We start from the raw sequence: 57,671 nt of genomic DNA, 5'->3' as shown, positions 1-57,671 counted from the left end.
CAATTATTAATGATGACGGAACTGCCATTGCAGCATCAGGCAGCGATGATGCAGCATCGTCTGCATTCATAACAGGTAATGGAATTAAACTGTCGCCTAACCCTGCAATCAACTCAACAAATATTTCACTCAACGGGTATACTGGTAATGTTACAATACTCGTGAGCGATATGAAAGGCAAAGTATTGCAGCAAAAGAAGGTACAATTGCAATCGGCAAAATCCGGGCTGCAGTCTTTTGATGTTTCTGCCTATGCTGCCGGCACCTATCTGGTAACGGTTATTGATGAAAAAGGCAATAAGCACACGCAAAAGTTAATTATAGCCAGGTAATAAATTCATAAAATATTTTTTAAAAGAGGTTGCTGTAAAAGGCAACCTCTTTTATTTTTACAGCAATATCATAAGCATGAGAACCATTTACCCGTTTTTTTTAGCATTCTTATTGTCAGCTTGTAATTCAGCAGGCACAAACACAAGCCGGGAAGATTCAGTTGCATTTACTTCTGATAATATTCCTTTGGAAAGAAACAATATAAACCCGCAGCCTGTAAAAATGTATGCAGAAACCATAAGAAGTTTTGAAACAACAGATGAATTTAAAGTCGGGTTATATGAAACCCAACAAACCTTCAGGTATCTTATAAAAATCTCTTACAAGCAAATGGAAGTGGAAGACACATTGCGTGTGCCCAATTTCGGTATTCTGCCTGCCGTTGATATTGTGAAAGGCGATTCCATCCATCCTTCATGCATTGTTGGTTTTTTGGATAAGGAAAAGAAGTTCAGGGAATCGAAGCTGATTGCATTTGCCAACAATAAACTAAAGGTGAAAGTATTAAAGCATTATGCAGTTTACCAAAGCGAATAAATTCAGAAAGAGCTGCCAATACAATATGCATCCCACCTGGTAATATCATTGCTTTCTTTTGATGTAATGCGATACGCATCAACAGTATTTATGCGGGTGTTATACACCATAAAAGAACTATCAATATCTTTTAACTGCATGGCATTAAAGCCCATTACTGCGCCGGGGTTCAATAATAAGGTTTTGCCTTCGTGCCGGGCAAAAATGGAATGATCGTGGCCGTAACAAACCACATCATAAGCCTGTAACTGCAGCAATTTTTGCGCTTTTTCAGGATAATGGTTTACGGCAATGGTTTTATTATCCAGTTCATCGCGGTAATATTCGCCATGAATTTTGATATTTTGATATTTAGGAAGTTTGCCAGTCATGGCAGCCACATCGCAATCATTATTGCCTAAAACTATGTGAACCGGCTTTTTGAAAGCCGATAAAAGATCAATAATAAATGGCGAGCATAAATCGCCGCAGCAAATTAAAACATCTGCTTCTGTGGCGTGGCCGGATTGCAAAATGGTTTGCAGTGCCCAAACGTTATCGTGAATATCGGAAAGGAATAATATTTTCATTTGTTGTGTTTTTAGCAAGGTTCTCAAAGATAAATACGATGAATTTGCCCCGGATGAATTAAAGAAACCTAAAATTCTTATGTGGCTGGTAATTATGCTGCAACTTTGAAATGGAAACCGGAGCTGGTTAATTTGCTGTGGTTGCAGTGTGCGACGCAACGAAGTCGAATATGGTTCCGCAGTTGGTAACCAAAAAACTATCAAAAAAAACGCAGTTTTTGCAAAAACTTTGATAATGATGGCGTTTTATTGATTGCAGTTTATTACCTTTGCCGTCCCAAAAAAATTATTTATGGCAAGAGTTTGCGAAGTAACCGGTAAAAAGCCAATGGGCGGCCATTATGTTTCTCACTCAAACATAAAAACAAAGCGCCGTTTTTTACCTAATCTTCAAACAAAGCGTTTTTATTTTGCTGAAGAAGACAGGTGGGTGACCTTAAAAGTGTCAACAGACGCTATTCGTACAATTAACAAAAAAGGATTGGCTGCGGTTATTAAAGAATTGAGGGCCAACGGTAATCATATTTAAAGCTTTTACAAATGGCAAAGAAAGGAAACAGGGTTCAGGTAATTTTGGAATGCACAGAGCATAAAAACAGCGGTTTGCCGGGTACAAGCCGTTATATTTCCACTAAAAACAAAAAGAATACACCTGAGCGTTTGGAATTGAAAAAATATAATCCAATCCTGAAAAAAGTTACTGTTCATAAAGAAATTAAATAGTTTGTTGACCATGGAAAAAGGTTTGACTTGTATAACCTTAATTTATTAGCCTAATCAACAATTCAACTTATCAACTTGTATAAACATGGCAAAAGCAGCAAAAACGGCGATTAAAACAAAAGACCAGAAAGCCGCAGCAGAAGCTAAAAACTGGAGTAAAGTAATCCGCACTGTGCGCAGCCCTAAAACAGGTGCTTATACTTTTAAGGAAGCGATTGTGCACAAAGACAAGATCAAGGATTTCCTCGCCGGCAAATAATTTTTGCATTTAAAATATTAAGAAGCTGTTCTGTTTAAAACGGGATGGCTTTTTTTGTTGCCAGAATTTTCACACTACTTATGAGCGCTTTAATTTTGCATTTCCTATAAAACATTTGCGTGACGGAGAAAAAAACAAGAAATCTTAAACTTTGGCTTAAGCGCGTTGGCTGGGCGGGCTTTTTATTTTTCCTGATCAAAGGTTTAATATGGCTGGCAGTGTTTTGGTTTGCCGGCAGCAAAATTTTTGATTAAGTAAGCCACTCTGCAGATCTTATAGACTCTATTTTATACTCCGGCCTTTTGCAAGGTAATTTTTCCCGTATTTAAGTTTAATGTTATCGATGGCCTTGTAAAGATTTGATTTGCGGGAAACATCATCAAATAAATTTCCCTGCATAGTAATATTGGCAAAATCGCTAAGGCGTACGCCGAGCAGCCGCACAGGCGTTCCTTTTTTGTATAATTGGTGAAATAAATCTTTTGCTACGGGAATAAATTCATCATCCCGAAAAGTGTAATCGATCGTGGTTTGTTTGGAAGTGGTTTCAAAATTGGGATACCGTATTTTAACCGCAATGCAACCGGCAAGCTTCTCATCCTGCCTCAGCTCAAAAGCCACCCTTTCGGTCATGCGGATAAGTTCGCTTAAAAGAAATTCAACATCATTTGTATTGGTTTCAAAAGTGTTTTCAGTAGAAATAGATTTCGCTTCCCGCCATTCTGAAACAGTGCTGTGATGCAGGCCCTGCGCTTTATCCCAAAGTTCCAGCCCCCATTTACCAAGCCGGTTTTCCAGTTCGTTTTTTGGAAGCCTGAGAATATCGCCGATCAGTTCAATACCCATTTCGTTTAAAACTGATAAAGTATGTGTGCCTACGCCGGGAATTTTTTTAACCGGCAGCGGCGCCAAAAAATCCTTTTCTTTTCCATGCTGAATAAAGAGATAGCCATTAGGCTTGGCTTCATCGGTGGCAATTTTAGCAACAAGTTTATTGCTGGCAAGGCCGAAGGAAATGGGCAGCCTGGTCTCATCCATTATTAGTTGGCGCAACTCGATTGTCCATTGAAAAGGGTTGAAGAATTTATCCATGCCGGTAAGATCGAGGTAAAACTCATCAATACTTGCTTTTTGAAATTTGGGCGCTTTGGAAGCAATAATATCTGTAACCCATTTTGAAAATTTACCATACTGGCCATGAGAGCCGCGAACCAAAATTGCATGCGGGCAAAGCTCAACCGCTTTTTTCATGGGCATGGCAGAATGTACGCCGAATTTCCGGGCTTCATAACTGCAGGTAGTAACTACACCACGTTCGCGGCTGCCGCCAACAATTACAGCTTTACCTGCTAATTCAGGGTTATTCAAAACCTCTACACTGTAAAAAAATGAATCGAGATCAAAATGCGCTATGTAGGTTATTGGCTGCACCACAGTAAAGATAATTATTGAAGCGGTGCAAAGTTTTTCAATTAAAAGCTAAATGTCTTGCGCAGTAATTTGCTGGTTAATTTGGCTTTTTGTTTTTTGGGTTCAGCATATTTTCCATCTTTCAAATAATAGCTTAAAACAGATTTGTCAGCAGGCTCAACAATAAAATATTCCTGCACGCCAAACTGTTCATAAATGGCTTTCTTTTTTATAAGGTCAGTATTCTTGTTGGATGGGGAAAGTATTTCGACAATAATATCTGGCGCACCATAAACACCATCGTTTTCAATAAAATGCTTGTTGGCATTGCTTATAAAGAAAACATCCGGCTGAACCGCATTTTTGTCACCAAGATAAACATCAACCGGAGCATAAATTGCTTCACCTAAATTGTTAGCGGTAACAACTTCATTCAATTGCAAAAAGATAGTTTTTGCAATTGAGAAATGTGCAAATGCGGGTGAAGGGCTCATATAGAATTGATTATTGATAACCTGTATAGGCGTACCTTCTGGCAGCAGCCGGTACACATCTACAAGTGTTTCAGGTTTCTTCATCAATACTGACATGATTCAAATTTAAACAATTTATGCCTTCTCCAAATTAAACAAACTGTCAACAAATTCATGTTTATCAAACAGCAGCAGGTCGTCCATTTTTTCGCCCACGCCAATATATTTTACCGGGATTTTAAACTGATTGGCAATTGCCAAAACAACGCCACCTTTTGCGGTGCCATCTAATTTGGTAATAGCAAGTGAAGTAACATCGGTGGCTGCGGTAAAATGCTTAGCCTGCTCCAGTGCATTCTGGCCGGTTGAACCATCAAGCACAAGCAATACTTCGTGCGGCGCATCTGGAATAACCTTTTGCGTGACACGTTTGATTTTTGAAAGCTCTTCCATTAAATGCGCTTTATTATGCAGGCGGCCTGCCGTATCAATAATTACAATATCAGACTTCCTCGAAACGGCACTTTGTACGGCATCAAAAGCCACAGAAGCGGGATCACTGCCCATTGCCTGTTTTACTATGGGAACGCCAACCCGTTCACTCCAAATGGTAAGTTGATCAACCGCAGCAGCACGAAAAGTATCGGCTGCACCAAGCAATACACTTTTTCCGGCTTTTTTATAATTATGGGCAAGCTTGCCTATTGTGGTTGTTTTGCCTACGCCATTTACGCCTACAACCAATAATACATAAGGCCTCTTATCTTCAGGTAAATCGAATTCTTTATACGAATCTTCCGGCGTATCGGTGAGTATATTTTCAATTTCGTTTTGCAATAGCTTATTCAATTCACTTGTGCCAACATATTTATCACGGGCAACACGCTCTTCAATCCGTTTAATTATTTCAATCGTGGTATCAATACCAACATCAGCGCTTACCAATGCATCTTCAAGATTATCGAGCACTTCTTCATCTACCGTGCTTTTACCGGCAATGGCCTTGGTTATTTTTTCAAAGAAACCCGACTTGGTCTTTTGCAAACCTTCATCTAAACTTTCCTTTTCTTTTTTACCGAATAATTTGTTGAAGAAACCCATTTGTTATGTGTGATTTATGATTTGATGATGTATGATTCAAAAGATAAAATGCGCTATTTATTTATTTTCTTTAATTGCTCAATATCGTTCTTGTCTTTATATCTCCCTGCGGCTATTACTATCATGGAAAAACAAATGCGGTAACCCAAATAAAAAACAAAAAGGTGTGTAACACCTTTTATTTATGTGATAATATTTTGTGGCCGAGTTTATCACGCTTGGTGAGCAGGTATTTTTCATTGAATTCGTTAGGCTTGATTTCTATCGGCACAATTTCAACAATTTCCAGTCCATACCCGCTTAGCCCTGCCCGCTTTTTTGGGTTATTGCTCATTAAGCGCAGCTTGGTTATACCAAGGTGCCGCAAAATCTGGGCGCCCACGCCATAATCTCGTTCATCCATTCCAAAGCCAAGGTGCAGGTTGGCCTCAACAGTATCCATACCTTGTTCCTGCAATTTATAAGCACGCAACTTATTCAATAAACCAATACCGCGGCCTTCCTGGTTCATATAAAGAATAACACCTCTGCCTTCAGCTTCCACCATTTGCATAGCTTTATGCAGTTGCTCGCCGCAATCGCAACGAAAACTGCCGAGGATATCGCCGGTAAAACAACTTGAATGCACCCGCGTTAAAACAGGCTCATCTTTCTGCCATTCACCTTTTATTAAAGCAAGATGTTCGCCGCCGGTAATTTTTTCTTTGAATGCTACCAGTTTAAACATCCCATATTTTGTTGGCATATCCACCCGCACCACTTCTTCAATGGTAGAGTCTGACTTCAGCCTGTATTCAATCAAATCTTTGATGGAAACTATTTTGAGATCGAACTTATCGGCAATTTTTCTAAGCTCGGGCAAACGCGCCATAGTGCCATCTTCATTCATAATTTCAACCAAAACCCCGGCAGGCTCAAAGCCAGCCAGCCTTGCCAGGTCCACGGTTGCTTCCGTGTGCCCGGTCCTTCTTAAAACACCGCCTTTTTTTGCACGTAATGGAAAGATATGGCCCGGCCTTCCAAGGTCTTCAGGTTTAGTATTGGGGTCGATTAGCGCCTGTATAGTTTTAGCCCGGTCGTGGGCGCTGATGCCGGTGGTGCAGCCATGCCCGATTAAATCAACGCTTACTGTAAACGGCGTTTCGTGCAGCGCCGTGTTTTTGCTTACCATAAGATCGAGCTGCAGTTCGTCGGCGCGTTCTTCGGTCATAGGAACGCAGATAAGGCCGCGGCCTTCCTTGCTCATAAAATTGATGATCTCAGGTGTAACGTTGCGTGCTGCCGTTATAAAATCTCCTTCATTCTCACGGTCTTCATCATCTACCACAATTACCAGCTTGCCTTTTTTTATATCTTCTACCGCACTTTCTATCGTATTCAGCATATATAAAATTTGTGCAAAGGTACAATAGAGTTACAGGATTATATACAGGGGCTTTTGTTAATGGTTTTTGCAAATATTGCAACAAAAAAACCTGCATTGAAAAGGCAGGTTTTTGAATTGTAAGGGATGGGGGCACTATTTTACAGTAAACGTTGCGCCGTCTTTCGACATGCCGGAAACAGATAATTTCACGCCCGTATTTGCAGCGATGATTTTATCAACCACTTCTTTCAGTTTAATATTTTGTGTTACTACAACATTAGCTACATTATCACTGAAATCATCGCTATTAACGTTTGATACACCGGCAATCTTTTCAATGGCAGATGTTACTTTTCCCAATTGGGTATAATCAATATTTTTAAAAGTAAGCGTGTATTGGGAAGCTCCGTCCGGCACATCATTTTCAGGCAGGTCAATTTTATCTTTTTCGCCTGCTATGTATTGCGTGGCTTTAATGATGCAATCTTCCGTTGCATCCTGCACGGCAGGGTTTTGAAAGGCCGTGCTCATAGCATTAATGCTGCCTAACCCATAAGGCATGGTTACTCCCACCTGTACGCCGCCGCCGGTTCTCTTTTCCACATTGAATGATTCTGATGCAATTACTTCCCTTGTTTCGGGATCAACCAGACGGATGATAATGCCTACTTTGGCTTTATAGCTTTTGGTTTTTACAATAGCTGCGCCCACGCCGCCGGCGCTTTGCTCAAACTCCGTTACTTCACCCTGAACAATTACGTTGGCGCCCATCATATTGCCCTTTTGAACTGTGCTTTTCTTACTTACATTTCCTGAATTACCCTGGTAATCCAGTTCAGCCTGAACATCTCCCATATTGGCCAGCCGTTCAAGCACACGGAAACACTGCACTTTCTGCAAAGCATTTGTAAGCATGGTTGCAAGGTTTTCTCCAAATTGATCGCGTGGCGCATTGGGCGCTGTAAGTTTAAAGTTAGCAACGGTTACCCTTGGCTTTTTTTCTTTGGGAAGATCGGTACAGATTGGTTTAATATCTTCAATGGTTACCTTGTCTTTGTTCTTGTCTGTTTTTGGGGACTGTGCGAAACTGCCTGCATTCATACATAGAAATACGGCAGTAAACATTAAAGTGGTTTTGAAGTAATCGTGTTTCATAAAATTGTTTTATTGTTTTCATAGAAGATTATGGTTTCAGGGATAAGAGAAACGGTAAGGGATCAGGCGAAATCATTAAAATCGATACTGTTTTTAAATGTTTTAATTTGTTTGCGCAGTGTTACTTCATAATAAATAAGTACCCCGATAGCGATAGCTAAAATCCAGCCACCCATTATATTCCAGAGGATAATTACTGCAAGCAAACCACCGCCAAATAATAACAAGGGGCTTAACCTGAAAAGCCTGGCTATTGATTTATCATCGTAAAAAGTGCTGTTAGTGGAATAGTTATGCACTATTATGTAAGGCCCTTTTTCCTTTCCTTTTTTAATGCCCCATATCACAGCCAGTTTATTATCCCTTCTGCAGGCTATATTAAAATCCTGCAGTTGAAAAGACATTTCATTTCCATTTGCATCAACCAGGAAGAACTGGTCGTGCACAACGGTGCGGGAACGTATGGTAACGGGCGCTGTGCCGCCTGTGCCCTGATAGCTGTAACCGCCTCCTCCTCCGCCGCTTACAATTGTTTCCATGTTTTTACCGGTTTCGGCAACAATGCCGGTGAAATTGTACAATTGAATTTCTTTTCCTGACGCCTGGTAAGTTTTCATTGTTTCGGTTTTTAAAGTGCAGGTACATTAATAATCTTTCTTTTTTTCAAACATTAATTTGTATTAAGAATATTTATATGAACATTGCTGTTGCGTTCATTAACACCCGCGTTGTTTATATTTGTTTTTTATTATTGCATAAACCTAACCTGCTTATAATCCGGACGCAAGCAGCATTGATTAATTGAAGGATTTGATTTATTTTTTGCAGGCGATTTTTAAAAAACTGTTTATGAAATTTTGATTTTTACAGTTGCATTTTTCATATTAAATATTCTGCCAAATGAGAAAGTTATTAATAGCTGTTTTTCTGCTGATAACTGTAATGGCGCATGCACAGAAAAATGAATTGGACAGCTTATCAAATGCACTAAATAAACACCCGAAGGAAGATACAGTAAGACTAAGGCTGCTAAATGATCTTGCTTTTGCCTTTTCAGATGTTAACCCCGATAAAGGTTTGGAAACGGCAGAGCGGGCTATTGCATTAGCAAAGAAATTAAATGCAATGCAATTGCTGGCTACTGCCTACCTGTGCAAAGGAGAAAATTATATTTCAGCAGGCGATAACAAAACTGCTGTTGCATCTTTTAAGGAAGCATTGGCTATTAGTGAACAACGGAATTTTAATCAAACTTCACTGAACGCTTACCAGCGCCTGGGCGCAGCTTACTTTAATATGTCGGAATATGGTGCTGCCATGAAAATGCAGGAAAAACTTTTAATGCAGGCTAAAAGAATAAATGACAGTGCAGCTATTGCGAAAGCTTTTGTGGGTATGGGTTTGAATTATCAGTTTATGTCAAATTTACCTGAAGCATTAAAGTACCAGCAAATGGCATTGGCCATTTTTACCAAAATAAATAATGCACAAGGCATTTCGGATGTATATACTAATCTGGGTTTGGTTTATTTGAACCTCGAAAATTTTAATAAAGCGCTGGAGTACCACAAAAAATCATTGCAGCTGAATGAGCAAACGGGCAATAAAAAGGCAATGGTAAATACGCTTGGTAATATAGCAACAGCGTATGACAATCTGGAAGATTCTGCAAATGCCATAGCTAATTATACAAAGGCGCTTGAGATAAGCAAACAGATAAACTACGAGTTTGGCATTGCCAGTAATATGGGCAATATTGGCATTTTTCATTACTATCATTCCAATTATAAACTGGCCATGGATATTATTAGAGAATCAGTCCCTATGTATAAGAAACTAAATGATAAATCCAATCTGTCTTTAATGTACAATATTATGGCGGTTTGCATACTTGAGGCGCCTGATAAAGACCTGCTGCATGCAGGAATTAATCCTGGTCATCGTTTTGACAGTGCTATAAAATTTAATGAAACTGCCCTTAATATGGCAAAAAACATCAAAGCACTAAGAAGACAATGGTTTGCACTGGAAACAATGAAAGAAATTTATATAAAACAAAATAATTACAAAAAGGCATTGGATTTTTATGAACAGGCTGTGGTACTGAACGATAGCATATTGAACAATAGTAATACTAAGAAAATAACCCGCCTTGAAATGCAGTATGAATTCAATAAAACACAGGATTCTATAAAAGCTGTTAACGATAAAAAGCAGGCGCTGGCCAAAGCAGAAATTCAGAAACAACATGTAGTGAAAAATGCTATAATGGCGGGTTCTGTTTTTTTAATACTTGCAGGTATCGGCACATTCATTTTTTATAAACACAACCGGGATATAAAAGTTCAAAAGAATGAGGCGGAACTAAAAGCCATGGTTACCGATACTGAGATGAAAGCGCTGCGGGCCCAGATGAACCCGCACTTTATTTTTAATTCACTCAACTCTATTGCTGATTACATTGATAAGAACCAAACACAGGCCGCTTCTGATTTTGCATCGAAATTTGCGCGGCTTATGCGCATGGTTTTGGAAAATTCCGAACAAAAGGAGATTCCTCTGGTTGAAGACCTTAAAGCTCTTGAATTATACATGCAGCTTGAACGTTTCAGGCTTAACAATAAATTCGATTATGAAATTATTGTTGATGATGCGATTGATAAAGAAAACACGCTTATACCGCCGTTAATACTGCAGCCGTTTGTTGAAAACAGTATATGGCATGGCATTGCCCATAAGGAAGGTGAAGGAAAAATACTTGTTCATGTGCAACAGCAAAACAACATGCTTAATTGCATTGTTGAAGATAATGGCATAGGTATGCAACCTGAAGAAAATCCGAAGAAACGAAGGTCTTTAGGCATGCGCATTACCCGTGAACGGATAGGAGTTATTAATAAACAGAAAAACACCAATGCAAGTGTAACCGTAGCAGGTAAAGAAAGCGGGGTTAGGGCTGAGATACAGTTGCCCCTGGAATTAATTTTCTGATTTATTACTCATATTTCATTCTGAGTGCTGATTCTATTGATTAATTGTTACAGGCTGTTTTTGTTTTGGCGTATCATCTACTTCAAAACCCCACTCCGTAAGTTTTTTATAATTAGCCTTGTACATACCCAGCAGCAGGTCGCGGCTGCATTTTAATGTGAGGTTTACAGGCACAAGCAGCATATCCCGTTTACGGTAAAGGTTGTCCAGTTCTTCTTCAGTTTGCCTTATCTGCTGCTGCAGAGCCTGTGCCTGTGCCATGTGCTGGCTGTTATCTTTCCAGTTATAATCATTCAGCAAAATTAATGGCGATTTTTCCGCATCAGCTATATGCTTTGAATACACTGTATTCGCCAATTGAAGAAGATGTTCTGCATTGCGTGGAATTTTAATCCTTACATTATGTTTTGCCATTAATATAAATTATGTTAGTGATTGGTATTTATTAAAAGAATAGAATTATGATCACCGGATCCATTTGCACATCATTAAAAGCAACATAAACAATGTTATTTCGAATACATGCAGCACAAATTCCGAATTAGCATATACAGGCGGGGAAAGTGAGGCAGGCGATGCAGGTAACAGCATTGTTTTCATTTGTTTTAAATGCGGTATAAACCTAAACTGCATAACAGGTCATTTCAAGCTCAATTGATTAAGTGCAAAGCACTATTTATTTTTTGCTGAAAAAAATTAAAAAAACGTGAACTCAGCAGGCCTGGCATTAACGGCAAACATCTTCTTGTGATTAAGTTATAAATTCACACTATGATTAAGGCGATCATTATAGATGATGAACAACATTGCATAAACCGGCTTACGACGCTGCTCTCTAAAAACTGCAGTGATACGGTTGAATTGCTTGCCAGCGTTCAGTCGGTTGAAGAAGGATTAACTGCTGTAAGAACATATAAACCCCAGCTTGTTTTTTTGGATATTGAAATAGGAAATAAAACGGGCTTTGATCTTTTAAAACAATTACCGGAAATAAATTTTGAAGTCATCTTTACCACGGCCTATGATAAATACGCTGTACAGGCTTTTAAGTTCAGTGCACTGGATTATTTGCTTAAGCCCATTGATACGGATGAATTGCAGGCAGCGCTTAAAAAGCTTAATGATAAAGTCTCGCAAAAAGATATAGCCGGTAAATTCGATACACTTTTTCATAATCTTAAAAACATACAAAGCTCTTCCAAAAGAATCTGTGTACCGGTTTTAAGCGGCCTCGTATTTATTCAGACAGATGATATTATCCGCTGCGAAAGCAACATAAACTATACAACTTTATTTTTAAAAGATAAACAGAAGCTTCTCGTGGCAAAAACATTAAAGGAGTTTGAAGAAATGCTTACCGAATATAATTTCTACCGCGTTCATAATTCGCACCTCATTAATCTTGCCTATATAAAAATGTATAATAAAGGAAAAGGCGGAACTGTAACAATGACCGACGGTTCAGAAATTGAAGTTTCAACAAGAAGGAAAGATGATTTCCTGAAGCGGTTAACCGATTTATGATATACCGTTTTTCTGAAAATATTATTAAACGCCATCATCAAAACACAAACTATTATCTTCGCACAAACACATAGATTATGAATCTTCACGAATACCAGGCAAAGGAATTAATAAAAAAATATGGCGTGCCGGTGCAGGAAGGCTATGCAAGCAGCACGGTGCATGAAGCGGAAGAAGCATACCGCAACATTAAAAGCCAGACACAAAATAATTTTGCTGTTGTAAAGGCCCAGATACATGCGGGTGGCCGCGGTAAGGGAAAAATTAAAGGCACTGAACAACGTGGTGTGGCTGTTGGTAAAAGCCTTGAAGAAGTTGCAACTATCGCCGGTAATATATTGGGCGGCACTTTGGTTACTATTCAAACAGGCGAAGCCGGTAAAAAAGTAAATAAAGTTTTAATTGCGCAGGATGTTTATTATCCCGGCCCCAATCCTACAAAGGAATTTTATTTATCCATATTGCTGGATCGTGCAAAAGGCCAGAACGTAATTATGTACAGCACTGAAGGTGGTATGGACATTGAAGAAGTGGCCCATAAAACGCCAGATAAAATTTTCAAGGAATGGGTGCATCCTTCAGGAGGTTTATTACCATTCCAGGCAAGAAAGATTGCATTTAATTTTGGATTGAAGGGAGAAGCTTTTAAGAATTGCGTAAAGTTTGTGACCAACCTATATAATGCTTATGTTGGGCTTGATTGCTCCATGCTTGAAATAAATCCTTTATTTAAAACAAGCGATGATAAAATTATTGCAGTTGATTGTAAAATGAACCTTGATGATAACGCTTTAATGCGCCATCCGGATATTGAAGCACTGCGCGATCTTGCGGAAGAAGACCCAACAGAAGTGGAAGCAGGCAAATACAATCTCAACTTTGTGAAGCTTGATGGTAATGTTGGTTGTATGGTTAACGGCGCTGGTTTGGCAATGGCCACTATGGATATGATCAAACTAAGTGGTGGTAATCCTGCAAACTTTCTTGATGTGGGCGGCACAGCCAATGCACAAACTGTTGAAGCAGGTTTTCGCATTATTATGAAAGACCCGAATGTAAAAGCGATTCTTATCAATATATTCGGTGGCATTGTACGTTGCGACCGTGTGGCAGCAGGTGTAATTGATGCTTATAAAAACCTGGGCAACATTAATATACCGATTATTGTGCGCCTGCAGGGTACTAATGCAGAAGAAGCTAAAAAATTAATTGATGAAAGCGGGCTTAAAGTTCAGTCGGCTATATTGCTGAGCGAAGCTGCGGATCTGGTTAAGAAAGCAGTAGCATAAATAAATCAGTTATAAATTATATAAGCGCTTATACAATTTTGTGTAAGCGCTTTTTATTGCATTATTTTCACTTCATATAAAGGGCTTATTAAATAAACAAGCCCCGTATCTTTTTCCACACAGCGAAATCTTTTGCGCAGTTGCTCGCCTTTTTTAAATATGCGGCCATCATTTGTTGAAAAGAAGGCGCCTTTCGGCAATTCTTCCAGCAACACAATTCCTTTCTTTCGCTCATCATATTTACGTAAAACCCGCATTAACCCTTCTTCAGCACAACTGCTGGCGGCAGGGTTTCTCATAGATTCATTCAATGCAAATTCAATATCAGCAGGAAAGATTTTGTTATTGACAAAATCCCTTAACAGCGTGCTATACAAATATTTCCATTCCCTGCCATGCGCCTGTATGCGGTTGCCATGTATTTCAAACGCAAGCAAATGGGCAAGCTCATGGAGCAGTGTAATTAAAAAAGCATATTTATTAAGGTTGCCATTTACACTTATACGATGATTTTTGCCATTCACTGCATTGCGGTAATCACCTAATACAGATTGCCGCTGCCTTGTTATGGTTAAATGCACTTTATAATGCTGGAGAAAATACGCAACCTGCTCAAAACTGTTATCCGGTAAATATGATGCAAGTGCCTGTAAAGGATGCTCAGTTTTTGACATTTCTTTGCCTGTTAACTTTCATTGCGCCACTAACTTCGAGCACCGTATAAATTATATAAAGCAGCATGCCGCCTGCAACTGCATAAAGGCTCCTGTTTTCGCCTGCGGCAATCAGGTAAACAAAAACGCTTATTGCAATAGCCATCAGTTTTATAAACGATACCATCATAACGCTGCGCACAAATGCATGTGCATTGTCTGCAGCAAGCGATTTTGCATATATATAGCAGGCTGTTAAAGTAATTATAAACAGGATGAAGTTAGCAGCCAGCAATACGGAATGATTAATATTTTTCTCATCAAGCCATGTTGAAAATGACAGGCATAATGCATTAACTATTATAAAGAAAATTATGACAGGCCCGAAGAGCTTGTTTTTAATAAGTTTATTCATCTTTTTTCCTGGTTGAAGTATCTTTTATAACTTTTATAATTGTTCCGATAATAAAAATAAGCGGCATCAGCCAGATAAATATTGGAAAGGAAAATTGCAGCTTACCATCAATCCATTTACCGGTAAACACAAAAATCAGCAGCCCGGCAATTATTTGCGCACCAATACCTGCATATTGCATTAGCAGGTTTTTATTTGAAGTATCTTTCTTTTTGCCAGGCTCATTCATCGGCAACATTTATTTTGGCATTTTCAGCGAAGCCGTATCTCTTAAAACATCATCGGCGCCTAACACCTGTTTTATTCCATTAAGATATACATCTTTATATTTCAGCGCCTGCTCCAGTGAATCTGTGCGCATCTTTAATGTTTGCAGTTCACGGCGGGTATCGGTGTTAGCGGATGCGCCAGGCATATAATACCGTAATGGCGTAAACACGAGCAACGCAACAGCAAGCCCTATCATTAATAAAAATGTTGTGCTTAATGCGATATAAGCGCTCAGGCGGGAAAGGCGGAACTTTATTACTTCTTCAAAAGTATCGTCGTTCATAATTACCATACGGTAATGATTGCGAAGCCGCTTTAATGTTGTATTTGAATTTGCTTCAGGCATAGTACAATGTGCAAAAATAATCACTTGCCGTTGTAAGTTTTCCGAAATAAATATGGAAGAATAAGAATGCCTGCCTGTGTGAGGCTTTGAAATTAGTGAAACTCTAAAAATAAACAGATTCTCCTATCAGTTGGCAAGGCTGTCTATGGATAGTGTTCTGCGCACATGCACCGGTCTTTTATCTTTTGCAAATAAAACGCCCGTTACAATTACGGTATCGCCTGCTGCAACGCCTTTTGTTATTTCAATATTGTTTTGTAAACGCACGCCGGTTGTAACATCTGTAAACTGTGCGTTGCCGTTTTTAACAAGCAAAAGCTGCTTGTTTATATCGCTGGGAATAATGCAATTGGTTGGCACCATTATGCTTTGCTTTGAACCACCCTGTGCAAGATATACTTTTGCAAAAGCGCCGGGGTTTGCTTCTGCTTTATCCTGCAATATGGTCCTTATTTTAAGATTGCGTGTTACCGTATTGGCCTGTGGTTCTATGGCTATGATTGTAGCATTATGTTTTGATGTGTCGTTGGCCGCGTCCAGCGTAACCTGGACAGTGGAGCCTGTGGAAACATATTTACCATATTCTTCAGGCACTGTAAAATCCATCTTCAGGTTATTTACCTGCTGCATGGTGGCAATAACATCTGCATTGCTTATATAAGCGCCAAGGCTTACCTGCCGCAATCCCACCACGCCATCGAAAGGGGCGCGGATAACCGTTTTGTCAATTAATGCCTGTGTATATTGAATATCGGCCTCTGTGCTTATAACGGTATTAACGGCAGCATCATAATCTGCCTGGTTTACGCCCTGCACCGAAAGCAATGGCTTCAGGCGGTCAACATAATCCTGGGCAAGTTTAAGCGCAGCTTTGCTTTTATTGAGATTGGCAACAAGGTCTGCATCGTTAATGCGGGCTATAACAGTTCCCTTGGTAATATATTTTCCTTCGGGGACATTTAAATAAGTAATGCGGCCCGTGGCTTCAGGATGCAGCTCAACAAACTCATTTGCCACAACCGTTCCGTTTGCCTCTATAATATTTGAAACAGCTTTCGGTTCCGCAATAATTACATCTACAACCGGCGGCGGAGATTGCCGTGGCTCTTTACTTTCCTGTTTTGAATGGCAGCTTAATAAACACACTAAACATATCAACGAAAAAGAAAAAAGCTTTTTATGTGTGTGCATGATTTTATTCAATCATTTAAAAATTAAAAATAATGCTCCAAAATAATATTTATCGACAAAGAGTAATGATAAAATGGATGTAATCCAAAAAAATAACGACCAAACAACAATCCCAAATAAAAACGCCAGGCATTACTTACTGCCTGGCGTTTAATTTTTTATAAGAATAATTATTCTGCTTCAGCAACCACTTCTTTCACTTCGGGTATCATGCGTTTCATCATGCCTTCAATGCCGGCTTTTAAAGTTACCATTGACGAAGGGCAGCCGCTGCAGCTTCCCTGCAACATAAGGCTTACCACGCCATCATCATAATTTTTAAACTGAATGGCGCCGCCATCCATTTCCACTGCCGGGCGCACATAATTATCAAGTAATTCCTTAATGCGTTTTACCACATCGGTATCATCGCTTAAAATAATATTGCCTGTATCCTGTTTTACTTTGGCCACTTCATCTTCGTTAATTACCGGGCCGCCGTTTTCGAGATAATCTTTTAAAAATTGTTTTACAGAAGGAATAACATCCTGCCAGTCTTCAGTATCTGCAGTTTTGGTAAGTGTAATAAAATTGCTGGCTATAAAAACCCCTTTTATAAAAGGAAAGCTGAATAATTCTTTTGCCAGCGGGCTTGGGCCGGCCTGGCTTTCATCCTGAAAGTCTATGCTTTTGCCGGGATAGAGCAACTTATTGGCAACAAATTTCATTGTTTCCGGGTTGGGCGTCATTTCAGTATAGATACTTATAATGGGGTTACCTGTTTTTATCATCAGAAAACTTTTAGAAGTGCAAAAATACAAAAGATTATATGAAAGGATTCTTAATAAAGCCTTTATATCCGGTTTTAATTTTCGAAATAAAAAAAATTTTACCATTGTATTTTCGCGCCTAAAATTTTACAATTGGAAGTTGAAAATGCCGGCGCTGCAATTCAGCCAAAAACAATATTTCCTGTTCTTATCGCCATAAGTTTATCGCATTTGCTGAACGATACTGTTCAGTCGCTTATTCCATCTATTTACCCGATAGTAAAAGACTCTTTTCATTTGAGTTTTACGCAAATAGGTTTTATAACTTTAACTTTTCAGCTATCTGCTTCGCTGCTGCAGCCAATAGTTGGTTCTTTTACCGATAAAAAGCCGCAGCCGTTTTCTCTGGCAACCGGCATGGCATTCAGCCTGGTGGGGCTGGTATTGTTATCGAAGGCATCGAGCTATGCCATTATTTTAGTAGCTGTTTCTTTAATAGGTATTGGGTCTTCCGTATTTCATCCCGAAGCATCAAAGCTCGCCTACATGGCTGCCGGTAACCGCCGCGGATTAGCGCAATCTATTTTCCAGGTAGGCGGAAATGCAGGCAGTTCAATCGGGCCTTTGCTGGCTGCTTTGATAATAGAGCCTTATGGTCAGGGAAATATTTTATGGTTTTCACTTCTCGCATTTGCAGCCATCATTATTTTAAGCAAGTTGGGTTTTTGGTACCGAAATCATCTTTCCCTGCGAAAAAAATCAAAAACAATAAGCACCGAAAGCCATATTCATTTATCAAAAGGAAAGATTATCAGCAGCGTGGTTATTTTGCTGGTACTAATCTTTTCAAAGTATTTCTACCTTGCTTCCATGACGAGTTACTATACATTTTACCTTATTCATAAATTCAATGTTTCGGTACAATCATCGCAGGTGTATTTATTTATTTTCCTGGCATCAGTGGCTGCCGGTACCATCCTGGGCGGCCCGCTCGGCGACCGCTTTGGGAGAAAATATGTAATATGGTTTTCCATATTAGGCGCTGCACCATTTACTTTGATTTTGCCGCATGCCAACCTGTTTTTCACCTGTGTGCTCACAGTTTTCATAGGCGTAATTATAGCTTCTGCTTTTTCTGCCATTCTTGTGTATGCGCAGGAATTGCTGCCGGGAAAAATTGGTATGGTTTCAGGGCTGTTTTTCGGGTTTGCTTTTGGCATGGGTGGATTAGGTTCTGCGGTTTTGGGTGCTTTAGCTGATAAAACCAGCATAGAATATGTTTACCAGTTATGCGCTTTTCTGCCGCTTATCGGGCTGCTCACAGCTTTTCTGCCCAATCTTAAACGGAAAACTGCCTGATAATAATAGCCGGCTATTATAAACCTGCTGTAATGCTATCTGCCATTCTTTGTTTGCTGTGATAGATTTTACCGGAATTCAATATTGAATTTTGCAGCTACAGCCTGCAGATCGTTTACAACGCTTTCTACAACGGGGATGCCTTCCTTCATTCTTATTGCTTCCATTTCCCTTTCAGGATCGCCTGGCACCAAAACCTTCCCGTGGCCTTCGGCGGGTTTGGCATTCCTGAAACGGCGCAGCCAGTTATCAATATGCTGCTTGAATTCATCGGCGGTGCGAAAAGCATCAATGCGCATGGCGCCAAAAAAATGGCCAAGCCCTTTGCCGGGCATATTCTCCGGCATGGGTACATACGCAGGGAAAGGCGGCGCCCAGGGCCCATAACTTGCACCGCTTAAAACGGCAGAAAAAATATCAACAATACTTCCCAATGCATAACCCTTATGCGAACCATGTTCCCGGTCGCTGCCAAGCGGCAATAAAGCGCCGCCTGTTTTTAATGCACTCGCATTGGTTGACGGGGCGCCTTCTTTTGTTTGCACCCAGCCTAAAGGCGCTTCCGCATTTTTTCTTTGCAAGATTTCAAGCTTGCCATTGGCGGCTGTTGTTGTGGCCATATCTGCAACAAAAGGCGCTTCATTGCCTGCGGGAATAGCCACTGCAATTGGGTTAGTGCCCAGCATTCTTTCAATACTGAAAGTTGGCGCAACCAATGCACTGGCGTTAGTCATGGCAATGCCTATCATGTCGTATGGCAAAGCCATCATGGCATGATAACCGGCAATGCCAAAATGATTGCTGTTGCAAACACTCACCCAGCCTGTTCCAACATTAGCGGCTTTATCAATCGCAATTTGCATGGCATGCGGCGCCACCACCAAACCCAAACCTGCACCGCCATCAACAACAGCGGTAGAAGGTGTTTCATGTTTTATGTGAATATCAGGATTGCTATTAATCCTGCCGGCTTCCCATAATCGCACATAACCTGAAAGGCGGGCCACACCGTGGCTGTCAATGCCCCGCACATCCGCAGCCAGTAAGGATTTTGTGGCAGTTGTTGCATCGGTATCGCTGCAGCCAATATGTTTAAAAACGGAATAGGTAAAATTGTATAGAGACTGGTAAGAAAATATTGTATCCATGCTGCAAAGTAAAAAAGCATGTTATGAAGGACACGAAATATCTTTCAACAATGTGAATTAGGTTGCATAGCCAGGGCTATTCCTTATATGTATAAAACGAACTTGCCTGTGCTAAACAGGTGATCACAAGATCATTAATGCAAACATGTTTGGGCAAAGCAGCGCAATAAAATATAGTGTCGGCCACATCTTCTGCATGCAATGGTTCATAACCTTCATACACCGCATCTGCTTTTTGCACATCGCCTTTAAAACGCACTATTGAGAATTCCGTATCAACAGCGCCGGGGTTAATACATGTAACTTTTATCCTGTGCGGCAGCAGGTCAATGCGCTGTGCCTGGCTTATGGCATTTACTGCAAACTTGGTGGCGCAATACACATTACCATCTTTATATACTTCCTTCGCGGCCGTTGAGCCAATATTTATAATATGGCCTTTTTTATTTTTCTTCATTAAGGGAATAACAGCTTTCGACATATACAGCAACCCTTTCACGTTCGTATCTATCATGGTTTCCCAATCATCGAGCGAAGCTTCATCAAAAGCATCGCGGCCTGCTGCAAGGCCTGCATTATTTATCAGCACATCAATATTGCGCCATTCTTCACTTAAATTATTGATGGCATTAAAAGTTTCTTCTTTTTTACTTATGTCAAAAGCAAGCGGTAAAACTTTTATATTATTGTTTGATGATAATGTTGCAGCAAGCGCTTCCAGCCGTTGTTTTCTGCGGCCGGTAATGATGCAGTTATAATTAGCATCTGCAAATTTTTCAGCAATGGCTTTGCCAAGACCTGATGTTGCACCTGTAACAAGAATTGTTTTATTCATGCAGCAAAATAAATGATAAAATTTGCGCTGCCACTGCACTGTTTTTACATTATTGCATTAAAGTTTCAGTTTCTAAAAAGCATCGACACTATATTTGTCCGTACGTAACCGATATGAAGAAGATATATATTTTGCTTTTTGTTTTTATTGCTTTCAACGCGGCAAATAGTTTACATGCTCAAAATAAATTTTTGGTAACAGTGGCCGATGCAGGCAATACCAAAGTGCGGGTTGCATGGACTAATCCGTATGGAGATAGCGTGGTGCAATTAAATGTGCAGCGTTCATGGGATAGTGTAAAAAATTATAAAACTATCTTTTCACCTTTGTCGCCCGAGCTTCCGGAGAACGGGTATATTGATGAATCTGCCGGTTACAATGGCATGTATTACCGTGTTTTTTATGTGCTGGCCAATGGTTCTTATTTTTTTACAAAAGCAAAAAAAGTTAAAACAGGTTCTGATTTTACTGATGATATAAGCGAAGAAAATAAGGCCGATAGAAATTTTCTTGTTACCGTGCACGACGATGATACGGTGATTGCCCAATTTAATTATGATCAATACAAACACTTCCGTGACTCGATTGTAAACTATACAAAGGATACCTTGTATTCATTAACTGATGCGGATATATTGATACGTTATTATGCCAACAATATAAACTGGATGCCTTCGCCGCATGTATTTACCAATGCTGATGGCTATGTGCAGATATCACTTGCAGATGCTTTGCAAAAAAATTACAGGCTTCGTTTTTTTGATGAATTTCATAAGCCACTTTTCAGCATTCAGCATGTGGCACAACCGATGTTGCTGCTTGATAAAACAGATTTTATGCGCTCCGGCTGGTTTTATTTTGAACTGTATGAAGACAATAAAGTGAAAGAGCGTAATAAGTTTTATATACCAAAGGATTTTTAAAGTGAGTGGTGAGTTTCGTAACATGATTGCCGGCAATTGATTACAATTCCTTAAAATCTAATTTCCCATTTCGTATTTTGCATTAAAACAGTTGTATGGTACCTGGCTTACGCGATAAATTCAATGCAGCGTTTACGCAAAAAAAATATACAGATTTTTTAGAAGAAATGAATGCGCTGCATCCGGGTGCCATTGAATTCAGGCTTGCAGAAACCCCAGTGTTTGTAGATAAAACTTTTACAAAAAAAATGCTGGATGCCTGCGAGACTATTGTTGATGTAATTGCGCAGCCGGATTTTAAACAGCTCACTACTGATGCGGTACCTCAAGGTTTGAAAGTGCCGAATGAAAATGATCATTCTCATTTTATAGCATTCGATTTTGGCGTTTGTGAAAATGCTGCCGGTGAGCTTGAACCGCAGCTGATAGAAATGCAGGGCTTTCCCACTTTGTTTGCCTACCAGGTTTTTGATGATGATGTTACCCGTAAACATTTTGACATTCCCGATAGTTACAGTTCTTACTTAAACGGTTACACAAAGGATACTTATATACAATTATTGAAAGATATAATTATTGCAGGTTATGATCCTGAAAATGTAATACTGCTTGAAATTTTTCCGCATAAACAAAAAACCAGGATTGATTTTTATTGCACACAGGATTACTTAAATATTCCCGTGGTTTGTTTAACAGAACTTGTAAAAGAAGGTAAAAAATTGTTTTATGTGCAAGACGAAAAAAAGATTGAAGTAAAACGCATTTACAACAGGATTATTTTCGATGAACTTCAGCAGCAATCACCCGAAGTGCAGGAAAAAGGGAAAATATTATTTGAAGATTTGGACGTTGAATGGGCGCCTCATCCTAACTGGTTTTATCGCATCAGCAAATACACGTTACCGTTTATAAAACATAGGTTCGTGCCTGAAACAAAGTTTTTAAGCGATGTGAAGGAATTGCCTTCAGACCTTGAAAATTATGTATTGAAACCTTTATTTTCTTTTGCAGGGCAGGGCGTGGTAATTGATGTAACAAAAGAAGATATTGATGCAGTGAAAGATCCGCATAACTGGATATTGCAGCGCAAAGTGAAATATGCTGATGTTATTAAAACGCCCGATGATAATGCAAAAGTTGAAATAAGAATTTTTTATTTCTGGAAAGATGGCGAAGCAAGGCCTGTGGCTGCACAAAACCTGGCCCGCATAAGTAAAGGCAAAATGATTGGCGTTCGTTATAATAAAGACCGTGAATGGGTAGGCGGCAGTATGGCGTTTTTTGAGAAATATTAAATATTCAATAAGCAATACTCAATAATTATTTTGAAGAGGCTTATAATTGAACGTTGGAGGTTGAGTTTTCTTAAGCCAATGTGGTTGACTTATTGATTAAAAAAATTATGGCTGATTAGCCTTCGCTGATTAAAGATATACAGTTGAAGGGAGTGACACAACCGTGCTTCATCTGTGTTCATTAGCTGGTAACAAAAAATATAACTTCTTACTTTTTGAAATTTATAAAAGAAATATTCGGGCGCATTTGGGCAACATGGGCTTTGGTTCTTTTTGTAAGCACAATTATAATTGCGTATATATTTTATAGTCCCTGTCATTTTTTAAAAGAGCCGCAAAAAGCAAAATGGCACCGGCAGGTATCAAGGGTTTGGATGTTCATTTATCTTACACTCATTGGCTGCCCGCTCAAAGTAAAAGGCGCATCATATTTTAAAGACCTGCCCAACTGTGTTATTGTTTCCAACCACAATAGTTTAATGGATGTGCCGGTGACTACGCCGTTTATGCCACGTGCCAATAAAACTATTGCTAAAAAAAGTTTTTCACCCATACCGGTTTTTGGATGGATATATAGCTTTGGCAGCGTGCTGGTTGACAGGAATGATGACCGCAGCCGCCGCAAAAGTTACGATGACATGAAACGGGTATTAAACAAGGGCCTCGATATGGTAATTTATCCTGAAGGCACACGCAACAGGACAGATAAACCTTTAAAAGAATTTTATGATGGCGCGTTTCGCCTGGCTGTTGATACGCAAAAACCAATTGTGCCAACGCTGGTTTTTAATACAAGAAAAGTTTTGCCTGCGCATAAAACATTTTATTTATTGCCGCATCATTTGGAAATGCATTTTCTGCCGCCCGTTGAAAGCACTAATATTTCTGCCAAAGAATTAAAAGAAAAAGTGTTTAAAGTAATGTGGGATTATTATGAGGCGAACCGGTAATTAACGTTCAGGCTGAACAGGCTGCATCTTAATTATTTTATCAACAACATAGCGGCTAAAACCGCGCCAGGGCAAAGTATGCTTGTATTCTTTATAATGCAGGTCGTAATAATTGCCACTGTTGTTCATTAAATAATTGGCAAGGCTGTCATTGGCAATGGAAAACTCAAATTCGTATGATTGAATACTGCCCGCAGCCTGCGAACGAAAGCCGCTTTGTATCAGCTTGCCTTCATAAGTCTTGAACAGGTTTCCTTTCTTTACCACATAATTTAACTGGCCTGATTTTACACCTTCACCAAACACAAAAAGATAATTCCACCAGAAGATGCCGGCGCCAATTATTACAAGTATTATTATGAATATGGTAAAGAATTTTTTAAGCTTTGACCTGTGTGGTTTTAAAGATATCGTTTCAAAATTTTGAGTTGGCATATTTACACAACATTTAATGAATAATGCAAATAGTGAGTTTATTACTCAATAAAATTACGTTGAAGATATCTTAAAAAGTAATTTTGCTTTGCTTGCCTATTTTTGAAATTCGGTTGATCTTTTCACAAAGAGTTTATTTTTCAACATATAATTTTATTACATGAAATCATTGCTTGGTTTTTTAGCGTGTATATTATTTACAACAGTTTGTTTTTCCCAGGCTGATCTGTCAAAGCCTGCTATCCCCGGCGCTTACAGAACCACCGTTTATATGCCTTTATTAAAAGGAAAACGTGTTGGTGTGTTCGCCAATCAAACATCTATTATTAATCAAACCAATCTTGTTGATACGCTCGTAAAAAGCGGTATTAATGTGGTAAAGATATTTTCGCCCGAACATGGTTTTCGTGGCAATGCCGATGCCGGTGAATATGTAGGCAATTCTGTTGACCCCGAAACACATGTGCCTATTGTTTCTTTGTATGGCGGTAAAAGCAAGCCCGATGCGAATGATCTTAAAGATGTGGATGTACTGGTATTTGATATACAGGATGTGGGCGCAAGATTTTATACTTACATTAATTCCATGCAATATTTTATGGAAGCGGCTGCAGAAAACAATAAACCTTTAATGCTGCTCGACCGCCCCAATCCAAATGGCTTTTATGTTGACGGGCCTGTACTGGATACAAACTTCAGAAGTGGCATAGGCCAGCAACCCATACCCGTTGTGTATGGAATGACGATAGGTGAATATGCCATGATGATTTCCGGTGAAGGCTGGCTGTTTAGCGACAAAGCCAATAAAAAGTTTGCCTGGTATAGAAACCATGCGCAGAACTCAGTAGATACGCCTTTTCATTTCCTTGTAATTAAATGTGAGAATTATAATCATAAAAGCCGTTATCAATTACCCGTAAAACCATCGCCTAATTTACCGGATATGGGCGCCGTTTACTGGTATCCATCCACCTGTTTTTTTGAAGGCACCAATCTTAGCGAGGGCAGGGGAACTGATAAGCCTTTTGAAATTTTTGGCGGCCCGTCTTTACCAAAAAACCTGTATGCTTTTACGCCGGTTTCAAAACCCGGCGCCACCGCGCCAAAACACCTGAACAAAAAATGTTACGGGTGGAATGTGAGCGATAAAAAAGCAGATAACGGAAAAATAGACCTCAGTTATTTATTGGAAGCCTACAAGCTGTTTCCTGATAAAAGCAACTTCTTTCTAAAGCCTAAAACGGGTGATTATTTTTTCAATAAACTCGCCGGGAATAATATTTTAATTCAACAGATAAAAGATGGAAAAACAGAAGCTGAAATCTGCGCAAGCTGGCAGCCCGGCCTTGATCATTTCAAACAAATAAGAAAGAAATATTTGTTGTATGAAGATTTTGAATAAGGGGAGAAGTTGAATAATTGAGAAGTTGAATGGTTGATTGGCGGGAATTGGAATCTTTGAACTTTGAAACATTAAACATCAAACTTTAATTTTTTTTGTTTGCCTGGTCTTCATTTAATCGTCTAAACGAAAAATGAAAAGGCATAATTACCTCTTATTCTTTTTTTTGCTGGCCGGCTCGCAAAACCTCCTGGCTCAAAACATTAACGGCTATAAAGTTTATGTATCCAGGCTATATGCTACCACGCTGTATTTTCACGATGCCTATACAAAATATAATTTTGGTGAAACCACTTGCCCTTACAAGTTTAATTCCCTGCTTGGAGATGAAAAATCAATTGCATTAGAAACGTCAAATAACGTAACAGAGCCTTATACTTTGTATGTAACGGAGGGAGGGCGCAAACATAAATTTACCATTATATATAAAGAGCATCTTGAAGATGCGGAAAGGGATATTTATTTTACTGACCTGGATCTTGTAGCGCAGTTAAGCAAAGCACCCGTGAACGAGCCGGTTGCTGCATCATTTAATGCTGAAGCACCAAAAAATGAAACACCTGCCGCAGTGCAGGCAACTGCTGAAACAACAGAGAATAATGAAGCGAAATATACAGATTTGGTGAGAAGGGCCAACAATGCTTTTACTTCCAGCCGGTATGAAGATGCGCTTAAATTTTACACGGCGGCGCTGGCATTAAAACCAGATGATATATACCTGAATACCCAGGTGCAGGTGATTCAAAAAAATATAGCAACAGCAAAGATTGAAGAAGAAAACCGCCGTAAAGACAGTTCGTTTCAAAGCTATATTAATGCCGGTGATAAAACATTAAATGATAAGCAATACAATGCGGCAAAAATAGCTTACGGTGAAGCCCTGAAGATTAAACCTAATGATGCAACTGCCTTAGGGCGGTTAAAAAAGCTTGATGAAAATATTGCCATTGACAGCCTTAAAACAGTTCAGCAAGAGAAGGAAGCATTGTATGCAAACTATGTAATGCTTGGAGATACGGCGATAAGCAAAGGGTCGTATGACGCAGCTAAAGCCGCTTACAACCAGGCTTTGCTGGTTAAACCCGGCGATGCAGTTATTGCATCAAGATTAAAAAATCTTAACCAACAGGTTATTACAGATAGTATAAATGAAGTGAACAGGAAAAATGCAGATTTATATGCTGCATATATTAATTCGGCGGGAAAGGCTTTTGCTGAAAAAATTTATGGTGTTGCTAAGTCGGGTTACGATAGCGCTTTACTGCTAAAGCCGGGTGATGAATATGCCAATGCGCAAATAAAAAAGATAGATGATATTTTAGCTGAACAGCAACGCCAGGCCCGGATAGCAATTGAACAGCAGAAGAATGAAGCCCTTCAAAAACAGTATAATGATTTAATTAGTAAAGCAGACGGGGCATATAGTACAGCTATGTATAATGATGCGCTTGATGGTTATACCAAAGCATTAACCATTAATAGAAATGATCAGTATTCAAAAACCAAAATAGCCCAGGCGAAGAAAGCGCTTGAGAAAAAACAACTAAAACTGAAACTGGATTCTCTTAATAATATAAAATACACGGCAGCATTAAAAAAAGCCGATGATGCTTTTGATACAAAGGATTTTACAAATGCAAGATCATTATACAATTCGGCATTGGCATATAAACCCAATGATGACTATATCAATAACAGGATAGCAGAAATAGAACGCACATTAACGGAAGAAGCTATAAAAAAGCAGGCGGCAAAGGACAGTCTTAATAAAATAAACGAGATCAGTAAAAAATATACAGCGCTTATTGCTGATGCACAGAAAGCATACAATGAAAAAGATTATACAACGGCACGTGTAATGTTTTCTGAAGCAGCAGGTTTAAAACCTGGTGAAACGGAAGCCAGGAATAAGATAGTAATAATAGATTCCGAGCTGGCTGAAATAGCGCAAAAACAAATTATTCAAAATAAGGCTGATTCATTAATTGCAAACGGGGAAATTGCAATGGCAACGCAATTATATCCTTTAGCTCTTGATAATTTTAAAGCGGCGATGGCGCTTAACTTACCGGAACAACAATATTATCTTCAAAGGCAGGTTAGTTATACACAAGACCAGTTAAACATTTTGGAAAAACAAAGGCAAAATGAAGAACTAAAACAGCATTTTGATTCTGCAATGAGTGCTTATGAAAAAGGTAAAGCGGCTTTAAGATATAAAGACAATTATGATCAGGTTTTGTATTACTATAGAAAGTATCTCGATATTGTTGGCAATATGGACAGCGCTACTTTGGAACAAAGCCAATATAACCTGGTAAACATCACTAAGTACGTAAGAACTGCCATAACAAATATTAATGATGAACTGGAAAGAAAAAGTGTTGCCGGTGCAAACAAAGATACAGTGCATGTAAAAGCGCCTGTGGCTTATGCCTATTATGCTCCGGCAATTTATTATCCAAACCCGAAAGACCCTGCGTTAGGTTATGTTTACAGGAAATATCCTGATATTAATTTTTTCAGTTCGCCAACGGATCAAAAATTTGATAGCCTGTTAAACTTTAATGTTCAAAGCAACCTCATCGGCAGGGAAATAATGTCGTTAAAGCCTGAGCTGGAATTAGCGGATAGTTCCAATAACGTTAAGCTTATTTGCCAGAACATAAACTTTAAACATAACAATGTTTATTTTAAATTTCTTGTTCAGAATTACGACTCCACAGAATTTCTTACCGGCAGAATGTTGCTGAGTTATAAGCCAAACGGCAGCAAAGATTCTGTTAAGCTCTATCCAAACTATGTTGCCAGTTATCCAATAATTTTAGGAGGCAGGCAAAAGGTACTGGTATATGTGGCCAGGCCTGCAGTAATTGCTGATGAAGAAAACCTGCATTTCGAAATGGTTGACAGGCTTGATAAATTAAAACTTGATGTAACAATACCAGGTTCTGCTTACAATAAAAGCCAGGGAAATTAAAGAGTATCCTGATTGCAATAACTCGTATAAATTTAATATACAAAATTGCGTGCTCTATTGCCAGCTACTATGAAACGCCTAAGTAAAATATTTTCGAACAGTAAAATGTAAAGGCGTTCCATCCGGCAAAAAAATAATATATACATGGATGAAATTTATTGTTATAACATATCTTATTTTTTGCGCAAGCTTATATCCTTCATCAAAAATATCCGCACAGCATACTATTATTTTTTGCGGCGAAACAGTGCCGGCCAATAATGCTATTGTTTCGGGAAAACTCATGGATGTAATACGGAAGCAGGTTAAGAATATCAATATGCCTGCATTGCGCAAACGCGCCAATACTTACTTTCCATGGATAGAAGATTATTTAAAAAAGAATAACCTGCCTGCTGACCTGAAATACATACCCATTATAGAAAGCGGGTTTCAAAACCTTACCTCAAGCGCAGGCGCAGGCGGATTTTGGCAGCTTATGCCGGCCACAGCCCGCGGTATTGGCCTGAATGTTTCAGAAAGCGGCGATGACCGTGAGAATTTTTATAAGTCAACGTATGCGGCCTGCCGCACCTTAACGGATTACTATCGCATGATAAGAAACAAATACAATATATCATCGTGGGTATTAACTGCAGCTGCTTACAATTTTGGTATTGGCAACATTTTTAATGCAGTAAAAAAGCAAGGCAATAATGATTATTTTTCCATGAACCTTAACGCAGAAACAGCATCGTATGTTTATAAGATTATTGCTGTGAAAGAGCTTTTTGAATACCCCGAATTTTATATGAAAGATTTTGGTTACAATATTTTTAATGCGCTTCAAAATCCACCTGGCCATTTGCAGGAAACACAGGCTGATACAACTGCTTTTAATGTGATGACGGTGGATGTAAGTAATAATGATTCATTGAATAATATTTCCTCATCAAAGGGAACGCAACAACCTGGAAATGTTGTTTCCGTTGCTGCGAATATTATAGGGAAGTATAAAAAATTTACAGATGGTGAGCTTATATCTTTTCAGTTACAGCAAGACCTGATTGTAAAAAATACTTTTAATAAAAAAGGTAATATAATAAAGGGCGCAGGCTGGATGATAGACGACAGAATATATATTGATCTTGGCTACGAAGACCACGATGTTGTAATTGTAAGCCCGTTGAATGGAAAGAAAGGTATTCTTCCTTCCGAATTAAAAAAAGATGAGCTTATTATATTACGTGTTCAAACTAATTAGCGCTGTGCTAATCGTAATATGGTATCTTTAAAGAACCTTTATTTATGATTAAACATCTTTTTTGGACACTACTTTTATTCAGTTGCCATTCAAACTCCAACAACGACAGTCAGGTTAAAATGCCTCCTCCTTCTGACACTGCACAAACATTGACAACAGAAAAAGAGAGTAATGAACTTAAAAAAACTGTAAGGCGGTTCGACAATCATCAACGATTTGAAATTGTCTCATTCAAAAATACTTTAAACAAAAATACGACTGACACAGATACATCTAAATGTAGTGGTTGGAAGTTGACGGAATCGGACATTGAAAAAATAATTAAAAACTCAGAACCAATTGGCGGAACAACCTGGGATTTAAATTTTTTAGTTTTGACTTGCACAAAATCTGTTAAGGTTGTTCAACATGGGCAACAATTTGATGTTGAAATTAATGCAGCTTCATTTTTTTTGGTAAACAATGGTGACACTTCTGTATTTTTTGGTGACTATAAAGACTCAGACAGAAAATATTTTATCGAAGGCCCAAACACAAGTGAATAAAACGCCCGATAATGTGTTGTTAATATAACGAGGGACTTGCTTCTAACACTCACATCTCGCTATTCCTTATACACCCAGGGTTCTTCCAGTAAGCTGCCATGTTTTTCAAGCAGCACTTGTAGTTTATCTACCTGCTCACGAAAGCTTTGCATCATCCAGTCGGCATGTTCAATTGCCTGTGCCTGTGCAACGGTTTGCCTGTATTCATCAAAGCGCCCAAGTCCAAAATAAGCTTCTGCCTTATTTACCAATATCCAGAATTTTTGCTCGTTGTTATAATCCTTTTGTTTTTGAATATCTGCATTGCCTGCGGTATCTGTTCTTACTGTTTCACCGGCTTCGCGTTTTTCAATTTCAGCCCAGTCATTATTGCATATAAACAAAACCCTTTGCCTTACACGGTTGGCAAAAACCATATCAGCAATTTTATCTTCTTTTTTTGCATACAGGTTCGAATCAACCCTGCAGTTAAAGGTATATGCCAGGTTAATCGCGTTATAGCGGTTATTCAATAAAAAATAACCACGCTCATTGTACAGGATGGCATTCTTAAGATGCTCTTCACCCTGCCCGTTCTCATATAATTTCTTTTCTATACTGCCTGCCAGCGCAACGGTTTCAGGATCGTTTGTATGATCAAGGTTTAACTGGCTTAATAACTCAAGTGCATCATTCAATGCTGTTACAGTGTCGGGTTCGCGGGCCTTATAAGTGGCCAAAGTAAGCCGCTGAATAATATAAGGGTCAATGCAAATATTATTCTTGTCAGCGCTTTTCTTAAGCGCCAGCGCTGCATTAAATAGTGTTTTTGCTTCATTAAACTTCTTTGCTTTTAAAGCTTCTTCAGCCTCATCACAAATAAGTGCAAGCGTTTTTACAGAGCCATCATCGGCGGCGGCATCTACTGTTGTTTTAGCGCTGCTGATCATTCTGTCGATATGACTTTGGATCTTCGGCGGAATAAGATTGGATATAAAAGTATAAACGGGGCTATCGCTTGGCGGCGGTGTATGATTGGCTGCGGCATCAAGCAATTCATCCAGCACGCTGTGAAATCTTTCCGCCTCACCATAATCAATCGAATCGCCAAGATGCGTGTATTTGGTAATGGCAATATGATTAAGATCGAACGGATAAACCAGCTTGTCTTCTGCAATTACGATGGTTGTAAAAGGCCGCAATGCATGTCTTATGCCAAGCTCATACACAGCATTGGCATTGGTGGTTGAAAGGTCGGCGATCACCACATCGGCCTGCAATAATTCAAGATACATCTGCAGGTCTATCATGCCGGTATTGGGAATTTCATCCGCCCTTATGCATTCCCAGCCTTTCTTTTCCAACACGGGTTTTATAAGATATTGATAAGATTTATTCAGATCAAGTTTGCGGCCGGTGGTGTAATCAGTTTTTACTCCAAAGCCCATTACAACAAAGCAACGTTTTGTATTTGCAGCCATGGTGTTTTAATTGTTAGTAGTGCAAAATATTTTCTAAAATTAAGAAGCTGTTTTAATTAATGAAAAATAATGCTGTCGGTTTTACGCTTTAATTGATAGCATATAATTTCTGCTTGAGGCTTATGCAAATTATCCGTTTGTAAACAAACAGCTTTTAATATCAGCCTGCATGTTGTATTCTTGCATAGCATAATATTAAAATTTATGAAGAGGTTACTACTGCTTTCCGGATTATTAGTCGCTTGTATGGCGAATGCGCAAACTTCATCAAAGAAGATTTCTGTTATTGCCTATTACGCCGGCAATGCAACTGCCATAGATGCTTACCCGGTTGAAAAGCTTACACATATTATTTTCAGCTTTTGCCATTTGCAGGGCAATGAATTGCATGTTGATAAAATGGCTGATACCTTAACCATTCAGCATCTTGTTGAATTAAAAAAGCGCAACCCATCGCTGAAAATTATTTTATCGCTTGGCGGATGGGGCGGCTGCAAAACCTGCTCGCCGGTATTTGCCACTGAAAAAGGTAGAAAGGACTTTGCTCTTTCCGTAAAACATTTAAACGAATATTTTAAAACAGACGGTATTGATATTGACTGGGAATATCCTGCTATTCCGGGCTATCCCGATCATCAATACCTGCCGGAGGATAAACAAAATTTTACGGCTTTAATGAAGGAACTTAGAAAGACGCTTGGCAATAAATATGAAATAAGCTTTGCTGCTGGTGGCCTTGATAATTTTCTGCATGAATCTGTTGAGTGGGATAAGATCAACCGTTATGTTGATAAGGTAAATTTAATGTCGTACGACCTGGTGCATGGCAACAGCACTGTTACCGGACATCATACGCCATTATATTCAACGCCGCAGCAGGTGGCATCGGCAGATCATGCCATTCATTTTTTTGATTCCATTCATTTTCCCTTAAACAAAGTAGTTATTGGCGCTGCTATGTATGGAAGGATATTTAACGTGAACAATGATGCGGAGAATGGTTTATACCAGCCCGGTAAATTTGATCATGGTATATCATGGAAGAAGTTTAATCAGCAGGAGATGGAACAGCAGGGGTATGTTTATTATTGGGATAACACGGCCAAAGCACCTTATATGTATAATAAAACACAGCATAAATTATTTACGTACGATAATGAGCAATCAATGGCATTGAAAACGAAATATGCAGTTGATAAAGGTTTAAACGGCATTATGTTCTGGCAGCTTGCTGATGATAAACCAGGTGGCGGCTTGCTGGATGCGATTGACAGAGCATTACATTAGACAATCTTACTTATGATTAAAATCATATTATCGCAATAAACTTTATCCCTACTTTTGCGGAGAGCAGGAAAAATTGAAAACCGCTACTTCCATATTACTTCTTTTTATTATCATGGTGCAAACATTCAGTTCGTTTGTATTTGATGCGGCTTATTCCCTCAATAAAAATTATATCGCTGAAAATTTTTGCATAAACAAAAGCAATCCTGAAACACATTGTGAAGGTCATTGTTTTCTTAATAAACAAAAGCAAAAAGAAGAAGGCAGCAATAAACAGGCAGCAGATAACAAGACCGAAAGACTGCAGGTTGCCGTTTATGAATTGCCACAGGAAATTACTGCCACTGTTTACCGTACAGCTTCATCAGTAGCTTATGGTGATATTACAGATATTGAATTACAGGGCTACACTTCTTCCATATTTCATCCTCCTCTTGCATAAGTAGCGATAATCTTCACCAGTTATTAAAGATATCTTTTTGCAGGTAGTGCCTGCAGCACTTTGTAATGCTACGCATTCGTATAAAAATATTTATGCACTGCGTTAGCATTCAAAAAGACGAGTATTCAGTATAATAACATGAGGAAATTGTTAACGGCATGACGCTTTGAAGCGTCTGCCCGCATAAAACCTGTTAATATCATAACATTAAAGTATCGGCGGTTTTTGTGCCGCCTCAGCATAAAATAAATCAATCATGAATAAAATAATTTTTGTTGCATGCATGGGTGTAAGCTTTGGCATTGCAGCCTGCCATTCATCATCAGACAAAGAAGAACACCAAACCGTTTTTGAAGCAGGCCCGCCAAAAGATACAGTGAAGAAAGATTTCAGCCACGTTGTATTTGCAACAAAAAAAGATACAAGCTGCGGCATGCCTTTAAGCGCGGGCATTGAAGATACTTTACAGTTTGATGGCAAAGTGTATGGCTTTTGTTCAAAAGAATGTAAAAATGCATTTGTTGCAGTACTTAAAAAAGAAAAGAAATTATAGTTAAGCAATGTGCTTTGTAAAGCGGTTTACTTATGGCGAAGAAAAAGAAATTCCGTGTTGGCCAGCAGATCAGTAAATTTTTCCTTGGTGTAATATTAATGGGCTTGCTGTTTTTTGCTGGCGTATTTCTCTATTCATCTTTTCAAAACGCATTACCCGTTTTGGGAGAACCTGGCCATACCGTGGGTGATTTTTCTTTTATTGATCAGGATGGCAAACCAATTACCGGTAAAGATGTTGAAGGCAAGATTCGTATAGCCGAATATTTTTTTACCACCTGTAAAGGCATTTGCCCGGTTATGAATAATAATTTGAAAGCCGTTCAGGAAGCTTTTAAACAACGTAATGACGTGATCATTCTTACACATACGGTTGATCCCGGTATTGACAGCGTTGCTGCATTAAAAAAATATGCGCAGCGCATACATGCCACCCCTGGTAAATGGGAATTTTTAACAGGCGATAAATATGAATTGTATAAAATGGCACAGCAGGATTATTTGTTAAGCGCTGATACTTCAACTGCTGCCAGTGATGACGGTGCATTTATTCATACGCAATACATAACGCTTGTTGACAAACAAAACCGTATCCGTGGTTTTTATGATGCCACGGATAAGCAATCCATCCGGCAATTAATAGCAGATATTAAAACATTATAATTTTTGCAGGCAGATTATAAGCGGCGTATGGATCATGCACAACTTAATCAAACATTCCTTTGCCATTATGAATCAAACATTCAAAACGTTCTGCTTCTTTCATCATCAGAAAGAAGCAGAGCATAACGACCAGATTTATGAAACGTACTATTATATTCCTATTCTTCAGTTTTACCGTTTTGGTTGCGGTTGCGCAGCATTCCGTTTCGGGAAAGGTGTTTGATGCGGTAAACAAGGAAGCTATCAGCGGCGCTTCAATTACCAGCGGTAATAAAACTGTTGTTTCAGATATTTATGGAAAGTTCACTATTAATACCCGCGACAGCATTTTAAAAATAAGCAGCACAGGTTATGCTGTTGCCACAATTAAAATTGCAGGTTCAGATATGGCTGTTGCTTTGCAGCCATCCATCAATGAACTGGCACAGGTGATAGTAAGCGCTAACCGCACAGCACAAAAACGCAGTGAGGCGCCTGTTGCAATAGCCGTTATCAATAAACAAACCATTGAAGATGCAAAAGCGCAGCGCCTGGATTTTTTGCTGAATAAAGTAAGCGGTGTAAATATGGTGAACCTTGGCAATGAACAACACGAAATGAGCATACGCCAGCCTATGAGCACCAACAATCTTTTTCTTTATCTCGAAGATGGCATTCCGCTGCGCACCTCAGCCGTATTCAATCATAATGCTTTGATTGAAATGAATATGACGGCGGCAAAAAATATTGAGATCATCAAAGGCCCTTCATCGGCTTTATATGGTGCAGAAGCCATTGCCGGTGTGGTAAACCTTATCACACAATCGCCGCCGGCTTATACAGGCGGTTACATCAGCGCACAGTTAAACAACAGGGGTTACAAACGTGTGGATCTGCAGGCTGGCGCTACAAAAGGCAAGCTGGGTTTTATTTACAGTGGTTATTATGCCGATCAGACTAACGGCCCAATAGAACACAGTGATTTTCATAAAACGGCTTCTACTTTCAGGATGGATTATAAAATTGATAATAAAACCACCTGGAGCAACAGTATTACTTATGTGGACTATTACAGCGATATGTATGGTTCTTTAGACAGTGCACACTTTGCGCAGAAGAATTATGCAGCGCAAAAGTTTTTCACTTACAGGAAAGTATATGCATTCAGGGGAAAGTCTGTATTGAAGCACAACTGGAACGATCACAGTGCTACTACGGCAACTTTTATGTACCGGAATAATTCTGTTATACAAAACCCTGCTTACCAGGTTGCATCTTATCCTGTTGATGGCATTGCAACCAATCCCATATCGAATGATACAGCAACCGGTAACATTAATAACAATAGCTTCAGCTCTTACGGATTGTTTATACAACATGTTCAGAAATTTAAATTTCTGCAAAGCAGGCTTATTGTTGGTTCAGGCGCAGAAGTATCGCCGCAGCGTTTCAATGAAGATTTTATATGGGTAAAAAAGCAAAACGGGAATTATGTGAGCTTTACAAAAGCCAACCCGGATTCGCTGCTCGCAAAATTCAAAACGCTTGTTACCAATGCATCCGTTTATACCGCTTATGATTTTGTAATTGCAAAAGGATTGCGCATATCCACGGCGTTGCGGTATGATGCATTCGGGTATTCATTTGTGAACTTTCTTACTGGTTCAAAAGTTACAGGAGGGCCATCCACCGTTACCAATTATCATAAACTCACACCAAAGCTTGGCTTCACTTATAATTTTAACGGTATTGGGTTTTATGGAAATTACAGCCAGGGTTATGTGCCGCCGCAGATTACGGATGTGTTTGGCAAAATCAACAGCACTTATTTAAAACCGCAGAATTTTATTAATTATGAAGTAGGCGGATGGCTGTCGCTGGTTCAGCATAAATTATATATTGACTGGAGCGCTTATCTTATGAATGGAAAAGATGAGATTATTTCTGTAAGAATGGACGATGGCACTTCGCAATCGCAAAACGCAGGGCAAACAAGGCACAAAGGTTTGGAATATGGCATTACATATACGCCATCGAAGGAATGGATGCTGCGTTTTTCCGCAACTAATGCAAGGCATGGCTTTGTAAATTATATTTCACGCGGTGTGAATTATAACGGCTATGATATGAGTGCTGCGCCAAACTTTTTTTGCAATGCAGAAATAGCTTATAAACCAAATGCCATAAAAGGTTTGAGGGTAGGTGCGGAATGGCAGCATCTTGGCAAATACTTTATGGATAATTTAAACACGCATACTTATAATGGATATGATGTATTTAACCTGAGAGTAGGTTATTCAAAACAGCATTATGAAGTGTGGGTAAATGCCCTCAACTTATTTGATAAGTATTATTCCGTTTTATCAACCTATTCAGGTTCCGGATATACTTACCAGTTGGGCGATCCGCGGGCATTTACATTTGGTGTTTCTTATAAGTTTGGAAAATGAGGACATGAATGTTATGATTAAAAACACTCAATATTCAATAATCCTCGCCTGCCGGACGGGCAGGAATGTTCAATTGTAAGTGTTTGCAAAGTGCTTATTGAATATTGAGCATTGATTATTGATTATTTTAAAATTAAACCTTAAGAGAGGTTTAGGGTGAGGTCAAACAAATAAATAATAAACAAACATATTGACATGAAAAAGGTTCTTCTTTTTTATTCTTTAATCATATTCATATTTTCTTCCTGCCACCAGGGAAACAACGTGCCTTCTATCAGTTTATCGCAGGAAGAAAATATTGACAGCGCACAAAGCTCCTGCCCGTTTTTAACAAAAGACAACAACAATAATATTGTGCTTAGCTGGGTAAGGGAAACAGGTTCGGATAAAGCCATCGTATGCTATGCGGTTTCAAAAGATAAAGGCAAAACATTTGGTAATGCAATTGATATTCCGGCAAGCGATAATGTATATCCGCACGGAGAAAATATGCCTAAGATTATTTTCAAACCTTCCGGTGAAATAATAGCGGTATGGGGCGCTGCCAATAAAAACCCCATGAATGCTTATGCAGGGCTTGTATATTATTCTATTTCTTTTGATAATGGTAAAACATGGGCTCCAAAAAAGCTTATTACAAATGATACGTCAAGTTATGACCAGCGTTATTTTGATGTGGCATTGTTACCAAACGGAGAAGCTGCCATTGTTTGGCTCGATAACCGCAAAACAACGAATAAAGAAGGCTCTGGTTTATATTATGCCATAACAAAAGATAACGGTGGTTTTCAAAATGAAAAACTTATCAGCGAGTCTTGCTGCCAGTGTTGCCGTACCGATTTGTTTGTTGATAAATCAAATAACATTCATGTTTTATACCGTGCCATTATTAATGACAGTATTCGTGATATTGCCCACATCGAATCAAAAAATAACGGGCAAACATTTTCGCGGCCCGAAAGAATAAGTAATGATAACTGGGTAATTAACGGCTGTCCGCATACAGGCCCCTGCATGACTGAAAACAAAGAAGGGCTGCATTGCACCTGGTTTACCGGAGGAAATGAAGCCGGCGTTTATTATACGAGTTTAACGCATAGCGATACTGCTTTCAGCAACAAGGATATGGTTAGCGGTTATGCTGCAAAGCACAGCCAGATAGCATCGCTGCCACAGGGGAATTTAATTACGGTGTGGGATGAAAGTTTGCCGGTGAATGATACCTACAGCACCTGCATAGGCCTGGAAGAAAAAAGCCCTGACGATAAAAATATCCTTCGCAGGTATATTACAGAAAAGAACAGCGGCGCTTCATTTCCCGTAATATGTACTGTAGATAAAAACAAAGTGCTTGTGGCTTTTACAAAAAGCAGCAACGATAAAAAAACTGTGGTTTTTAAACAGGTAGCTTTTAATAACTGATAGCCTATGCAGTGATAAGCAGAGCATAAGTTGTCGGTAGTGAATAGCGGGTAACCAGGAACTCATTCACAACTGGGCACTTACTATTCACTTTTACATCATACTATTCCCAATTTCTTATATTCGGGCAATAACCGCAGCATAATAAATCAAGGCATGCGCATAAAAACTTTTATCATATCAAGCTTTGTTGTTATTGTTTTATATGCGTTCACCAATATAACAACCCACCAGTCAAAATCAATATTTAAGCCACCTTCCAATTTCCCTGAGCCTGTTTACAATTTTGAACAAAACCCTGTAACAAAAGCCGGCTTTGAATTAGGGAGATATTTGTTTTACGATACAAGGCTGTCGGGCAATTATAAAATATCATGCGGCTTTTGCCACATACAAAGCGATGCATTTACACAGCACGGGCATATTGTGAGCCACGGTATCAATAACCGCACAGGTATTCGCAATGCACCGCCTGTAATGAACCTTGCATGGGCAACATCGTTTATGCTCGATGGCCGTGCAGCCACGTTGGACGAACAACCGCTTATTCCCATCACTGATCATGTGGAAATGGATTGCTCCATTGACACAATCATTGAAAGGCTGCAGCCCGATAAAGTTTATCGTTCTATGTTTAAAAAAGCCTTCGGGTCTTCAATAATTACAGAACAAAATATATTAAAAGCTTTATCACAGTTTATGCTGTTATGCATCAGTGCCAATTCCAAATATGATAAAGTGATGCGGAACGAAGGCGAAACATTTACAGCAGATGAAGCTGCCGGTTATGAAGTGTTTAAACGAACCTGCAACGGTTGCCATAAAGAACCATTGTTCACTGATTATTCATTCAGAAGCAATGGCTTTAATATTGTTTCAGCAGAAGACAAAGGCGCTTTTAATATAACGCAAGATTCTGCTGATATATATAAATTCAAAGTGCCATCGCTGCGTAACCTTGTTTACACGGCGCCTTATATGCATAACGGGCAACTGTACCAGTTCAAGTCTATTATTCCGCAATACAGGTTTTATGTTGAAAATAATCCCAACCTTGATACCTTGCTGGTGCATGAAGGCAAACGCGGTTTTGATATGACCGATAAAGAAGCAGAACAATTGGAAGCTTTTCTGCAAACATTAAACGATAGCAGTTTTGTAAACAATCCTGCATTATCAGAACCGGATATACAATACAAAGCGGATATTTTTTAATGGCCGGAATGATGCAGGCACACCACAGCAGTAAAACATGAAGAAAGATATAACGATAAGGGATAAAGCCATTACGGTTTTATTTCATTGTAACAGGATTGGTATTATAAGCAATGAAGCATTATTTGAACTGGTGAAGAAGCTGCCGGAAGCTGCAATGGAAGAGTTTATATCGGCTGTTAAAAAAGAATATTACGACAATTATAATAAAGATTTTAATGTATCAGACGATTCAATAACCGTTGAAATATGGGGGCATATTTTTGCAGAACAATTTGCTGATGCTATAAAGTCGCTTACAAACATTAAGCTTATTGATAACCTTGCTGAAAGAATAAATACGCATTGCGAAATAATAAATATTGGAGAACGGGAACATGATAATAACCGCTTTGTATGGGATGGTTTGGCAGCCTTTAAACCGGCCATAAGGGCTCTGCTGTTCTGATAGGTGCAGGAGGAATATCGTGTAAGAAAAAGCTGAACTTCACGGCTTGCAGCCCGAAACATACAGCCATCCCAAACTGCCTATTTTTGTTATTATTTAGCAATATTCCTGCACAAGGGAATAATTTTTGCTACTCAGCGTTATTTATATTTATGAAGCATTACATGTTGAGCAAAAAAATAATTGTTTTCACTTTAATCTCTGCATTTTTTCTAACCATTTCCGTTTCATCCATTGCCCAGGGTTTTGGCATTTACGCTTCGCCAGGCATCATTAATTATGGCGGCGACCTGCAAAAAAGCGTATATACTTTCAGCCAGGCCAGGTTTGCCATAAGCGGCGGTTTATTATATAATTTCAATCATTTTACCATACGCGGCGCTCTTACATACGGAAAAATACAAGGCAGCGATTCCACCGGTGGTTTCAAAAGCCGTAACCTTAGTTTTCAAAGCAAATTGGGAGAAGCCAGCCTTGCTTTGCAGTACGATTTATTCACACTTGATGAGAAAAAATTCACGCCATATATTTTTGCAGGCGGGGCGCTGTTTTATCATAACCCTTATACCATTTATGAAGGCAAAAGGGTTAATTTAAGAGACCTTGGCACAGAAGGCCAGGGCCTTTCCATTTATCCGGACAGGGAAATGTATTCACTTACACAATTTGCCATACCGCTTGGCGTTGGTGTTAAGTATAAGATTACAGACCATTGGCATGTGGCAATGGAATTCTGCAGCCGGTTTTTATTCTCAGATTACCTGGATGATGTAAGCAAAACTTATCCTGATGAAGCTGCATTGCTGCATGGGAGAGGGCAACTCGCTGTTGATCTTTCATACAGGGGCGATGAGATTGATCCTACGCGGACTTTTCCAACTGAAGGAGCACAACGCGGCAGTGCTTCACATAATGACAATTATTATACTTCTTCTCTTTCCATTATCTATATGTTTTCACGCAGTGAATCGTTTGGCGGCATAGGCAGGCATAAAAAAATGAAAGCGCTCGATTGCCCCAAGCTGTAAAATTGCAATGGATGATTAATTAATAATTAAGGCATACTTGTCTTAGAAATTTCATTACAGTTAGCCGTTTGCCAGGCTGAAATATAAGCTGGACTTGATTTTCGTTAAAGTATGCGTGCCTGCCTTCCGGCAGGCACGCATAGCTAATAGTTACAGAAAGCTTTTTCTGCTGATTATTCTGTTACCGGTAAAGGAAACTCCGTCCATACATCATCACCCGTTCTGTCTATGGGCAATTCATCTAATTTATTATAGCGGCGCATGTCAATCCATCTATGGCCCTCAAAATATAATGAATAGCGGCGTTCATACAGCATTTCCTCAATCAATGCAGCCTGCGTTTGAGCCCCACCGTAATTGCCAAGGCCATGTTTTGAACGGATTACATTCAATGCTTTTATCGCTTCGCTGAATTTATTCAGTTGAATATTGGCTTCAGCATAAATCAGTATCAATTCTTCATTCCTTATAACCGGGATGGGCGCAGTGCTTGAAGTATAAACCCACACATCACGGTTACTGCTTAAGCCCGCAGGTATGGATGCCGTTGAATTACGCAATGATGTTTTATTAATGCGGTCATCATTTGCAGCAATGTCCCGGGCAAAGGAAGGATGCGCCACACGCACTTCCCCGTTTTGATTTTGCGGAATAAATGCCGGGTTCAACTGGTCGCCCGATCCTGTGCCAAACACATCGTTCACGCCTGTATAAAAATCGCCGTTCAAATCGAAGAAAGATTCATTCAGTGCAGTTAAAGCATCGCTCCATTTTGCTTCATATATATCAACCCTTGCTGCCAATGCACGGTTGAATTTCAATAAACCGGCAGCATCGCCAAACGCACTAAAGCCTGCCAGAGGAAATTGAACATCTGCACCTGCAAGGTCTGTTTTGGCATCATCCAATAAAGATAAAATTGCGGCAAGCCCCGCATCATAATCCACCACCGGCCCGAGGTTATCCGGGTCGGCAACATCAACGCGGATGCCATTTGAATAAGTAAGGTTCAGGTTCATTAAAAGCTGGTGCGCTTTTATGGTTTTTGCAAAACCAATATAACCCTTCTTTTGTGCATCAGTAATCAGCGTGGTACTGTTAGCTGCATCAATCAGCACATTGCAGTTTTTGATAACCCTGTAACGTGAAGCCCAGGGCGTGGCAATATAAAAGTTGCTGCCGCTTAATTCTGCATCATTGGCGCCAAGCAAATCTGTAACATAACGCGGTTCGGAAGGAGAGAAGCGGTAAACCTCCCGGCCAATTGTTCCCACATCATCCAAATAAAAAGCAATGGAATTGCGCATGCCCGATTCTATGCCGCTCACAAGGTTATTAAGCTCTGCTGCGGTGGCATTGTTTTGATAAGCTTCAACAGTGGGCCCGTTTAAATTGCCGTAATCTTTTTTGCAGGCAGAAAAGAATAGAATAATTCCTGCAAAAAATAATGTTTGTATATGATTATATTTTTTCATGATAGTATATGTTGGAATTAAAAGCTGAATGAAATATGAAATGCTGCGCGTTTGCTTGCGGGGTAAGGCAATACATCCACACCGGTAGAGAACCCTGTTCCGAAGTTGGATACTTCAGGATCGTAAGACCTGTATTTTGTGAAGGTTAAATAATTGTTGAATGATACGCCAACGTTGATGCTTTTGATAAAGCTGTTATGAAATTCGTTGAACGTGTAATACAAACCCGCTTCACGCAAACGCAGGTAGCTTGCATCTTCCACAAATATGCGTGCCGTTGTGCCTATTTGCATAATGCGGTAAACAGCATCGGGCACACCCATTTTATTTGTTACCTTATCATAATCGGCACTGGTGCCGCCAAAATCGCTTTGCAGTGAAGTGAGGTTAATATTATCGCCGCCATTTTTCCAATGCAATAAGAAACGCAGGCTCAGCCTGCCAAAGAAAGTAACTTCATTATAAGTATTCATCTGGAATGTTGGCTCTGCGTCGCCTAAAACACCAACCCCGTTATCGCCATCTAAACCAACGATCTGTGTGGCGGATTTTCCTTGTTCAACCTGGAATGAGCCCAGCACATAACCAAAAGAACCCTGCGGTATCGGCGGAATAATAAGCCTTATAACTTTCGACCTGTTGAGCCAGAAATTAACCGATGTATTCCATGTTACAGATTTTGACTGAACAGGAATGGCATTCAAACCTAACTCAACACCATGGTTGCGCAGGTCGCCTGCATTCAGCCATTTGCTTGAAAAGCCTGATGAAGATGGCAGGCTTTGCAGCATAAGAAAATCGCTGATGCTTTTATTATAATAAGTCAATTCAAAACTTAACCTGTTATTTAAAACGCTGAAGTCAATACCTGCTTCCAGTTCTTTCTGACGTTCTGGTTTAATGTTGGCATCGCCCTGCTGTATATTCACAATTACACCGGGATTGCCTGCAATATTCGATATGGCCATGCCTGTAAATTTGCTGCCATAAGCGGGCACATTATTAGCCTGCCCATAAGCTGCACGCAGCTTTATATTGTTGAAAAAACCTTCATCAACAATGCCCGATCTTGTAAGGTTCCATGATAAGCCTGCTTTAGGATAAGTATAAAACTTTGCGGCATCGCCGTTATTGCTGCTCCTGTCGAAACGCACACCGGCCGTTAAAGTAACCGCATCAATAATGCTGGCTTCTTCCTGTATAAAAACGCCCGAGTTAAGATATTTGGTGCGAAGCTGTGTTGCATTCAAAGCGCCTGCCTGGCTTACATTGCTCTGGCCTGCTATCACCTGTGTTGCCACATTCAGCAGGTTATTGTAATCGCCTGTTTCCTGTGTGAAGCCCGCAGATGTTGTTAATGATACATTATCAGAAGGCGTGAATGTGTTCACCAGCGAAGCAATATAATTCGTGCTTAAATTTTTTGTAAAGCCCTGTATGGATGTGCCTTTATTTACCGCCTGCCATTGTAAGGTGCCGGGAAATAATGCCGATGTCTGAAGGTTATAGAAATCAACGCCGCCCCTCGCAATGAATTTTGTGGTGCTTTTACCGCTGTTTTGCAACGTGGCTTCAAGGTTCAGGCCTGTTATAAAACGGTTTACAGATTCGTTGTTCTTCATCAATGCAATTGTTTGCAAAGGATTGGAAGCTGCAAAATTATTTGCAGGATAATTGCCGTTTGCATCAGGATGCAACTCTGCAAACGATGGCGTTGAAGAAAGCGCTACGCCAATGGTTGCGCCAACGTTATCATTGCCAAACAAACCCCTGTCTGCAGAAGAGTTGATATAGTTTGTTGTTATGCCAATCTTTATATTATCTGAAATACGATGGTCAATATTAAGCCTTAAACCTGTATTGCGATAACCCGTATTCTTTACAATGCCACCTTCATCTTTTTGTGATGCAGAAAAGAAGAAAGATGTTTGTTCGCCGCCACCGGTCAAGCTTAATTCTGTATTGCGTGCAAAGCCTGTGTTGCCATACATTTCTTTTTCATAATCATAGATATGGCCTGCGGCCTGCGCATCAGTAAATTGTTTTTTTAATGCTTCGCTTGTAGCGGGGTCGCTTGATAAGCTTGCAGCACGGTCGGCAGTAAATTCTCTTACACCTAATAATTTTCTTACGGTTATCAGCCCAAGGTCCTGCGATACATTAATAGCTGTTTTTCCCTGCCTGCCTTTTTTTGTGGTGATGATGATAACGCCGGCAGCAGCTTTTGAACCATATATAGCAGCAGCAGAAGCGCCTTTTAATATTTCAATATTTTGAATGTCCTGCGGGTTAATATCAGCAATACGGTTTGACGGGTTATCCTGTGTTGAAGTGGCTGCACCGCCGCTGGCTGCAGATGTAACTGCATTTAAACCGGCGGAAGTAGCGCTGTTATCAATAAACACACCATCCACCACATATAATGGCTGCGTATTGCCATATACCGATGTAACGCCACGCAGTTTAACCGTGATGCCACCGCCCGGTGCGCCTGAATTAGCGTTAATATAAGCGCCCGGAATTTTACCTTCCAGTGCGCCGTCTAATGTTTGTGCAGGCGCTGTGCTGCTTAACTCTCTTGAAGAAATGGTTGCCACAGCATTGGCGAGGTTTCTTCTTTTTACATTGGTGGATAAACCGGTTACAATCACTTCATCTAAGTTGGCAACGTCTTGCTCAAGAATGATGGTCGATTGCGTTAAGGTATCTGCTTTTATTGTTTTGGATTTGAAACCTGTTGCGCTAAACACGATGATTGAACTGTTTGCATTGGGTATGGTAACTGCGCCCTGTGCATCTGTAACCATCGTTCTTTTTTTATCAATTGAAATAGTTACACCGGCGATAGGTTGCCCGTTTGTTTCCTGCACCTTTAAGCTCACCGCATTATCCTGTGCTGATAATAACAACGGAAAGCACAGCACACATAGCATTACGTGAATTAATAGCCTCTTTTTCATTCGTATATTTTTTATTTTTTCAATGATCTCATGAAACCCCGTTATGTATATCTTCTGTTATGAAAAAATTATCATGCCTGGTTTCATTTTGCGTTTTGATGTTTGTTGTAAAAATTGTTAGTTGGTTTTATGCAGGCTGAGGTGTTGAAAAAATATGATTGCCATAGCCATGTTCGGCGATTTGTTTTGCTCTTGGCGGATAAGTGGAAAGGTCTGTTGGCGTATTGGTAGCAAGCCCGTCAACATAGCGGTTAAACAGGCAGAACAAAGCAGTGATTAAAACTGTGTCATGAATGTCTTTATCTGTTGCGCCTGCTTCTTTTGCTTTTTTAACCTGCTCTTCCGTTACATGCCTGCCACCTTTTTGCACGCTGCCTGCAATGCTTAATAATGCTTTCAGCTTACCGGAAATTTCAGCCTGTTCATAATCATTTTTTATTTGATCGATGAGCTTATTATCATCATTCAAATAACAGCTTACAATGGCGCCATGCGATTGCTGGCAATAAAAACAATCGTTGAGATAAGAAACATACGTGGCAATCATTTCCCTTTCAGCCATGGTTAAGCCTTCATTGGTACGCAGCATTAAATTGGCAATCTTTCCCATAGGTTCTGCTGTTTGCGGGCTGAAAGCCATAAGGCTTCGTATGCCCGGCAGGTTGGGATCTACATCTATGTACGGCATAGTTTGGTTTTTATTTTGATTAGAGATTTTTGACGTGTTGCATATAGGCCAGACGCTTCAAAGCGTCTGGCCTTAACTTGATATTATTTGTCTTTTAGTTTATTGTATTGCTGTTCCAGGAACTGATAGCCCGCCGTTTTATATTCCGGCGTTGATACGGTGAAATGATCGCCGGGATAATAGGCAAACACAAAACCTGCATTGATCTTTTTCATTTCATCGTCGAATAAATGCACGGCATAATTCAATAAGAAATTATCCTGCTCGCCCACAGATACCCTTATCTTTTCTTTAAGGTCAGGTTCAAGCTGTTGCCAGTTATTTCTTACATACAATGAGATGTCATAGTTTTTCCAATGCTCAACTGTTACAGGATCAATTTCACCGGTTGATTCATTGCATAACCTTCGCGGAGAGCCGTCATTATTTTTTACACTGAATACTGCATCAAAAGAATGCATCTGTTCACCGCGGTATATTACATGTTCCATCTGTAACATGTTTTTCATGGTGATCCATGGAAAGCGGCCCGCAATAGTGCCTGCTGCTCTTAATGAACTATCCTTCGAATAAAAAATATTTTTGTCTTCATATAAATTCACCTGCTGAAAACTCCTGAAATCAACAGGGTCAGGTGAACTTGACCAGCATGCATCAAACACTTTTGGGTAATGCGTCTGTAACCATAAAACTGTCCAGCCGCCGCTGCTATGGCCTGTCAGCAACCTTGCTTTATTAACCCTGTATGTTTTTTCAACCTGTGGAATAAGTTCCTGCGTAAGCGCATCGCCCCATGGCCCGTTATTATCACTGTTGGCATACACGCAATGGCCAAGTGAACAATTACCATCAAGATAAACCCTTATGCATGGCGTTGTATCTACCGGCATGGAAGGATCATTTTTGCCGGAATAATTATGATAGTCGCCGCCATAGCCTGAAACCCAATACAACACCGGGAACTTTCGATCGGGCTCCTCATAATATTCTTTGGGCAGCAGTATGGCTGCGTTAACAGTTGTTGGTCTTTTGTAAGATGCAGAAAGTAATGCCGACGGCACTTTCAGCTCCTTTACAAATTGTGTTTCAACAAAGCTTTTTTCTTTGACTACATTATTGCAGGTAATATTAAAAACTGCATCCGTATTCTTTGTGAGCTGCACAGTTATTGCATCGTTATATATATTGCCGGGGCTTTCAGCAATTGAGCGCCCGCCTTCATTCTTATCCCACACCACCTGTACGTTATATTCCCCCCTTTCTATATCCGATAGTTTAACAGGATATGAAACTGCGTTATCATCAAACAAAATTTTACTGCCTGGCTTTATGTTATTTACCGTGATGGCAAAACAGGGAAATCTTTCAACGCCAACCATTTGGTCTTTTGGTGATTTGGACTCCTTTGAAAGAAACAAAAGCACCTTGCCTGTAAAACTTTCATCAGAGGCCGTTGGAGCAAAGCTCACGCTGAACTTTTGGCCATAAACATGTAAAACGCTTATGGTGATGGCAATTAAAAGACAGCATTTTTTATACTTATTCATTGCAGATAGTTTGTACGGCCAGGCGCTTTAACAGCGTCTGGCCGGTTTTTACAATGCTTATTTAAAAAGTTTTTCTTCAGCGAGTTTCGTTCCTTCCACACGCGCTTTAATTTTTGCAAACGCTGTATCTCTTGAAGTGGAAACATCATCGGCAAAAGGAGAGAAGCCGCAATCGTCTGTTGTGCCAAGCCGTTGCAAAGGAATTTTTGCTGATGCTTCAATAATAACATCGCGTATTTCTTCCGGTGTTTCAATGCGTGGGTTCAATACATCTGTTACACCGATAAATACGGTTTGATTGGGGCGAAGATTTTCTTTGATGCATTGTAAAACATCCTCTTTATTGTTTTCGCCTGCATATTCGAGAAAAAAATTGCCTGCATTCAATTCAAACAATAAAGGCAATAAATCATTGTAACTAATATCTGCACTGTGCGTGGAATCATGATCGCCGCCCGGGCAGGAATGCACGCCAATCTTTTTTCTCTCTTCTTCAGAAAAACGGGCCAGTACTTTATTGTTTAAATCAATGAATAATCTTAATAAACTTTTTGAAGGATCAAGTTTTAAAGCAAGCCTGCCTTCCGTAAAATCCACCTGTACAAGATGAGCGCCGGCGTTTAAACAGCTTCTTATATCGGCTTCGGCTTCATTCACCAGGTCATTTATAAACTGCTCCTGCGAATAATTTTCAATGCCTTCCTGCGGATATAATAAACTGATAGCAGATACAGAAATCACCGCCTGTTTAACCGGCAAAGTTGTTAACTGCTTTGCTTTCTTTAGATAAGCATCTGCATAATTTGTATAATGAAACGGGCCTGATGTTATGGTCGGCAATTGCCTTGTATGCCCGTCTGCAAAAGGAATTACCACGCCATTTGGTGAAAGATTTTTTATACCACTGATTGGATAAGTTGCAAAGCTTGGTTTTGTTTGCTCGCCATCTGTTATAACCGGCGAGCCCGTTTCTTCAAAACGCTGTATGGTTTCTTTTAATGCTTTATCAAAAAGTTGCTGTAATTCGTTTTCATTTATTTGTTGTTGTGCAAATGCGCCTAAAGCCTCCACTAAATATTTTGGCCGGGGAACGCTGCCAACTGGGTATGTTCTTATTTTCATAGTTGTAGTTTTTATTTATTTAAATCAATATTTGCATAGCCTTCTTTTGCACGCATTGCGGCCCGTTCTACATACACATTCCTGTCCTGCGGCGCCCATGTGTTCAATCCATCCACATAACGGTTGAACATGCAAAAAGCTGCCGCTATTAAAACAGTATCGTGTATTTCCTTATCAGTTGCACCAAGGTTTTTAGCATGTTCTATCTGCGCTGGTGTAACATGCCTGCCGCCTTTTTGTACGCTGCCCGCAATGCTTAATAATGCTTTTAATTTTGGTGAGATGGACGTTGACTCGTAGTCTTTTTTAATATCATCAATCAGCTGCATGTCGCATTCAAAATAATATTGCGCCAATGCACCATGCACGTTCTGACAATAGAAACAATCATTTTGTGAGGATACATAAGCGCCGATCATTTCACGTTCACCGCGTGATAAAGTATTGTTGTCATCATGCAATAAAATTTCTGCCAGTTCATTCAATGCCTCACCTGTTTCAGGACTGTATTGCATGGGCCCGCGAATACCGGGCAAATCGTTTTGTAAATTGATAAATGCCATAGTTATTGTTTTATAAGTTTGATGGTTTTAATGGTACGCCGCATCGTATTAAATTAGCTTCCTGCGAAAGAAAGTCACAGTTCGTAAGCCTTGTTGTTGTATAAGAGGTGGCTCCTTGTTTTATATGAATATTTGTGCAGGGTTTTATATTATTAAACACTTGTACTGCATCGCCAACAGGCCATTTTATTTCAATGCTTTCAATTGACGTGGCCTGGCCTATACCAATGTGTTGAGTTAATGGTTTGGCGCCAAAGCTTCCACCCGAATTAACATCGCGATATACAGACCTTTCAACCCCGTTCTCTTTAAATGTTACTTTTATCCTGGCGCCTATTGCCACCTTATTGGTAGCAACACCTTCAAGTGAAATATTTATCCAGTTATTATTATTCTGGCCTGGGTTTATATACAATGAATTCTGGTAAGCATCACCGGTATAAGCACCGCCCACTTCAATAAAAATATCTTCATCGCCATCATTATCAAGATCGGCAAATGCAACGCCATGGCCTTTTTGCAGGTTGCCAACACGCGCCGAAACGGTAACGTCTGCAAAGGCTTTTCCATCAACGTTTTTAAATAATTTATTAGAGGTTAATGATTCAAAGCTTGGATTGCCGGTGCCGAGATAAATATCCGGGTAACCGTCATTATCTAAGTCGCCAAAATTAGAACCCATAGCAAAAGCAATTTTATTAAGGCCTGCTTTTTCGGTTACATCAGTAAATGTGCCGTCATGATTATTGTGATAGAGATATTGTTTTGCAGCGTTGCCTGTGGGCAAATGCAATGCTTCTGCAGCCGCGTACCAGGCGCCCGTATTATAAAAATCATAATTGGCGACAAACAAGTCAAGCCAGCCATCGTTATCATAATCCCAAAACCAGGTGCCAAACGTTTTTGCTGTGCAGTTGGTTAACCCTGCCTGTTGTGTTACATCTTTAAACTGCACAACGCCGTTTACAATGCCCTCATTTTTCAGCAGCACTTTCCTGTTGTTAAGCGTTGAAATAAAAATGTCGGGCCAGCCATCGTTATCATAATCGCCGGAGGTAACGCCCTTTACAAATGCGCTTATGTTAACCTTGCTTTGTATGGCCACATTTGTAAACGTGCCGTTCTTATTATTGATATATAATTCACAGGCATTATCATCGTAAGGCGGATCATAAGATTCATTGCCAATAAAAACATCAAGCCATCCATCTTTATTAAAATCGTTCCATGTGGCTGTTTGTGTAGGATGAAGAGATAACAGGCCGCTTTCCTTGGTTACATCAGTAAAAGTACCATCGCCATTATTGCGCAAAAGCGAATTGGGCTCACGGCCAAAAGGCCCTTTCCAAGCGCCACGCAACACAAAAATGTCTTTTAAACCATCATTATTATAATCTGTTTGCATGATGTTAAGGCCACCGGTAAAACCTTCTAACCCTGATGATTGTGACAGGTCGCTGAAACTTGCATTTTTGTTGTTGCGGCAATAATGCATGTGGCCACCCAGGTCCCATGAAGAAGTTACAATGTCAAGGTATCCATCGTTATCCAGGTCGTCCACAAGCGTACCGCCGGCCATGTTTTTTGTGTTTAAGCCAATATTAATTGCAGCATCTGTAAAAGGTTTTATGTGTACTGACGAAGAGTCTTTGTCAAGGTTTTTAATGAGGTAAGCCGAAGGCACGCCCTGCGGGTATTGCCCGGTAGTCATATAAGCGATATTGAGCAGCCACCTTGCTTCGAGGTCGTCGGGTTTTTGATCCAGCAGTTCTGTATATAGCTCGATAGCCCTTTGAGAACCGTATTTATTGAAATGAATGCCTTGGCCTGCTACAGGAAAAATACATGATTCGCCGGTATGGTTCAGCATGCAATTGCTCTTTTCGCCCATACGCAAATAAGTAAGCGCCAGTTCTTTTTTTACGATCCGTTGATTAACATGAAAATTCTGGTTGTTCAACAGATCATTGAGGATTGTTTCAGAAGATTTTTCATCGCCTGCCTGAAGTGATATACAGGCCTTGCTGTATAACGCAACAGCCGTAAGGCTTGCATTGTCCGAAGTATTAAGCACAGAATCTATGTGCCGCAGCTTAACATCTGATGCATAATCATTTGCAGGAACAGCATTGGCGCTGGCAACAGATGCCAGCAACGCCTGCATTTCGTGGTTTGAATCAATAGTGTTGCTGCACGAGTTATATGTAATGAATATTACTGCCAGCAATATGTTATATAAAAAGCGTTTTAAATGCATAGCATAGGTTTATCCTGCGCGTCAAGCAGGAATGGTTAATGATTTTGATTATTGGTTGGTTGAGGCGCTACATATCCTTTCTCCGCCATGCGTTTTCCCATTGCTTCATATTCTTTTTCATCGGTTGGCGTAAAGCTGGCAAGGCCATCAACATACCTGTTAAACATGCTGAATGCCGCAGCGATTAAAACCGTATCATGAATCTCTTTATCAGTAGCGCCTTCTTTTCTTGCAGCCTCAATATCTTCAGGCTTTACTTCTTTGCCAAGAATTTGCACTTTGCCTGCAATATTTAATAACGATTTCATTTTGCTGCTGATGTTTGCCTGCTGCAAGTCTTTTAATACATCATCCACAATATTTTTATCATTCCCATATAATGCGCGTGATGCGGCGGCATGGCTCATCATGCAAAACATGGTATCATTTCTTTTGGAAACATAAGCTGCTATCAGCTCTCTTTCAGCCTCAGTTAATGTTGAATTGCCTCTTAATAACATCTGTGCCAGCTCATATAATGGCTTGCCGGTTTCCGGGCGAAACATTACCAGGCTTCTTATTCCGGGAACGCCCTCCGGTACGTTTATGTATGCCATGATTAATTTACGATTTACGATTTACGATTTTTGATGTACAATTTTTGATTTATAAAAGCAACTGCCGGTATTTGCTTATCGGGCAGTATTCTGTTTTATTTCTCTTTTGAGAAAATTGTTGTTATCAATCCAATGATGAAAATGAATGAAAAAATAAAAATGGCATTGCCATACCCGCCAAGAAATGATACGAGTGCGCCGATGAAGAAAACAACAGTTGCTGTAAATAACCTGCCTATGTTGAAACAGAATCCTGTTGCAGATGCCCTTACTTTCGTTGGAAATAGTGCAGGTATATAAACCGATAGTGCGCCCTGGCTTATTCCAAAGAAGAAAGCCATTATGCCCATTTCAACCAATGTTATAGTGGTTATGGAAGAATTAAGTTTAAATACAACAGCCGTCATTATAAAACCTGCAGCAAAACACAGCATCATTGTTTTCCGCATACCGATCCTGTTTACTATCCAGCCAGAAACAATGCTTCCGATTAAACCGGATAACGCCAGTATCATCATCGTTATGCCACGCAGTTCATCTGCTTTGTTGTTATCAGGCGTGATGCTTTGCACCCATGTTGGCGCCCATGAAAAAATGGCCCATAATCCAATCAGCATTGCACCAAAAATGATGGAACCGCTTATAAGATTTTTTCTGTAATCGCGTGAAAAAATTTGTTTGCCTGCCTTATTATCCTGTGCATGATTTGCCTGCTTCCAGCTTTCAGGTTCTGCCAGAATAAACATGGCTATAACGGCTGTGATTAACGGGATAATACCTGAAAGAAATGCATTGCGCCACTCAGGTATCAGGTTATTTAATGCACCTGCCACAATAAAACCAACAGGCATGGCAGCGGATACTATTCCCAGTGCAATAGCACGTTTTTTTTCAGGCCATATTTCGGCTATCAGAATATTGGTGGTTACTATTACACCGCCAACGCCAAAGCCGGTTATAAAGCGATAAACGCCAACGATAAGCCATGAAGATGAGAAAGCGGTGAGCGCCGTAAATAATGCATATAATGCCGTTGAAAATACTACCGCTTTTGACCGGCCTATTTTATCACAAACAAAACCCCAGGCAAAGCCGCCAAACATACTGCCGAATATGAAGATCGAATTTATATAAGCACTTATATAATTCATTCTTTCATCTGGTATGCTGCCTAATAAATCTTTTACAGCAACAGGCAGGTAAACCGACATGAGCATGGATGAAATGCCACTAAACATAATGCTGATATAACAAACTATAAATGCTATTGCCAGGCTTCGTTTCGTAGCGGCGGAAGGCTGGTATAGAGTTTCAGTAATTATAATACGCTCTTCAATATTTACTTCAACCTGCTTCATGGAGCGACCGTTTTATTTTTTTTCAAATGATCGTAGCCTTGCGGCAAACGGTTATAGCCATGATTTTTTAAACGCTCCGCTAATCCTTTATAGAATTCACTCCCGGCCGGTGTTACGGTAGCAAGGCCATCAACATACCTGTTGTATAAACAGAATAATGCTGCAATTAAAACCGTGTCGTGAATTTCTATGTCGGTAGCACCTTCTGCTTTGGCTTTGTTAATCGCTTCCTGTGTTACAGCTTTACCGTTTTCGCGAACCATCGATGCAATTGTTAACAACGCTTTCATTTTATTGCTTACAGGCGCAGTAATAATATTCTCTTTTACTTTTTGCGATGTTTCATTTTCGCCCAATAAAATATCCGCAGCAGCCGTATGTGCCGCTGTGCAGAATTTACATTGGTTCCCGTTTGATACAACCGTTGCAATCAGTTCGCGTTCGCATTCGGTTAAAGTACTTTCGCCGCGAAGTAAAATTTGAGTGAGCTCACGTATTGGGGCGGCAGCAATTTTATCATATTCAAGCAGGCCCGTAATGCCGGGTAAATGCTCTTCCAATGGAATATATGGCATGGATAATTATTTAAGCTGATGATGCACAATAAGCGCATGCTGGTGAATAACAGAACAATGAATTGTTTGGGTGATTTTTGTTACCAGCTTATGAACAAATGGCATCACGGTTGCGTCGCATTACCGTGATCTGCATATCATTGTGCAGCTACGGGCTCCTGTTCAAAACCGTTTCATAAACAGTATAGTCCCAAACAATTTAAAAGCTTAAATAAACAAGTCGGGAGGTTGTATGGTTTTAAGTATAAAACCTTTTTGCGTATTGAGATTATTAAATGACCGGGTTTTATTTAGCGAAGTATTATATGCATTGAAGATAACTTCAGTAGGTACAATATTATATTCTTGTATAAAGCTGAACTGTTTTAAAGAAGGCTGATCAGTTTTTGTATCTATTGAATTATCACTGTGTTGCTGGGCATATAAATGCTTAGTGTTACTAATGTCTGTTTTTTGTTTGTTGGCAATGCAATACAGGTACAAAGTATCATTGCGCACCATCCGCTTTACATAGTTGTATTGAGTGCCGTTTAATTCAATTTGCCCGTCGCAACGCTGGTAGCTGCCGCTGCTTTGAATGTATGGTGCATACAATGCAAACTTTAATAATACCAGGTCGCTTTCATCATAATTATCGTTATCCAATAATGCAATCATGCGCTGGTCGGCAGCGCTCTCCATTACTGAAAAAAACAGCGTGTATCCAAAGGCATAAAAAAAATGAATAGCAATCAGTAATATGGTAATAATCTTTTTCAAGCAAACTTAGTCGATGGCAAAATAGAAATAATATTTGGTATTAAGCAATATTTCTGGTTGCGCCTTTTACTTTTCTCAAAGGCAGGATGAATACCCCATTTGATAATGACAAACCCCTTTATAAATAATTTATCAGTAACCGGCAATGGTAAAACAGCTTGCTGCGTATTTTAAAATGTGAAGTGTAAATGCTATAATTGTTTTAATGATGATACTAAATAAGTTTGCTGCTGAATAATCTGAAATGAAAATTTGATCCGGCAATGAAGTATTTGTTCCTGGCATACGATCGGCTGGTATTTATTATTCAACTTTATAATAATTTGAAATGAAATATTTAATCACTTTTTGCTTATCCCTGTTTGCAACCGGCATGTTATGCGCTCAACCCAAAACAAAAAAAGCGGTATATATAATTATTGACGGTATTCCGGCAGATGTGATTGAAAAGCTAAACCCGGTACACATGAATGAAATAGCAAAAGCAGGAGGTTATGCACATGCTATGGTTGGTGGCGAAAAAAATGGTTATTCTCAAACGCCTACCATTTCTGCGGTAGGCTATAATAGTATATTAACCGGAACATGGGTGAATAAACATAATGTTTGGGACAACGATATAAAAGATCCTAATTATAATTATAAGAGCATTTTCAGAATATTAAAAGAAGATTATCCTGAAAAAAAGACAGGTATATTTTCTTCATGGACCGATAACCGGACCCGGCTTGTTGGCGATGGATTGGCTGCAACCGGCAATATACATTTCGATTATAAGTTTGATGGTTTGGAACTGGATACGGTTAACTATCCGCAGGATGCCGAAAGAGAGTTCATGCATAAAATAGATGCAAAGGTTGCTGCAACAGCCGCTTCAACAATTAAAACCAATGCGCCCGATCTTTCGTGGGTTTACCTGGAATATACAGATGATATGGGCCATAAATATGGCGACAGCCCGCAATTTTATAAGGCCATTAATTATGCAGATGATTATGTTGGACAGATATGGCAAGCCATTCAATACAGGGAAAAGAATTTTAATGAAGACTGGCTTATAATAATAACAACCGATCATGGCCGCACGGCTGAAACAGGTAAAGATCATGGCGGACAATCAGACAGGGAACGGGCAGGCTGGATATTTACGAATGCAAAAAACCTGAACGGATATTTTAAAAATAACCAGGCTTCAATCGTGGATATTTTTCCAACCATTGCCCGCTTTATGAACCTGCAGATTCCATTGGAAACAGCAAGGGAACTTGATGGTGTGCCGCTTATCGGAGAATTATCATTAACCAATGCTGCTGCGCAATATAAAGATGATACAATAACAGTTGAATGGAAAGCATCTGTAAAAGAAGGGTCAGTAAAAATATGGGCATCATCAACCAACAACTATAAGGAAGGCGGCGAAGATAAATTTGAGCTGCTAAAAACTGTTCCGCTTGCAGATGAGAAAGCAATATTGAATGTAAAAAATATGCCTTCTTCTTTTTATAAATTATTTCTGCAAGGCCCCGGTAATAATCTTTCCTGTTGGATAGTTCTGAATAACAAAACTGCTGGCAAAACAAATTAAATTGAACTTATAAATATCGCAAAGCATTCAATTGCCTGTATTTCCTTTTTAAGTATGGCAGCATGCAGCAATACAAAACATGCGCAGTGTTAAATACAGTTTCTGGCAACTTACTGCGTCATCATCCTTTCACATAATGAAGCGCCATACACCCGGATTTGAAATTTATAGTTTCAACCAGCTTTAGGTTAAGCTTTTCATGAAGGCTCCCTGCAGGCAGCAGAGGCCTGCCACTACCCACGATGCCCGGATGAATAACCAGGTTAAATTCATCGATAAGGCCGGCGGAAATCATCTCCGGCAACAGGCTGACACTGTCCAGCAAAATAGTTTTTCCTGCTTGCTGCTTCAATTTCAGGAGCTCTCCAGCGGGGTCGTTGCGGACGATCCGTGCATTTCCCTCAACGCTTTCCAATGACCGGGAAACCACAACGCTGTCAATAGCGCTAATCCGTTCGGCAAAGAGATTTTCTGCAGCGCTGCCCGACTGATCCCGGGCCACATCGCGCCAGTAAGGAAACATAAGCTGGTGCATGTTGCGACCAAAAAAAAGCAGGTCAACATCATTCATCATACTCGTAAAATAATTTAAAACCGCTTCATCGGGATTAAAACTTGTGTGATCGCAATAACCATCAAGGCTTATATTTATACCAAATCTTACCGTTCTCACCGTATAATGATTTTAAGTTGAGTAATGTAAAAACTGTCTTTGTTCAAATCTTTTTCTGTATCTGCCAGTAATGTCCAAAAGGGTCTCTAAACATTCCC

57 protein-coding genes (2 of these 57 running past the window's edge) are annotated in these 57,671 nt (G+C 39.7%); 26 read left to right on the top strand and 31 right to left on the bottom strand.

Features of this window, described 5'->3' with window-relative positions; all coding sequences use genetic code 11:
• Nucleotides 1–332, top strand: the end of a protein-coding gene (locus tag BM015_RS00965) for a S8 family serine peptidase (protein WP_090653595.1). It extends 2,290 nt beyond the left edge of the window; the window shows 332 of its 2,622 coding nt (coding positions 2,291–2,622); its start codon lies off the left edge, out of view; it ends in the stop codon at nucleotides 330–332.
• A gap of 76 nt (nucleotides 333–408) precedes the next feature.
• Entirely contained in the window at nucleotides 409–870 is a 462-nt protein-coding gene (locus tag BM015_RS00960) for a hypothetical protein (RefSeq protein ID WP_090653593.1), read from the top strand.
• Nucleotides 871–872: 2 nt separating this feature from the next.
• On the opposite strand, the gene BM015_RS00955 is transcribed toward BM015_RS00960, so the two are convergent.
• Nucleotides 873–1,439: a metallophosphoesterase family protein gene (locus tag BM015_RS00955; RefSeq protein WP_143075717.1), complete on the bottom strand. Its 567-nt coding sequence runs from the start codon at nucleotides 1,437–1,439 to the stop codon at nucleotides 873–875.
• A 292-nt stretch (nucleotides 1,440–1,731) separates the two neighbouring features.
• Between BM015_RS00955 and rpmB the strand changes: the two genes are divergently transcribed.
• From rpmB to BM015_RS00940, 3 genes are all read left to right on the top strand, one after another.
• The gene (rpmB, locus tag BM015_RS00950) at nucleotides 1,732–1,968 is read left to right on the top strand and encodes a 50S ribosomal protein L28 (protein ID WP_090653588.1); all 237 of its coding nucleotides are present in this window, start codon (nucleotides 1,732–1,734) and stop codon (nucleotides 1,966–1,968) included.
• Nucleotides 1,969–1,979: 11 nt separating this feature from the next.
• The gene (gene rpmG, locus BM015_RS00945) at nucleotides 1,980–2,162 is read left to right on the top strand and encodes a 50S ribosomal protein L33 (RefSeq protein WP_090653586.1); all 183 of its coding nucleotides are present in this window, start codon (nucleotides 1,980–1,982) and stop codon (nucleotides 2,160–2,162) included.
• Nucleotides 2,163–2,247: 85 nt separating this feature from the next.
• The gene (locus BM015_RS00940; protein WP_090653584.1) at nucleotides 2,248–2,421 is read left to right on the top strand and encodes a DUF4295 family protein; all 174 of its coding nucleotides are present in this window, start codon (nucleotides 2,248–2,250) and stop codon (nucleotides 2,419–2,421) included.
• 282 nt (nucleotides 2,422–2,703) lie between these two features.
• Here BM015_RS00940 and dinB read toward each other — a convergent pair whose 3' ends face one another.
• From dinB to BM015_RS00910, 6 genes are all read right to left on the bottom strand, one after another.
• Nucleotides 2,704–3,855 (bottom strand): DNA polymerase IV, encoded by a 1,152-nt coding sequence (dinB, locus tag BM015_RS00935; RefSeq protein WP_090653582.1) that lies wholly within the window; start codon nucleotides 3,853–3,855, stop codon nucleotides 2,704–2,706.
• Nucleotides 3,856–3,893: 38 nt separating this feature from the next.
• A complete protein-coding gene (locus BM015_RS00930) occupies nucleotides 3,894–4,421 on the bottom strand; it encodes a Uma2 family endonuclease (RefSeq protein ID WP_090653580.1) in 528 nt (175 codons plus the stop codon).
• Nucleotides 4,422–4,439: 18 nt separating this feature from the next.
• On the bottom strand, nucleotides 4,440–5,405 hold the full coding sequence (ftsY, locus tag BM015_RS00925) for a signal recognition particle-docking protein FtsY (protein WP_090653578.1): 966 nt from the start codon (nucleotides 5,403–5,405) through the stop codon (nucleotides 4,440–4,442).
• Between the two features lie 178 nt (nucleotides 5,406–5,583).
• Nucleotides 5,584–6,789 carry a bifunctional 3,4-dihydroxy-2-butanone-4-phosphate synthase/GTP cyclohydrolase II gene (locus BM015_RS00920; protein ID WP_090653576.1) on the bottom strand — a complete coding sequence of 402 codons (1,206 nt, stop codon included), beginning with the start codon at nucleotides 6,787–6,789 and terminating at the stop codon, nucleotides 5,584–5,586.
• 135 nt (nucleotides 6,790–6,924) lie between these two features.
• Nucleotides 6,925–7,926 (bottom strand): CsgG/HfaB family protein, encoded by a 1,002-nt coding sequence (locus BM015_RS00915; RefSeq protein ID WP_090653574.1) that lies wholly within the window; start codon nucleotides 7,924–7,926, stop codon nucleotides 6,925–6,927.
• A 62-nt stretch (nucleotides 7,927–7,988) separates the two neighbouring features.
• Nucleotides 7,989–8,543, bottom strand: coding sequence for a hypothetical protein (locus BM015_RS00910; protein WP_090653572.1), 555 nt, complete (start codon nucleotides 8,541–8,543; stop codon nucleotides 7,989–7,991).
• Nucleotides 8,544–8,826: 283 nt separating this feature from the next.
• Between BM015_RS00910 and BM015_RS00905 the strand changes: the two genes are divergently transcribed.
• Nucleotides 8,827–10,917: a tetratricopeptide repeat-containing sensor histidine kinase gene (locus tag BM015_RS00905; RefSeq protein WP_090653570.1), complete on the top strand. Its 2,091-nt coding sequence runs from the start codon at nucleotides 8,827–8,829 to the stop codon at nucleotides 10,915–10,917.
• 33 nt (nucleotides 10,918–10,950) lie between these two features.
• On the opposite strand, the gene BM015_RS00900 is transcribed toward BM015_RS00905, so the two are convergent.
• Nucleotides 10,951–11,331, bottom strand: coding sequence for a hypothetical protein (locus tag BM015_RS00900; protein WP_090653568.1), 381 nt, complete (start codon nucleotides 11,329–11,331; stop codon nucleotides 10,951–10,953).
• Between the two features lie 357 nt (nucleotides 11,332–11,688).
• Between BM015_RS00900 and BM015_RS00895 the strand changes: the two genes are divergently transcribed.
• Together BM015_RS00895 and sucC are read left to right on the top strand one after the other, a co-directional pair.
• On the top strand, nucleotides 11,689–12,441 hold the full coding sequence (locus tag BM015_RS00895) for a LytR/AlgR family response regulator transcription factor (protein WP_090653566.1): 753 nt from the start codon (nucleotides 11,689–11,691) through the stop codon (nucleotides 12,439–12,441).
• Nucleotides 12,442–12,518: 77 nt separating this feature from the next.
• Complete coding sequence (gene sucC / locus BM015_RS00890) at nucleotides 12,519–13,730, top strand: ADP-forming succinate--CoA ligase subunit beta (RefSeq protein ID WP_090653564.1); 1,212 nt, start codon at nucleotides 12,519–12,521, stop codon at nucleotides 13,728–13,730.
• A 53-nt stretch (nucleotides 13,731–13,783) separates the two neighbouring features.
• Here the strand turns inward: sucC and BM015_RS00885 are convergent, their stop codons facing one another.
• The 6 genes from BM015_RS00885 to BM015_RS00860 all read right to left on the bottom strand — a co-directional run bounded on the left by BM015_RS00885 (nucleotide 13,784) and on the right by BM015_RS00860 (nucleotide 17,375).
• Nucleotides 13,784–14,404 (bottom strand): SprT-like domain-containing protein, encoded by a 621-nt coding sequence (locus BM015_RS00885; RefSeq protein ID WP_090653563.1) that lies wholly within the window; start codon nucleotides 14,402–14,404, stop codon nucleotides 13,784–13,786.
• Nucleotides 14,391–14,798: a hypothetical protein gene (locus BM015_RS00880; RefSeq protein ID WP_090653561.1), complete on the bottom strand. Its 408-nt coding sequence runs from the start codon at nucleotides 14,796–14,798 to the stop codon at nucleotides 14,391–14,393. Before BM015_RS00880 ends, BM015_RS00885 begins: the two co-directional genes overlap by 14 nt.
• Nucleotides 14,791–15,027, bottom strand: a complete 237-nt coding sequence (locus BM015_RS00875) for an AtpZ/AtpI family protein (RefSeq protein WP_143075716.1) — start codon at nucleotides 15,025–15,027, stop codon at nucleotides 14,791–14,793. The genes BM015_RS00880 and BM015_RS00875 overlap by 8 nt, the downstream gene beginning before the upstream one ends.
• A 9-nt stretch (nucleotides 15,028–15,036) precedes the next feature.
• On the bottom strand, nucleotides 15,037–15,414 hold the full coding sequence (locus tag BM015_RS00870; protein WP_090653557.1) for a hypothetical protein: 378 nt from the start codon (nucleotides 15,412–15,414) through the stop codon (nucleotides 15,037–15,039).
• A 126-nt stretch (nucleotides 15,415–15,540) separates the two neighbouring features.
• Entirely contained in the window at nucleotides 15,541–16,605 is a 1,065-nt protein-coding gene (locus BM015_RS00865; protein ID WP_090653556.1) for an efflux RND transporter periplasmic adaptor subunit, read from the bottom strand.
• A 170-nt stretch (nucleotides 16,606–16,775) separates the two neighbouring features.
• Nucleotides 16,776–17,375, bottom strand: coding sequence for a NifU family protein (locus BM015_RS00860; RefSeq protein ID WP_090655104.1), 600 nt, complete (start codon nucleotides 17,373–17,375; stop codon nucleotides 16,776–16,778).
• 132 nt (nucleotides 17,376–17,507) lie between these two features.
• On the opposite strand from BM015_RS00860, the gene BM015_RS00855 reads away from it, so the two are divergent.
• Nucleotides 17,508–18,713, top strand: a complete 1,206-nt coding sequence (locus tag BM015_RS00855) for an MFS transporter (RefSeq protein ID WP_090653555.1) — start codon at nucleotides 17,508–17,510, stop codon at nucleotides 18,711–18,713.
• A gap of 68 nt (nucleotides 18,714–18,781) precedes the next feature.
• On the opposite strand, the gene BM015_RS00850 is transcribed toward BM015_RS00855, so the two are convergent.
• Together BM015_RS00850 and BM015_RS00845 are read right to left on the bottom strand one after the other, a co-directional pair.
• Complete coding sequence (locus BM015_RS00850) at nucleotides 18,782–19,861, bottom strand: Ldh family oxidoreductase (protein ID WP_090653553.1); 1,080 nt, start codon at nucleotides 19,859–19,861, stop codon at nucleotides 18,782–18,784.
• 76 nt (nucleotides 19,862–19,937) lie between these two features.
• Nucleotides 19,938–20,696, bottom strand: coding sequence for an SDR family NAD(P)-dependent oxidoreductase (locus BM015_RS00845; protein ID WP_090653551.1), 759 nt, complete (start codon nucleotides 20,694–20,696; stop codon nucleotides 19,938–19,940).
• Between the two features lie 113 nt (nucleotides 20,697–20,809).
• Between BM015_RS00845 and BM015_RS00840 the strand changes: the two genes are divergently transcribed.
• From BM015_RS00840 to BM015_RS00830, 3 genes are all read left to right on the top strand, one after another.
• Nucleotides 20,810–21,619 carry a hypothetical protein gene (locus BM015_RS00840; RefSeq protein ID WP_090653549.1) on the top strand — a complete coding sequence of 270 codons (810 nt, stop codon included), beginning with the start codon at nucleotides 20,810–20,812 and terminating at the stop codon, nucleotides 21,617–21,619.
• Between the two features lie 95 nt (nucleotides 21,620–21,714).
• Nucleotides 21,715–22,914, top strand: a complete 1,200-nt coding sequence (locus BM015_RS00835; protein ID WP_090653547.1) for an ATP-grasp domain-containing protein — start codon at nucleotides 21,715–21,717, stop codon at nucleotides 22,912–22,914.
• Between the two features lie 215 nt (nucleotides 22,915–23,129).
• A complete protein-coding gene (locus BM015_RS00830) occupies nucleotides 23,130–23,864 on the top strand; it encodes a lysophospholipid acyltransferase family protein (protein ID WP_090653546.1) in 735 nt (244 codons plus the stop codon).
• Here the strand turns inward: BM015_RS00830 and BM015_RS00825 are convergent, their stop codons facing one another.
• Nucleotides 23,865–24,299, bottom strand: coding sequence for a hypothetical protein (locus BM015_RS00825; protein WP_177191770.1), 435 nt, complete (start codon nucleotides 24,297–24,299; stop codon nucleotides 23,865–23,867). It lies immediately after the preceding gene.
• A gap of 160 nt (nucleotides 24,300–24,459) precedes the next feature.
• Between BM015_RS00825 and BM015_RS00820 the strand changes: the two genes are divergently transcribed.
• The 4 genes from BM015_RS00820 (at nucleotide 24,460) to BM015_RS21315 (ending at nucleotide 30,469) form a co-directional block, all read left to right on the top strand.
• Complete coding sequence (locus BM015_RS00820) at nucleotides 24,460–25,701, top strand: exo-beta-N-acetylmuramidase NamZ family protein (RefSeq protein WP_090653544.1); 1,242 nt, start codon at nucleotides 24,460–24,462, stop codon at nucleotides 25,699–25,701.
• A gap of 133 nt (nucleotides 25,702–25,834) precedes the next feature.
• Entirely contained in the window at nucleotides 25,835–28,681 is a 2,847-nt protein-coding gene (locus BM015_RS00815) for a hypothetical protein (RefSeq protein ID WP_090653542.1), read from the top strand.
• 148 nt (nucleotides 28,682–28,829) lie between these two features.
• Nucleotides 28,830–29,924: a lytic transglycosylase domain-containing protein gene (locus BM015_RS00810; RefSeq protein WP_090653540.1), complete on the top strand. Its 1,095-nt coding sequence runs from the start codon at nucleotides 28,830–28,832 to the stop codon at nucleotides 29,922–29,924.
• Between the two features lie 44 nt (nucleotides 29,925–29,968).
• Complete coding sequence (locus tag BM015_RS21315; protein WP_143075714.1) at nucleotides 29,969–30,469, top strand: hypothetical protein; 501 nt, start codon at nucleotides 29,969–29,971, stop codon at nucleotides 30,467–30,469.
• A gap of 59 nt (nucleotides 30,470–30,528) precedes the next feature.
• On the opposite strand, the gene BM015_RS00800 is transcribed toward BM015_RS21315, so the two are convergent.
• Complete coding sequence (locus BM015_RS00800) at nucleotides 30,529–31,929, bottom strand: tetratricopeptide repeat-containing protein (RefSeq protein ID WP_090653536.1); 1,401 nt, start codon at nucleotides 31,927–31,929, stop codon at nucleotides 30,529–30,531.
• A gap of 204 nt (nucleotides 31,930–32,133) precedes the next feature.
• On the opposite strand from BM015_RS00800, the gene BM015_RS00795 reads away from it, so the two are divergent.
• The 9 genes from BM015_RS00795 (at nucleotide 32,134) to BM015_RS00755 (ending at nucleotide 41,415) form a co-directional block, all read left to right on the top strand.
• Nucleotides 32,134–33,216: a glycoside hydrolase family 18 protein gene (locus BM015_RS00795; protein WP_090653535.1), complete on the top strand. Its 1,083-nt coding sequence runs from the start codon at nucleotides 32,134–32,136 to the stop codon at nucleotides 33,214–33,216.
• A 112-nt stretch (nucleotides 33,217–33,328) separates the two neighbouring features.
• A complete protein-coding gene (locus BM015_RS00790) occupies nucleotides 33,329–33,658 on the top strand; it encodes a hypothetical protein (RefSeq protein ID WP_143075713.1) in 330 nt (109 codons plus the stop codon).
• 256 nt (nucleotides 33,659–33,914) lie between these two features.
• Nucleotides 33,915–34,211, top strand: coding sequence for a hypothetical protein (locus BM015_RS00785; RefSeq protein WP_090653531.1), 297 nt, complete (start codon nucleotides 33,915–33,917; stop codon nucleotides 34,209–34,211).
• 32 nt (nucleotides 34,212–34,243) lie between these two features.
• Entirely contained in the window at nucleotides 34,244–34,873 is a 630-nt protein-coding gene (locus BM015_RS00780) for an SCO family protein (RefSeq protein ID WP_090653529.1), read from the top strand.
• 137 nt (nucleotides 34,874–35,010) lie between these two features.
• Complete coding sequence (locus BM015_RS00775; protein WP_090653527.1) at nucleotides 35,011–37,302, top strand: TonB-dependent receptor; 2,292 nt, start codon at nucleotides 35,011–35,013, stop codon at nucleotides 37,300–37,302.
• A 195-nt stretch (nucleotides 37,303–37,497) separates the two neighbouring features.
• The gene (locus tag BM015_RS00770) at nucleotides 37,498–38,724 is read left to right on the top strand and encodes a sialidase family protein (protein WP_090653526.1); all 1,227 of its coding nucleotides are present in this window, start codon (nucleotides 37,498–37,500) and stop codon (nucleotides 38,722–38,724) included.
• Between the two features lie 156 nt (nucleotides 38,725–38,880).
• The gene (locus BM015_RS00765) at nucleotides 38,881–39,939 is read left to right on the top strand and encodes a cytochrome-c peroxidase (RefSeq protein ID WP_090653524.1); all 1,059 of its coding nucleotides are present in this window, start codon (nucleotides 38,881–38,883) and stop codon (nucleotides 39,937–39,939) included.
• 37 nt (nucleotides 39,940–39,976) lie between these two features.
• Nucleotides 39,977–40,387 carry a hypothetical protein gene (locus tag BM015_RS00760; protein ID WP_090653522.1) on the top strand — a complete coding sequence of 137 codons (411 nt, stop codon included), beginning with the start codon at nucleotides 39,977–39,979 and terminating at the stop codon, nucleotides 40,385–40,387.
• 152 nt (nucleotides 40,388–40,539) lie between these two features.
• Nucleotides 40,540–41,415 (top strand): DUF6089 family protein, encoded by an 876-nt coding sequence (locus BM015_RS00755; protein ID WP_143075712.1) that lies wholly within the window; start codon nucleotides 40,540–40,542, stop codon nucleotides 41,413–41,415.
• A gap of 173 nt (nucleotides 41,416–41,588) precedes the next feature.
• Here BM015_RS00755 and BM015_RS00750 read toward each other — a convergent pair whose 3' ends face one another.
• The 11 genes from BM015_RS00750 to BM015_RS00700 form a co-directional block, all read right to left on the bottom strand.
• The gene (locus BM015_RS00750) at nucleotides 41,589–42,890 is read right to left on the bottom strand and encodes a RagB/SusD family nutrient uptake outer membrane protein (protein WP_090653517.1); all 1,302 of its coding nucleotides are present in this window, start codon (nucleotides 42,888–42,890) and stop codon (nucleotides 41,589–41,591) included.
• A 17-nt stretch (nucleotides 42,891–42,907) separates the two neighbouring features.
• A complete protein-coding gene (locus tag BM015_RS00745; protein WP_090653514.1) occupies nucleotides 42,908–45,850 on the bottom strand; it encodes a SusC/RagA family TonB-linked outer membrane protein in 2,943 nt (980 codons plus the stop codon).
• A gap of 127 nt (nucleotides 45,851–45,977) precedes the next feature.
• Nucleotides 45,978–46,538, bottom strand: a complete 561-nt coding sequence (locus BM015_RS00740) for a carboxymuconolactone decarboxylase family protein (protein ID WP_090653512.1) — start codon at nucleotides 46,536–46,538, stop codon at nucleotides 45,978–45,980.
• Between the two features lie 83 nt (nucleotides 46,539–46,621).
• Nucleotides 46,622–48,085: an alpha/beta hydrolase-fold protein gene (locus BM015_RS00735; RefSeq protein ID WP_090653511.1), complete on the bottom strand. Its 1,464-nt coding sequence runs from the start codon at nucleotides 48,083–48,085 to the stop codon at nucleotides 46,622–46,624.
• A 57-nt stretch (nucleotides 48,086–48,142) separates the two neighbouring features.
• Nucleotides 48,143–49,207 carry a cobalamin-independent methionine synthase II family protein gene (locus BM015_RS00730; protein ID WP_090653509.1) on the bottom strand — a complete coding sequence of 355 codons (1,065 nt, stop codon included), beginning with the start codon at nucleotides 49,205–49,207 and terminating at the stop codon, nucleotides 48,143–48,145.
• An 11-nt stretch (nucleotides 49,208–49,218) separates the two neighbouring features.
• Nucleotides 49,219–49,770 carry a carboxymuconolactone decarboxylase family protein gene (locus tag BM015_RS00725; protein ID WP_090653507.1) on the bottom strand — a complete coding sequence of 184 codons (552 nt, stop codon included), beginning with the start codon at nucleotides 49,768–49,770 and terminating at the stop codon, nucleotides 49,219–49,221.
• Between the two features lie 10 nt (nucleotides 49,771–49,780).
• The gene (locus BM015_RS00720; RefSeq protein WP_090653505.1) at nucleotides 49,781–52,027 is read right to left on the bottom strand and encodes an FG-GAP-like repeat-containing protein; all 2,247 of its coding nucleotides are present in this window, start codon (nucleotides 52,025–52,027) and stop codon (nucleotides 49,781–49,783) included.
• A gap of 35 nt (nucleotides 52,028–52,062) precedes the next feature.
• Nucleotides 52,063–52,623, bottom strand: a complete 561-nt coding sequence (locus tag BM015_RS00715) for a carboxymuconolactone decarboxylase family protein (RefSeq protein ID WP_090653503.1) — start codon at nucleotides 52,621–52,623, stop codon at nucleotides 52,063–52,065.
• A gap of 95 nt (nucleotides 52,624–52,718) precedes the next feature.
• Complete coding sequence (locus tag BM015_RS00710) at nucleotides 52,719–53,981, bottom strand: MFS transporter (protein ID WP_090653501.1); 1,263 nt, start codon at nucleotides 53,979–53,981, stop codon at nucleotides 52,719–52,721.
• The gene (locus tag BM015_RS00705; protein ID WP_090653499.1) at nucleotides 53,978–54,556 is read right to left on the bottom strand and encodes a carboxymuconolactone decarboxylase family protein; all 579 of its coding nucleotides are present in this window, start codon (nucleotides 54,554–54,556) and stop codon (nucleotides 53,978–53,980) included. Before BM015_RS00705 ends, BM015_RS00710 begins: the two co-directional genes overlap by 4 nt.
• Before the next feature lie 207 nt (nucleotides 54,557–54,763).
• On the bottom strand, nucleotides 54,764–55,315 hold the full coding sequence (locus BM015_RS00700) for a hypothetical protein (protein WP_090653496.1): 552 nt from the start codon (nucleotides 55,313–55,315) through the stop codon (nucleotides 54,764–54,766).
• Nucleotides 55,316–55,643: 328 nt separating this feature from the next.
• Here BM015_RS00700 and BM015_RS00695 point away from each other — a divergent pair, with 328 nt between their 5' ends.
• A complete protein-coding gene (locus BM015_RS00695; RefSeq protein ID WP_090653494.1) occupies nucleotides 55,644–56,900 on the top strand; it encodes an alkaline phosphatase family protein in 1,257 nt (418 codons plus the stop codon).
• A 121-nt stretch (nucleotides 56,901–57,021) separates the two neighbouring features.
• Here BM015_RS00695 and BM015_RS00690 read toward each other — a convergent pair whose 3' ends face one another.
• Complete coding sequence (locus BM015_RS00690) at nucleotides 57,022–57,573, bottom strand: dihydrofolate reductase family protein (protein ID WP_090653493.1); 552 nt, start codon at nucleotides 57,571–57,573, stop codon at nucleotides 57,022–57,024.
• Between the two features lie 43 nt (nucleotides 57,574–57,616).
• A protein-coding gene (locus BM015_RS00685; protein WP_090653492.1) for a VOC family protein crosses the window boundary here: on the bottom strand, nucleotides 57,617–57,671 show its 3' portion. The gene runs 341 nt beyond the window's last position; the window shows 55 of its 396 coding nt (coding positions 342–396); its start codon lies beyond the right edge, outside the window — the gene reads right to left on this strand; the stop codon is at nucleotides 57,617–57,619.

This window comes from Parafilimonas terrae (assembly GCF_900115755.1).
In the GTDB taxonomy this organism is placed as follows: domain Bacteria; phylum Bacteroidota; class Bacteroidia; order Chitinophagales; family Chitinophagaceae; genus Parafilimonas; species Parafilimonas terrae.
This window is presented reverse-complemented; position numbering and strand designations above follow the sequence as displayed.

Excerpts from the sequence above, each read along its gene's own strand:
- BM015_RS00960 (WP_090653593.1), top strand. The coding sequence starts at position 409 with ATGAGAACCATTTACCCGTTTTTTTTAGCATTCTTATTGTCAGCTTGT.
- BM015_RS00955 (WP_143075717.1), bottom strand. The coding sequence starts at position 1,439 with ATGAAAATATTATTCCTTTCCGATATTCACGATAACGTTTGGGCACTG.
- rpmB (WP_090653588.1), top strand. The coding sequence starts at position 1,732 with ATGGCAAGAGTTTGCGAAGTAACCGGTAAAAAGCCAATGGGCGGCCAT.
- rpmG (WP_090653586.1), top strand. The coding sequence starts at position 1,980 with ATGGCAAAGAAAGGAAACAGGGTTCAGGTAATTTTGGAATGCACAGAG.
- BM015_RS00940 (WP_090653584.1), top strand. The coding sequence starts at position 2,248 with ATGGCAAAAGCAGCAAAAACGGCGATTAAAACAAAAGACCAGAAAGCC.
- BM015_RS00930 (WP_090653580.1), bottom strand. The coding sequence starts at position 4,421 with ATGTCAGTATTGATGAAGAAACCTGAAACACTTGTAGATGTGTACCGG.
- ftsY (WP_090653578.1), bottom strand. The coding sequence starts at position 5,405 with ATGGGTTTCTTCAACAAATTATTCGGTAAAAAAGAAAAGGAAAGTTTA.
- BM015_RS00920 (WP_090653576.1), bottom strand. The coding sequence starts at position 6,789 with ATGCTGAATACGATAGAAAGTGCGGTAGAAGATATAAAAAAAGGCAAG.
- BM015_RS00915 (WP_090653574.1), bottom strand. The coding sequence starts at position 7,926 with ATGAAACACGATTACTTCAAAACCACTTTAATGTTTACTGCCGTATTT.
- BM015_RS00910 (WP_090653572.1), bottom strand. The coding sequence starts at position 8,543 with ATGAAAACTTACCAGGCGTCAGGAAAAGAAATTCAATTGTACAATTTC.
- BM015_RS00905 (WP_090653570.1), top strand. The coding sequence starts at position 8,827 with ATGAGAAAGTTATTAATAGCTGTTTTTCTGCTGATAACTGTAATGGCG.
- BM015_RS00900 (WP_090653568.1), bottom strand. The coding sequence starts at position 11,331 with ATGGCAAAACATAATGTAAGGATTAAAATTCCACGCAATGCAGAACAT.
- BM015_RS00895 (WP_090653566.1), top strand. The coding sequence starts at position 11,689 with ATGATTAAGGCGATCATTATAGATGATGAACAACATTGCATAAACCGG.
- sucC (WP_090653564.1), top strand. The coding sequence starts at position 12,519 with ATGAATCTTCACGAATACCAGGCAAAGGAATTAATAAAAAAATATGGC.
- BM015_RS00885 (WP_090653563.1), bottom strand. The coding sequence starts at position 14,404 with ATGTCAAAAACTGAGCATCCTTTACAGGCACTTGCATCATATTTACCG.
- BM015_RS00880 (WP_090653561.1), bottom strand. The coding sequence starts at position 14,798 with ATGAATAAACTTATTAAAAACAAGCTCTTCGGGCCTGTCATAATTTTC.
- BM015_RS00875 (WP_143075716.1), bottom strand. The coding sequence starts at position 15,027 with ATGAATGAGCCTGGCAAAAAGAAAGATACTTCAAATAAAAACCTGCTA.
- BM015_RS00870 (WP_090653557.1), bottom strand. The coding sequence starts at position 15,414 with ATGCCTGAAGCAAATTCAAATACAACATTAAAGCGGCTTCGCAATCAT.
- BM015_RS00865 (WP_090653556.1), bottom strand. The coding sequence starts at position 16,605 with ATGCACACACATAAAAAGCTTTTTTCTTTTTCGTTGATATGTTTAGTG.
- BM015_RS00860 (WP_090655104.1), bottom strand. The coding sequence starts at position 17,375 with ATGATAAAAACAGGTAACCCCATTATAAGTATCTATACTGAAATGACG.
- BM015_RS00850 (WP_090653553.1), bottom strand. The coding sequence starts at position 19,861 with ATGGATACAATATTTTCTTACCAGTCTCTATACAATTTTACCTATTCC.
- BM015_RS00845 (WP_090653551.1), bottom strand. The coding sequence starts at position 20,696 with ATGAATAAAACAATTCTTGTTACAGGTGCAACATCAGGTCTTGGCAAA.
- BM015_RS00840 (WP_090653549.1), top strand. The coding sequence starts at position 20,810 with ATGAAGAAGATATATATTTTGCTTTTTGTTTTTATTGCTTTCAACGCG.
- BM015_RS00835 (WP_090653547.1), top strand. The coding sequence starts at position 21,715 with ATGGTACCTGGCTTACGCGATAAATTCAATGCAGCGTTTACGCAAAAA.
- BM015_RS00825 (WP_177191770.1), bottom strand. The coding sequence starts at position 24,299 with ATGCCAACTCAAAATTTTGAAACGATATCTTTAAAACCACACAGGTCA.
- BM015_RS00820 (WP_090653544.1), top strand. The coding sequence starts at position 24,460 with ATGAAATCATTGCTTGGTTTTTTAGCGTGTATATTATTTACAACAGTT.
- BM015_RS00815 (WP_090653542.1), top strand. The coding sequence starts at position 25,835 with ATGAAAAGGCATAATTACCTCTTATTCTTTTTTTTGCTGGCCGGCTCG.
- BM015_RS00810 (WP_090653540.1), top strand. The coding sequence starts at position 28,830 with ATGAAATTTATTGTTATAACATATCTTATTTTTTGCGCAAGCTTATAT.
- BM015_RS21315 (WP_143075714.1), top strand. The coding sequence starts at position 29,969 with ATGATTAAACATCTTTTTTGGACACTACTTTTATTCAGTTGCCATTCA.
- BM015_RS00800 (WP_090653536.1), bottom strand. The coding sequence starts at position 31,929 with ATGGCTGCAAATACAAAACGTTGCTTTGTTGTAATGGGCTTTGGAGTA.
- BM015_RS00795 (WP_090653535.1), top strand. The coding sequence starts at position 32,134 with ATGAAGAGGTTACTACTGCTTTCCGGATTATTAGTCGCTTGTATGGCG.
- BM015_RS00790 (WP_143075713.1), top strand. The coding sequence starts at position 33,329 with ATGGTGCAAACATTCAGTTCGTTTGTATTTGATGCGGCTTATTCCCTC.
- BM015_RS00785 (WP_090653531.1), top strand. The coding sequence starts at position 33,915 with ATGAATAAAATAATTTTTGTTGCATGCATGGGTGTAAGCTTTGGCATT.
- BM015_RS00780 (WP_090653529.1), top strand. The coding sequence starts at position 34,244 with ATGGCGAAGAAAAAGAAATTCCGTGTTGGCCAGCAGATCAGTAAATTT.
- BM015_RS00775 (WP_090653527.1), top strand. The coding sequence starts at position 35,011 with ATGAAACGTACTATTATATTCCTATTCTTCAGTTTTACCGTTTTGGTT.
- BM015_RS00770 (WP_090653526.1), top strand. The coding sequence starts at position 37,498 with ATGAAAAAGGTTCTTCTTTTTTATTCTTTAATCATATTCATATTTTCT.
- BM015_RS00765 (WP_090653524.1), top strand. The coding sequence starts at position 38,881 with ATGCGCATAAAAACTTTTATCATATCAAGCTTTGTTGTTATTGTTTTA.
- BM015_RS00760 (WP_090653522.1), top strand. The coding sequence starts at position 39,977 with ATGAAGAAAGATATAACGATAAGGGATAAAGCCATTACGGTTTTATTT.
- BM015_RS00755 (WP_143075712.1), top strand. The coding sequence starts at position 40,540 with ATGAAGCATTACATGTTGAGCAAAAAAATAATTGTTTTCACTTTAATC.
- BM015_RS00750 (WP_090653517.1), bottom strand. The coding sequence starts at position 42,890 with ATGAAAAAATATAATCATATACAAACATTATTTTTTGCAGGAATTATT.
- BM015_RS00745 (WP_090653514.1), bottom strand. The coding sequence starts at position 45,850 with ATGAAAAAGAGGCTATTAATTCACGTAATGCTATGTGTGCTGTGCTTT.
- BM015_RS00740 (WP_090653512.1), bottom strand. The coding sequence starts at position 46,538 with ATGCCGTACATAGATGTAGATCCCAACCTGCCGGGCATACGAAGCCTT.
- BM015_RS00735 (WP_090653511.1), bottom strand. The coding sequence starts at position 48,085 with ATGAATAAGTATAAAAAATGCTGTCTTTTAATTGCCATCACCATAAGC.
- BM015_RS00730 (WP_090653509.1), bottom strand. The coding sequence starts at position 49,207 with ATGAAAATAAGAACATACCCAGTTGGCAGCGTTCCCCGGCCAAAATAT.
- BM015_RS00725 (WP_090653507.1), bottom strand. The coding sequence starts at position 49,770 with ATGGCATTTATCAATTTACAAAACGATTTGCCCGGTATTCGCGGGCCC.
- BM015_RS00720 (WP_090653505.1), bottom strand. The coding sequence starts at position 52,027 with ATGCATTTAAAACGCTTTTTATATAACATATTGCTGGCAGTAATATTC.
- BM015_RS00715 (WP_090653503.1), bottom strand. The coding sequence starts at position 52,623 with ATGGCATACATAAACGTACCGGAGGGCGTTCCCGGAATAAGAAGCCTG.
- BM015_RS00710 (WP_090653501.1), bottom strand. The coding sequence starts at position 53,981 with ATGAAGCAGGTTGAAGTAAATATTGAAGAGCGTATTATAATTACTGAA.
- BM015_RS00705 (WP_090653499.1), bottom strand. The coding sequence starts at position 54,556 with ATGCCATATATTCCATTGGAAGAGCATTTACCCGGCATTACGGGCCTG.
- BM015_RS00695 (WP_090653494.1), top strand. The coding sequence starts at position 55,644 with ATGAAATATTTAATCACTTTTTGCTTATCCCTGTTTGCAACCGGCATG.